Raw genomic sequence first — 57,671 nt, forward strand, 5'->3', positions numbered from 1 at the left:
GGTTGCTCTGCCGACAGTCGGCCCCGGGCATGCAGGGTGGTCAGTGGTCAGACTCGTGCGTCTCGCTGCTGAACTTCCTTGAGCACTTCGGCCACCGTCGCGAAGTCATTGTCCACGTGGAGGACAGTGTGCCCATGGTGGACAGCTGTCGCACACACCAACAGGTCGATCGCTCCAGCCGCGCGGTGCTGGCCCCGCTGGGTCAGTTTGTACTGGGCAGTGTCGACCCAACGCCAGGCGTTCTTCGGAACCGGAGAGAGCAAGCAGAGCGCGTCCAGTTCCTCTGCGAGCTCATCCCGATGGGACGGGCTGGTTGCCGAGTAGAGAAATTCGGTCCGCGTCGGCTCGCAGAGGTGGAACACCCCGGCGGCAATGTGTCCCTCCCAGGGACGCAACGCACCTGGCGTGCGAAACAGGTGCCACAGAGCCGAGGTGTCCACCAGATACGTGATCACTCGAAGGCCTCGCGCCGCACACGCTTCTCCGCGTCATGCGCCGCTGCGGCCTGCTCGAACTCACCACGCGCACCCCGCGCGGCCAGCTTCTCCGCAGCCTCAAGCCGCCTGATCCGCGCCACGTAGTCCCGAAGGGCCGTGTTGACGGTCTCCTTCTTCGTCGTGACGCCCATGAGCCGCATGGCCTCGGCCAGCGCCTCGTCGTCGAGATCAATCTGCGTGACGGACATCGGACACCTCCAACATCCACGATGTATGCACTCAGGATACATCACCAACATTGGGCGCGGCCATCGATCACAGACCGAGCCCGCGAGGGCAGCGCGCCGAATGTCGGGGCGTTCCCATGGGCCGCTTCCCACCACAGGGCGGGCCGGCGGAGATCCGCTCGACCTCGACGCGAAATACCGCCTTTCCGAATGCGGTTCCCCGCCGACTCAGCTTTCGGCCCTGAACCTGCCAGGCGTGGTGCCCAGCCTTTGTTGGAAGACGCGTGTCATATGGCTCTGGTCGGAGAAGCCGCACAGAGTGGCGATCTCCCGCAGTGGATTGCTGGTCCGCTGGAGCATGAGCTGGGCCCGGGAGACACGCTGCCTGATGACGAATTCGTGTGGAGTGATCCCCGTGGTCCGCCGGAACCGCCGCGCGAAGTGGTAGCGGCTCAGTCCGATGCAGTCGGCGAGGTCGTCGAGGGAGATGTTGTCGCGCATGTGCGAGCGAATGTATTCCTGAACAGCGCCGATCTGTCGTGTGGTGAGCGTGTCGTTGGGGCTGTGCTCCCTGAACTGCACCTGGGCGTGGCGCCGCAGGATGTGCACGGACAGTTGACAGGACAGGGACTCGATCAGCAGTGGACTGCCCACGTCGCCGTGCGCAGCTTCGGCGGCGATGTGCATGGCCGTGCGGTGGATCGCCGGGTCGCTGGCCCTGAGTACGTCGTGGAGCTCTATGTCCTCTATGTCGCGTTCGTACATCTGACGGCAGGTCGCGGCGAGTTCGTCCTGTGTGAGGTAGACGTGCACGACCTCGATTCCCTCCGGCCAGACCCAGTGGGATTCGGCGGCGCGGGTGAGCAGTGAGACGTCCCCGGGGCCCAGGTGTTCGGTCGACCAGTGGCCATCGAGGCGACGTCGCATGGCCGTGGTTCCGCGACGATAGGCGACGATCATGTAGTCCCGCATCGGGGGGACCTCGACATCGGAGCCGGCGTAGCGGTATCCGCGTACCGACATACCGTCCCAGCCCTGTTCGGGACTGTGCACGGTGAGGCGCCCCGGCACCCAGGTCGGAAGCTCTTCCGGCCTGATCAAGTGTTGCGCCATCGGACTGTCCTCCACGTCGACGTTGACGCTCGGCGACGGGCCGCGCCGCGCGTGTGCGGGGACTCATCGCGTTTCGACGCTAGCGCCTGCGGGCGGTATGCGACAGCTCAGGGTGATTGTCGCGCCCGCCTGTTCAATCCGCTCAGCGGATTCTTCAACGCGTCGAGACGCCCCGTACCTCCAGGACGTGCGAGTCCTTCCATGTCCTCGCGGGCCGTGCGCGTTCTTTCAACAGGGGGGCATTCCTGTTCAAGCCCTTTCGACGGGTTCCGGTGCACCGTTCTCGGCCATCAGGTGGGCGCTCGTACGGCACTGGGCCATCACGTGGCCTCGTACGGCGCCGCAGCTTCCGTTCGATCGGAGATGCACCCGTGACAGCTCAAGACCAATCACCCGGCTCAGGCGAGAGCAACTGGGTCGCCCTGGATGCGGGCGGCACGATGACGGACGCGGTCATCGTCAGCGAGGACGGCCGGTTCCTGGTCGGCAAGTACCTGACCAACAAACAGGACGAATCGGTCAGCTTCATCGGGTCGATCGCCGATGCCGCGAAGAGCGACGGCAGGGACCTGTCCGAGGTGATGCCGCACAGTGAGGTCATTGTCTACGCCGGCACGATCATGCTGAACACGTTGCTCAGCAAGACCGGGTCGACGGTGGGGCTGCTGTTGACCCAGGGCTTCGAGGACTACCTGCTGATGGAGAAGGCCGAGGGCGGCTGGCTGGGGTATCCCTACGCCGACCGGCTGCACACCGTGACCCATCACCACGACGATCCGGTGATCCCGCGGGGGCGGGTGCGTGGCGCGCAGGAACGCATCGACCTGTTCGGCCAGGTCACCGTGCCTCTGCGGGAGGAGGACGTACGGGTCGCCGCGCGGGAGCTGGCGGCCGCCGGGGTCGAGTCGATCGGTGTGATGTTCCTGTTCTCGCACATGAACCCCGTGCACGAGCAGCGCGCTGCGGAGATCATCGCCGAGGAGGCACCCGGCGTCTCGGTGGTGCTGTCCTCGGCGATCGCGCCGACCCACAAGGAGTACACGCGGCTGGCGAGTGTCGTCGCGCAGTCCTATGCCGGGGAGCGGGCACGCAGACACTTCAAGTCGGTGGAGGGCAAGGCGCGTTCGGACGGTTTCCAGCGGGAGGTCTCCACGCTGCTGGCACACGGCGGCACCGTGCCGGTGGACACCCCCCGGCTGTACGAGTCCTATGTGTCCGGTCCAGTCGGCGGTGTGCTGGGCGGACACTACGTCGGGGAGATCCTCGGTTCGGACAACGTGGTCTGCTGCGACATCGGCGGCACCAGCTTCGACGTCGGCATCGTCCGCGACGGCACCATCCCGATCACCCGGGAACCCACCCTGCTGAGCTTCCGCACCAACATCCCGATGATCCACACCGAGTCGATCGGCGCCGGAATGGGCTCGGAACTCGGGATCCACCCGCTGACCGGGAAGCTCACCATCGGGCCACGGAGCGCGGGCTCCGATGTCGGCGCCTGCCTGAACTGGCCGAACCCGACGATCACCGACTGCCACCTGCTGCTCGGCTATCTGGACCCGAACAATTTCCTCGGCGGCGACGTGCCTCTGGACAAGGACGCGGCGCAGGCGGCACTGGAACCCATGGCCAAGCATTTCAAGGTCGGCGTCCTGGAGTTCTGCGAGCGGGCGCATCAGCTGGTCACCGAGTCGATGCGGGAGTTCCTGTCGAACATGCTCCGTGGCCGCGGGTACACCACCGAGGAGTACTCGATGCTGATGTACGGCGGTGGTGGCCCGTTGGGCCTGTCGGGGGTGGTCGACGGGCTGGACTTCAAGGAGATCATCACTTTCCCGTTCGCCGCGGTCTTCTCGGCGTTCGGCGTGCTCTGCGCACCGCGGCGCTACCGCTATCACCAGGCGACCATCGCTGCCTGCCCGCCCGGGGACGACGCTCCCGCCCGCGCGGTCAAGGGCGCGGCGATCGAGGCGATCAACACGGCCTGGGCGTCGTTGGAGGAGCGCGCGCGTCAGGACTTCGCCGTCCACGGCTGGGACTTCGGCGCGGCCAGGCTGAACCGCTCCGCCTATGTGCGCTTCACCAACCAGCTGTCGGACTTCGAGGTCCCCTGGGACGGTGAGCGGCTGAAGTCGATCGACGACCTGCACGAGCTGATGCGCGGCTACGAGCGGGTCTACACCAGCATCTATCCGAAGCAGGCGCTGTACTCCGAAGTCGGCTACCAGATCCTGGAGTTGGCTCTCTCCGCGGACCTCGAGACCCCCAAGCCGGCCATCCCGGTGCTCGACCTGCACGGCAGGACCCCGCCTTCGTCGGCCCTCAAGGGAGTCCGACCGGGCCACTGGAGGGGCGAGGACATCACCTTCCGGATCTACGAGATGGACGAGCTGCAGGCCGGCAACGTCGTGGACGGCCCCGCGGTGATCGAGCACCCGGCGACCACGCTGCTCGTCCCGCCCACCCATCACGTCGAGTTCGACAGCCGCCGCCTCATCCACTACCGCGCCGGTCAGGCCTGACTTCACCGAGGAGACGAACCATGGCCACGGAAAAGCCGACGCTGCTCGAGCAGCTGCAACGCAGCGAGCAGCTCTTCGAAGATACCGGTCACTATCAGGGACTGACCGAGCTGACCCACCTCGAAGCCGACCCGCTGCAGTTCGAGTCGTTCCACTCACGGCTGCTCTCGACCATCATCTCGACGCGCGAGACGATGAAGTACATCGCCTCCTCCCCCGCGGTCCGGGACTTCGAGGAGTTCGTGATCGGGCTCTACACCCCTGAGGGCGACGCCATCGCCCTGTCCAGCGGGATCATGGTGCACGTCCACACCCTGTCCGAGTTCATCAAGTTCATGATCAAGAACGGGTACGAGGACAACCCGAAGATCCGGCCTGGGGACATCTTCGAGAACAACGAGGTGTGGGCCGGCGGCGTACACACGCCTGACGTCATGACGGTCATCCCGGTCTTCCACGGCGACGAGCTCATCGCCTGGGTCGGAGCGGTCGCCCACGAACTGGAGGCGGGCACCTACGAGGGACCAGGCATGTCGGTGCTCACCCCGGACCGTTACGGCGAGGGTCTGCACATCAGCGCGGAGAAGGTCGGTGAGGACGACCACTTCCGCCACGACTACATGCTACGGCTGCGCATGGGCCTCAGGAACGCCAACTGGTGGATCCTCGACGACAAGGCCAAACTGTCGGGCTGCCTGATGGTCCGTGACGCGCTCACCGCGATCATCGACGAGTTCGGCCTGGACTACTACCAGCAGGCCACGAAGGAACTGATCGAGGAAGGCCGCCGGGAGTTCCTCAAGCGGGTCCGTACGACGATGGTGCCGGGCACCTACCGCGGGCTGACCATGCCGGTGCACAAGCGCAGCCACGTGCCGTTCGTGCACCCGCTGGCCAAGAACGACTTCATCGACCTGGTGCGCCAGGAGATGACGGTCACCGGTGAGGGCCGCATCGAACTCGACTACGAGGGTTCGACCGGCTGGAGCTTCCACCCGTTCAACTGCGCCCCGGGCCCGATGAACGGCGGATTCTGGATCACCCTCACCCAACTGCTCAACTACGACGGCCGGGTCAACGACGGCGCGTATCTGGCGGTCAAGCAGTACCTGCCCGAGGGATCAATCGTCAACGCCAACTACCAGGGCGTGGCCACCTCACTGGCCTGGTGGACCCTCATCCCGATCTTCGCCAACGTCTGGCGGCTGATGGGAATCAGCTGGTACGCCAGGGGATTCACCGAGGAGATCCTGATGTCGACCCCGACCTGCATGGTGGGGGTCACCGGTTTCGACCAGTTCGGCGGGCCGACCGGCTACAACAACTTCGAGATGGCGGGCGAGAGCTTCGGCGCCCGCGGTGTCGCCGACGGCATGGACTGCGGCAGTCCGATCTGGAACTCGGAAGGCATCCAGGGCGATGCCGAGGTCTGGGAGCTGACCGGTCCCAACGTCTACCTCGGCCGCAGCTTCATCCCCGACCACCAGGGCTACGGCCGGTTCCGCGGCGGATCCGGCTGGCAGTCGCTGTGGATGGTCAAGGGCTCCGACGTGGTCAACGTGACCCTGTCCGGATCCGGATGCATGAACGGCGGGGTGTTCCACAAGGGACTCTTCGGCGGCTACCCGCCGGCGGGCTGGAAGTGCCTGTGGGCCACCGGAACCAACATCCCCGACCTCGTCGCCCGCGGCGAAAAGCTGCCCTCCAGTCTCGAGGAGGCCGAGCGCATGCTGCTGGACGGCACGATCACCGCCGAGGACTGGTATTGCGGTCCGGACAACCAGTGGTCACCGAACCTGCGGGAAGGCGACCTGTTCGGCGTGCTGTACTACGGCGGCGCGGGCTACGGCGACCCGCTGGAACGCGAGGCTCCCGCCATCGAGAGGGACCTCGCCAACGGGCTGATGACCACTCAGGGCGCGCGTGCCGCCTACGGCTACACCGGCTCCGACACGGACACGGAAGCCGAACGCGAGCGGCGGCGGCAGGCCCGGCTGGCCGAGTCCGTCCCCGCCTCCGAGTGGTGGGCGGCCGAACACGACCGCGCCGCCGCGGGCGAGGTCTCCGACATGGTGCACCACGCCTTCGCCCGCTCGGCGAAACTGTCCGACGCCCTCGTCACCCAGTACAAGGCCTTCTGGCAGCTCGATCAATTCCCCTACACCGAGACCGGCGAGCCGAACTTCTCCGCCCCGGCCCCCGTCGGCTTCTTCTACCCGAGCTCGTCCAGCCGCCCGCGGCCCGACGCGACCGCCTCCTGACACCTCCGGAAAGAGGGCAGCACCATGACCATCGCCGACGACCGCTCCCCCGTCTCCGGCCAGGAGACGACGACCGCCCTGGTGCAGCGCAAGCTGTCCTGGGAGGAACTGCTCGGGCTCATGCGGGCCCCGAAGGACGAGTCCCGCTTCGCCGAAACGCTCGTCGCGCTGCAGCAACTCGTCGACTGGGACGAGCAGATCCTGCTCCCGCTCGGGGAGAACCTGTTCATCGTCGCCAAAGACGGCAGGGCCATCGTCAAGACGAAGGCCGGCGCCGAGCTCGGCCCCTGGAACGGGAACTGGAAGATGAACTGCCGGGTGATCGTCCGGCGCACCCGCGAGGACTTCCTGGAGATCTACCCCGAGGAACACCTCACCATCGATCCCGAGCTCGTCGAGATCCGCGAGTTCCTGTGCCCTGTGAGCGGCACACTCCTGGACGTCGACTGCGTGCCGCCGACCTTTCCGGTGGAGGTCGACTTCACACCCGACCTGGAGACGTTCTACACCGAATGGCTCGGCCGCGACCTGCCCGTGACGCTGTAGGACCCGGGCCGACGGGGCGCTCTCCCCTCCCCCGCCGGCCCGTTCCGTTTCTGCCCCGACGCAGCGCGTCCGGGCGCCTGGAGTTGGAAAGGCGACGACGCAGAAACCCGACACCAACACCGACCTGCTGTGGAGCCCGGATCCTGAAACCGCCGCCGGCTCCAACATCTCCGCCTTCATCCGATGGCTCGGGAACACGCGCGGCCTGTCGTTCGCCGACTACGCCGACCTGTGGCGATGGAGCACGACGGACCTGCCCGCGTTCTGGTCCGCCGTCTGGCAGTACTACGGCCTCGATGAGGTCACCCCCTACGACGAGGTACTGGCCGGCCCGGTCATGCCCGGAGCCCAATGGTTCACCGGAGCCCGGATCAACTTCGCCGAGCGATGCCTCGGACATCCCTCGACACATCGCTCGGCCCGCCCGGCACTGGTCAGCCTCACCGAGGACGGCACACCGGTCGAGACCTCGTGGGCCGGCCTCCGCCACCAGGTCGCCGCGCTGAGTACCACGCTGCGCGAGTCACGCCGGCGACGAGACGTCGATGCGGGAGGTGTACCGCACGGCCCTGCGCATCCGACGCAACCACCCCGCCCTCGGCGACGGCCGCATGACCTGGCTCGACCCCCGCCAGACGTCCTCGCCTTCCATCGCAACCTTCGGCCTCACGTGTGTCGTCAACCTCTCGACCGAGCCATTCCAGCTGCCCGGCCACACCGCGATCCTGCTGGCCAGTGGTCCCGTCGAAGACGGATTGCGAACCCGACCACGCGGTCTGGCTCAAGAAACAGCGGCCTCCATATGGAGCACCCCCTCAATCCGCCAAGGCCTGTCCGGTGTCCACTCCCCACCGATCGGCCAGGCCCTGGCCCGCACAGCTCCGCGACCGCAACCAGAGAGAAGATACAAAAGATCTTGTATCTTGATACACTCGTCCTGATACATTCGCATGGAGGAGGACACCATGAGCCGTACGGTCATCGATCTCGACGACGATGCACTGGAAGCAGCAGCCAGAGAGCTCGGCACCTCCACCAAGCGCGACACCATCAACACCGCGCTGCGGGAAGTCACGGCCCGCTACCGGCGCCTGCGCGCACTCGACGAGGCCCGGGAGCTGGTGGCCGAGGGAGCTTTGGACATCGACCTGCTGATGGACAAGCGCGCGTACCGCCCCACGAGCGCGGGCGCGACGGCGACCGAGGGCCGCGGCGCCGGAGCGGAAGAGTGACCGTCGCCGACTACCTCATCGACATCTCCGCCCTCGCCCGCGTCCTGCTCCGCCAGAACACCACCGAATGGGACGACAGGATCGCCGCCGGCCTCGTCGCGATCTGCGACCTCACCGAACTGGAAGTCCTCTACTCGGCCCGTTCCTCCACGGACCGAGCCCGCTTGAAAGCCGCACTCGACGCCGCCTACACCTGGTGCCCCATGCCCGACGGCGTCTACCGCCGCTCCCGCATCATCCAGGACCAATTGACGGCCAAGGGAGAACACCGCAGCGCGGGTCCCGTCGACCTCCTTGTGGCGGCCGCCGCGGAAGAAGCGGGACTCACCCTGCTCCACTACGACCGCGACTTCGAAACCATCGCCCGCACGACGGGGCAGCCGGTCCGCACGATCGACCTCAGGCAGTAGAACTCGCGCGGCGCCGACCGGGGCACCGAGCTTCTCACCGACCGGCCGCCCGGCGGTCACATCGAGGCGGACTGGGCCGTTTCCGCGCAGATCATCCACCGGCACCCAAGGCCACCGGGCAGCACTTCCGGATCCTCGTATCCAGCCAGCGTCCAGGATTCGACGTTCAGACGCTCGCACACCGCGCTGAACATCGACGTCGCCGCCAAGCTCTCCCACGCCCTGGTGCCCTACCTCGCGGTGGTCGTGGGTCTCGCCCTGGTGCTTCTGCTGCTGGTCTTCCGCTCACTGCTCGTCCCGCTCAAGGCCGTTGTCGGTTTCCTGCTCAGCCTGTGCGCCACCCTCGGTGTCGTGGTCGCGGTCTTCCAGTGGGGCTGGCTCGCGGGCGCCCTCGGCGTCGACCAGAGCGCGCCGATCACGAGCATCCTGCCGATCTTCCTGGTCGGTGTGGTGTTCGGGCTGGCCATGGACTACGAGGTCTTCCTCGTCACCCGGATGCGGGAGGCGCACGTGCACGGGGCCGAGCCCACCGAGGCGGTCGTCGCGGGCTTCCGGCACAGCGCCCGGGTGGTCACGGCCGCGGCGATCATCATGATCTCCGTCTTCGGCGGCTTCCTCCTGGACGACGTGCTGCTGGTCAAGTCGATCGGCCTGGGCCTCGCCTCCGCCGTCCTGTTCGACGCCTTCGTCGTCCGGATGACCCTGGTGCCCGCCGTGATGACGCTGCTCGGCCGCCGTGCCTGGGCCCTGCCGAAGTGGCTCGACCGCTTCCTGCCCAACGTGGACGTCGAGGGCGAGAAGCTCCGGCACGCCCTCGCCGAGCAGCAGGACGCCGACCTGGAGTCCGACGGGCGGCACGAGTCGCTGACACCCACGTCACCCGGCCGGAGCTGACCGGACGGCCGTACGATCCGGTCCAGGGCCAGGCAGGCAACCCCCTGACCGGCCCTGGGCAGCCGGGCCCGGGCCGGATCGCACCCCGGCCCACACCCATACCCCGCCCGCCGGTCCCACTTCCCCCGGGGACCAGCGGGCGGTCCTCCCGCACCACGGAGGTGTACGCAGTGACCTCACCGCCGACAGTGGAACGGGTCGGCGAGCCCGAAACCCTGCTGGGCGACTCCGAGCACCGCATGATCGTCCGGCTGCTGTCCTGGTTCGTCCGGGTGAACCGGGCCGACCAGGCCCACCCGCGGGTCAGGCACTGGGGACTGCCCGTCCTCCAGGTCATGTTCGGGATCCCCGCCCTGGCGAAGGCCGTCGACGGTTCCGGGCCCGGCGTCCCCACGGTGGCGGCGCTGGTGATCGGGCTGACCGTCCCACTGCTGTGGCGCGAGCGCCGTCCCATGCCGGTCTTCGCCGTCATCGCGGCCGTGTCCGTGGCGGACATCGCCACCGGTGTCATGGCGGGCTCCAACGTCAGCCGTCTGGTAGCCCTGTACAACGTGGCCCGTCTCGGGACCCCGGTCCAACTGACCGTCACCCTCGCGGTCAGCCTTCCCGAGGCGGTCGTGACCGGCCTGGTCTTCTCGTCGTACGGGCCGACGTCGTATTTCACCAAGGTCCCGGCCATGGTGACCGTACTGGTCGTAAGCACCATCGCGGCGGTCGGACTGGGGCTGGCCGGCCGGGTCGCACGCGCTTACATCGCCGCTCTGGAGGACCGGGCCGTCCGCCTGGAGACAGAGCGTGATCAGCGGGCCCGCCTCGCGGTGGCCGACGAGCGCGCCCGGGTCGCCCGCGAGATGCACGACATCCTCGGCCACACCCTGTCGGTGATCGTCGGCCTCGCCGACGGCGCCGCCGGCCTCGCCGAGACCTCACCCCTCGCCGACTGGACGCCCCTTCCCCACGCCCGCGGCGGCCCCGACCTCTACCTGACGGCGGTCACGCAAGGACGCGCTGGGCCGTTTCCAGTACGGGCCGTTATCCCAGCAATCACCTCGGCCACCGCACCCTCGGACGGACCACCGCACCCACACGCCGCCCAGAACAGAGGGCCAACTCGAAGATCACCAGACGGCACTTGCGATTCCTCGCGTCCAGCCAACGTCCAGAATCGGGCGTCCAGCCCCTCGAAAACGTCGGCTACCGAGGGGTGTCCAACGCCTGGGCCATCGCATCAGAGCAGGTCAGAGCGATTCGAACTAACGCCCACAACCTCGGAGTTGAAGTCACGAGCAGCCGATTCCGCCTCGTTGCACCAAAGCCCTTGATCCGCACGCCCGATGAGACGTTTCCGCAGGTCACAGGCATGCATGGTGGGGCGGGTGGGACTCGAACCCACGGCCGACGGATTATGAGTCCTTTGAGGATCTTGGCGACCCTTGTCGATCATTGCTCATCTTGGCCGCTTTCCCAGGTCAGGAGCAGTTTGGCACCTCAGTCCTTCCCTGCCCTTGTCGGTCTTTTCCGATCCTTGCGTCCAACCTGCGTCCAGAACGCGTCCTGGAAAGACAAGTCAAACCGGCTTCCGGGGCGATCGCTCCAGCTCGGCAACGGCCTTGGACGCGCGAGCAGGGGATTCGCCTTCCACCGCGCATAGTTCGCGCCGGCGCCGAGGGGCATGCGTGGACCGTGGACCAGGCCCGCGCCATGCGCGTCTCGCGCCACCGGGCTCCTGACCGACGCGCCTGGCGGGTGATCCGGCGGAGGCGGTGCCACTCGCTCCGGCGGGCGGGCGCGTCCCCGTCGATCCGGTGGACGCCCCGTCGGCGATCTAGCGGGGGGACCCGGTGTGCTCCCGCACAGTCGCCGTCCCGCTCGCCGTCGCCCCGGCCTCCGGCTCGGCATCCTTCTTCGCGAACCAGCGCCGACTCGGGAGGACCGCGAGGACGATCAAAGTTCCGGCAGCCATGATGATCCCGCCGATGAGGCTGGTCTGGGCGACTCCGTGGGCGAATGCCTGGTGGACGGCGTCCACGGCGGCCTGGGCCTGCTGGGGCCCGACGGAGGGATCCTGCGCGACCCGCTGCGCGACGGCCAGGCCGGCGCCGACCGAGTCCTTGGCGGTCTCCATCGCCTCCGCCGGGAGCCGGTTGCCCACCAGGTCGGTCAGCTCGTCCCGGTAGGCCGTGCCCAGCAGCGAGCCCAGCACCGCGATCCCCAGCGCCCCGCCCAGCTCCAACGCGGTGTCGTTGACACCGCCGCCGACGCCCAGCTCGGACTCGGGGAAGGAGCCCATGATCGTGTCGGTCGCCGGGGAGATGGCCAGACCGAGCGCGAGGCCCAGCATCATCAGCGGCACCAGAAAGTCCCCGTACGTCGACCCCTTGTCGATCTGGGTGAGCAGGAACATGCCCGCCGTGCCGATGGTCAAGCCGGTCACGGCCATCACCCTCACCCCCAGCTTCGGGGCGAGCACCCCGGTCACCGCGGACCCGAGGAACACCGCTCCGCCCAGCGGCAGCAGCCGTAGGCCTGTGTCCAGAGCGTCGTAACCGAGGACGAACTGCATGAACTGCGTCGCGTAGTAGAGCACGGCGAACATACCGAAGAAGAACATCACCGTGAGCATCGAGCCGGTGAAGGGCCGCAGCGCGAACTTCCGGACGTCCAGCATCGGGTGCGGGTGGCGCAGCTCCCAGGCGACGAAGGCGACCAGACCGACACCGGCGACCACGGCGGCGGTGACGGGGCCGACGTCCCAGCCAGCATGCGGGCCCTCGATGGCGGCGTAGATCAGGGAGCCGACGGTCACGATCGACAGCAGACCACCGACGTAGTCGATCCGGCCCATGCCCTCCGCCTTGGACGGCGGTACCAGGGCGAGCGCGCCGAACACGGCGAGGACGGCGAACGGCACGTTGATCAGGAAGGTCGAGCCCCAGGCGTGGTCCTCCAGCAGCCAGCCGGAGACCAGCGGGCCGAAGGCTACCGCCACCCCGGAGGTCGCGGCCCAGGCGGTGATGGCCTTGGACCGCTCGCTGCGGGGGAAGGTCGCGACCACCAGGGACAGCGTGGCCGGCATCACGACCGCGGCACCGACACCCATGATCGCGCGAGCCACGATGACCAGCGCGGTCTCTTCGACCAGGCTCCCCATCACCGAACCGCCGGCGAAGATCAGCAGACCCAGCACCAGCGCGCCGCGCCGGCTGTACTTGTCGCCGATCGCGCCCAGCACCAGCATCAGCGCCGCGTACGGAACGGTGTAGCTGTCGACGACCCACTGCAGATCACTGCTGCTCAGGCTCAGGTCGGTGGTCATGTCGGGGGCGGCGACGATCAGTGACGTGTTCGCCATCACCGTGATCAGTAGGCTCAGGCACAGCACGAGCAGCGCCCACCAGCGCCGCGCGTAAGGCCCGGTCATTTTCTCCACGGGGGTGTTCGCAAGGAAGGACATCAGTGGCTCCTGAGGGGAACGGGGCGGACGCGCGGGATCACTTGACTGCCCGTGAGGCGAGCGGGCGACGGGCTGAGATCTCCGGACTTGAAGATCACGCTGTGGCCCCTTGTCGGCTTCCCTCGGCGATCCCCTGGAGGGCCGCGTCGGTGTCCGCGACGGCCAGCACCTTGTTGATGTCGATGCCGGCCAGCGCGCCGGCCGCTGCGGAGGCCCCGACCTGGGCAACCGGATCGGTGACGTTGCCGGCCACCCACACACCCGGCACCTCGGTGGTGCCGTCCGGGCCGGAGGCGAAAGCGCGGCCCGTCGGCAGGTCCTGCACCGGCAGGCGAAGACCTTCCAGGCCCTGGGTGCGGGCCTGCATCTGCGGGGCGACCGCGAGGACGCGGCGGGCCACGACCTGGCCGTCGGCCAGGCGCACGCCGGCGAGGGCACCGTCATCGCCGCTGAGGACCTCGGTGACCGGGGTGTCGATGACGCGGATGCCGCGGGCGGCGAAGCGGGCGCGGCTGTCCTCGTCCAGGTCGGTGCCGTGGGTGAAGTAGGTCACGTCCTCGGTCAGCTGGCGGAACAGGAGCGCGTGGCCGATGGATGCCGAGCCGGTGGCGAGGATGCCGATGGGCTCATCGCGCACCTCCCAGCCGTGGCAGTACGGGCAGTGCACCACCCTGTGTCCCCAGTGCTCGGCGAGGCCGGGCACTTCGGGCAGCACATCCTTCAGGCCGGTGGCCACCAGGATGCGGCGGGCGGTGACGCTGCGGCCGTCGGCCAGTGTGACGGTGAACCGCAGGTCCCCGTCCGCCGACGGGGCGGCGGACTCGGCCGAGACCACTTCACCGAACACGACGCGTCCGCCGTACTGGCGCACCTGCTCCCGGCCCCGTCGAAGGAGTTCGGACGGCGGGGTGCCGTCCAGGGCGAGGAGGCCGTGCACGGCCTCCGCGGGCGCGTTGCGCGGGGAGCCGCTGTCGATCACGACGACCGAGCGGAGGGAGCGGGCCAGGATCAGTGCACCGTTCAGCCCCGCGGCGCCCCCGCCGATCACCACCGCGTCGACGGTCTCCTCGGGCAGAGCGTCGCTCGCGTACGGAGGAGTCGCCACGGCCACGGCCTCCTGCCTTTCCTGATCAGTCATGGTTCGGTCAGTCCTTCGAGTTCTGGGTGGTTGGAGCGGGCAGCCGTTCAGGAAGCGCAGGATGCGGGCGGCGACCGTCTTGGGCTGTTGTGAAGAGTCCGGCCCCGGTTTGCTGGGGTCGTTCGTGATGTACAGATCCAGTACGTCGATGAACACCGTCGCCGGGATCGTGAGGATCAGAGCGTGCCTTGTCGGCCTGGAGGGCATCGCAACGCCAGGCGTGCACGCAGCCTGTCCGGTGAGCTCAGGACCGTTGTGTACTAAACAGTCAGAAACCTAAGCGGTTCTGTACCGAGTTGTCAAATACGGCAGGCTGGCCCTCGCTCACCACGGCGCTGCCTGGAATGTCGAGGATGGGCTTCTTGGTGATCGCACGCCTGGTAGGCAGCAGCAATGCGCCGACCAGGGCGGGGCACCTGCATACGCCCGCGAGCATCAAGGCCTGCTTGGGCCGTGCTCGGCAGCGGGCCCACACGGTTGTGAGGGACTCCCGCAGCAACGTGGCAGTCCTGCCCGAACAGGCCGCGTCGGCGGCGATGCCCCTCACCGGAGGGGGCGGTCCGGCAAAACCGTCCCTGATGGGCCGCTGCACTCCCACCGGCGTCTCTGACCAGGTCAGACAGCGAAACGGTGCTGGGGCGCCAAGGGTCAGGCCGTGATCAGCTCCGGTGGTACCGGCAGTGTCATGAGGTGAAGCAGTTCAGCGACTTTGGCGTCGAGTTGTGCTCCGACCTCGGCAATGCGGGGATCGCCGAAGCTGGCGAATTTGCTCGACGGCTGGTCGATGCTGAACTGCACGCTGCCGGAGGCGGTCTCGTAGATCGCGGTGCGCAGCGGGGCGTACAGGATGATGCCGGGGTCGTGCCGGAACATGGTTTCGGCGATGACGTTGTTTCCCATCATGTAGGTGACGGCGCGGTGCTGATGTCCCGAAAGCCGCATCACCGGCATCGGGTCCAGGGTCCAGAAGACGGCGAAGGAATGGGGGGTGCGGTCGGCGGTGTATGCCTGCACCCGTGCGAGGTCACCTGTTGCGATCATTTCGACGAGTTCGGCGAAATCGATGGCGGGTACCAGCGATTCGTAGCGCCGGCGGACGTCATCGAAGGAGTCGTCGGTGTCGATGACAAGGCGGTTGACGAGGTGGGAGACGGCCTGAGGCATGGCGCTTCCTCACGTCCTGACGGGGATGGGCGGCGGGTGCCGATAGCTGCTGGGTCAGGTCAGGCCGCGTCGAGCAGGATCCGCGCCATCTCGTCGGGGCGCTCCAAGGCGGAGAAGTGTCCGGTACGGGGCACGGTGATGCGGTGGACGTCCGTCAGCGCGTTGGCCACGCGGTCCCGCTCGGCGGGCCGGGACCAGTCGTTCTCGCTGTAGACGAGGGTGACGGGTGCCGACACGCGGGGATAGCGTTCGCGGGCCCGGTCGAATCCCTTGAGGCTGCGGAAGATCCCTCGGGACACCTTGTCGTAGCCCTTGCGGCGGCCGCTCCTCAGTAGCTCGGTGATGAAGTCCTCGGGCAGCTTGGTCTTGTCGACGTAGCCGCCCTGCAGAATTGCGCGAAAGACGGGCCGCGGCTCTTGGGTGGCGAAGAAGGGGCCCACCACGGGCATCCGCACGCTGGAGATGATGAGGCGGGCGATCCGGTTTCCCCGCTCCCCGCCCTGGGGGTAGTCGTAGCTGTTGAACGCCACGACCCGGCTGACCCGGTCCTTCAGGTCGATCGATGCCGACAGGGACAGGGCGCCCCCGAGCGATTCGCCCGACAGGGTGACGTCGTGGAGGTCCAGTCCTCTGACGAATTCGACTACCGCAGCCCGCAGTTGCGGCTCCTCGTACTGTGTGCCGGGGACGATGTCGGACCATCCCATCCCGGGCAGATCCAGCGCGTAGACCGTGTAGTGGTCCCACAACAGCGGGATCACCCGCTGGAAGTAGTCGAGTTGGCCGCGCACGGTGTGCATCAGAACGAGGGCGGGGCCGGTGCCCACCATGTAGTAGCGCAGCCGAGAGCCATCGGAGCGGGTGAAGAACCGCACCTCGCCGCGGCCGTTGCTCCAGGTTCTCGCGTACGTCGCGTCGGGAGACTCGTTGCGTTCCATGGTTCTGCCCTCTTCGGTGAGGAGAATGCCAAATACCGGCATTCACACTGTGTGACTGGTTCGTTAAGTTGATCAGGTGCAGGGAGGTGCGGTCGCCCCCTTGGTCACGAGGGCTCCTGAGCCGGGTCGGAGACGGTGTCGGGCTCGATGCCAGGGCCGGTGGCGGTGAGGGGGAGCAGCACCTGGAAGCGGGTGTCGCCCGGTACGGACTCGACTTTCAGGTCACCGTGGTGCTTGTTGACGACGATCCGCCAGGAGATGTCGAGCCCCAGCCCCGTGCCCTCGCCGACCGGCTTGGTGGTGAAGAACGGGTCGAAGATCCGGCCGCGGATCTCGGCCGGCACTCCCGGGCCCGTGTCGCGGAACTCCACCACCAGCCGGTCGTGCACCACAGCGGTGCGTACGGTCAACGTCCCTTCCCCGCCCGCGCTCTTGATGGCGAAGACCGCGTTGTCGATCAGGTTGGTCCACACCTGGTTCAGTTCGGCCGGGTAGGCCGGAATCCTCGGCACCGAACGGTCGTACTCCTTCACGACCTTGACCTCTGGACCGATCTTGCCGGACAGCATCAGCAGCGTGCTGTCGAGGAGTTCGTGGACATCGGCGACCTGGTAGGGCGCGCGGTCCAGCTGCGAGTACTGCTTGGCGGCGTCGACGAGGTGCGAGATACGGGTGGTGGAGTCCTCGATCTCGGACATCAACAGCTCGGTCTCGACCGTGTAGGTGAGGCACTCGATGGCGCTCTGCAGGATTTCCTGCTCGTCGACGGCCGCCGCGATCTGCTCCAGCCAGTCGACGTCGAGACCGCCCTGTACGAAGGTCGGCGCGATCTGCCAGCCGTTCTGGACGCCGTGGTCGTCGAGCCAGTCGGCGAGTTCGTCCTCCCGGTCGAAGGCTTCGAGCGGGCTCAGTGCCGGCGCCTTTGAGACCCGCTCTGCCGTACGCTCCTGGAGGTCGAGCAGGGCCTTCAGGGCGTCGCCGTGGTAGGGGCCCGAGGCGATGGCGCTGAGCTTGTGGCGCAGTGCGCGGTCCGGTCCCTGAGCGACGAGGTGGCCCGTACGGCGGCCGCGGCCGGGTTGTTGAGCTCGTGGGTGAGACCCGCGGACAACGAGCCCAGCGCCAGCAGCCGTTCGCGCTGCCCGACGGCCCGCTGAAAGGTCTGCGAACCGAGGAAGAGCCCCTCCAGGAGATGGATCGCCATCGGAAACCACTCGTGCATGAAGTGCGCGAACGATTCGGCGGGCAGGACGAAGAACCGCGTCGGCTCGGTCACCCGCAGCGAGTTCATGTACCGCTGCGGTTTCCCGTCCCCGACGTACGCCCGCACGGCCCCCGCGTACACCCCTGGCTGGGACGTGCGGCTCACCTCGATGTCGTCGCCGCCCACCCGGCGCGACATGACGACCGTGCCCTCGATCATCACGTAGAAGCAGGCCGCCGGGTCACCTTCGGTGAACACCGGCCCGGGGTCGAACAGTTCGACCCGTCCCTGGCTGCACAGCCTGTCGATCTGATCGGAACTCAGCCTCTCGAACAGGAACAGCGAGCTGATCTCCGCCGCGCTGCACGGCATCAGCCGCCCGCTCACGACTGCTCCAGATACCGGTGTACGAGCATCACGGCCATGGCTCCCTCTCCGACGGCGGACGCGACCCGCTTGGCGGACTCCGCGCGCGCGTCCCCGGCGACGAACACGCCGGGGATGTTGGTCTCCAGGTGGTACGGCGGCCGGTCCAGCTCCCAGTTGGCCGGTGGCCGCCCGTCGGCGGTCAGATCGGGCCCGGCCAGGACGAACCCGCGCTCGTCCCGCAGCACCGTGCCCTCCAGCCAGTCGGTGAGCGGGGCCGCGCCGATGAACACGAACAGCCACTGCGCGTCGACGCGTTCGGTCTCGCCGCTGGTCGTGTCGCGCAACGTCAGCTGCTCCAGGTGGCCGTCGCCGTGCGCGGCCTCGACGACCGTGTGGGCCCGGACGAAGATGTTCGGCGACTCGGCGATCTGCTGGATCAGGTAGTGGGACATCGACGCGGTGAGGTCCGCTCCGCGCACCAGCAGGGTGACCGACTTGGCGCCCCTGGACAGGTACATCGCCGCCTGCCCGGCCGAGTTGGCGCCGCCGACGATGTACACGTCGTGGCCCTGGCAGGCGGCGGCCTCGGTGAGCGCGGACCCGTAGAACACCCCGCGGCCCGACAGCTCGGTGGCACCCGGCGCCTCCAACTGCCGGTAGGACACACCGGTCGCCAGGATCACGCTGTGCGCCGCGATCTGCGACCCGTCCGCGAACCGTACGAGCCGCGCCGCCCCGCTGCTCTCCAGTCCGGTCACCTCCCGGGCGGTGAGGATCTCGGCGCCGAACTTGGTGGCCTGGCGTCGCGCCCGGTCGGTGAGCTGGCCGCCGGACACCCCGTCCGGGAAGCCCAGATAGTTCTCGATCCGCGAACTCTGCCCGGCCTGCCCGCCGGTCGCCAACCGCTCCACGAGCACCGTACGCAGGCCCTCCGAGGCCCCGTACACGGCCGCGCCCAACCCCGCCGGGCCGCCGCCGATGACGACCAGGTCGTAGAAGTCGGCCGTGGGTGTGGTCGCCAGCCCCACGTGCGCGGCGAGTTCGGGCACCTCCGGCTCGACGAGCGCCGTACCGTCCGCCGTGATCACCACCGGCAGCCGCTGCCCGTCTTGCCCGGCGGCCGTGAGCAGCCGCTGCCCCTCGGGTTCCTCGGTGGAGTACCAGCGGTACGGCACTTGGTTGCGGGCCAGGAACTCCCGTACGCCCGACGAGCGCGCCGACCAGCGGTGTCCGATCACCTTGGTGGCGGGCACGGGCCGATGGTCGCTGGACCGCCATGCCTCCAGCAGGTCGTCGAGCACCGGGTAGAGCTTCTCCTCCGGCGGGTCCCACGGCTTGAGGAGGTAGTGGTCGAGGTCGACGACGTTGATCGCGTCGATCGCCGCGTTCGAGTCCGCGTACGCGGTCAGCAGCACACGCCGGGCGCCCGGATAGACGTCCAGGGCCTGTTCGAGGAACTCGATGCCGTTCATCTGCGGCATGCGGTAGTCGGCCAGGATCACCGCGACCAGGTCACCGCGCAGCTTCAGCTCCCGCAGCGCCTCCAGCGCGGACTCGCCGGACTCCGCGCGCACGATCCGGTACGGGGCGCCGTAGCGCCGCCGCAGGTCGCGGGCGACGGCCCGGGACACCCCGGGATCGTCGTCGACGGTCATGATGACGGTCCGCGCAGCGTCCAAGAGCGGTCGGACCGGAGATGCTGATGCTGGCTTCGGTGTCTCTGGTTCGGACATGTGCGTCTCCTCGGGCGCCGCCCCGTACTGCGGGGTCAGCCGGCCAGTCGGTTGAGCTTGCGGATCTGTCTGTCGAAGGCGCGCGAGGGCACGATCCGGCGCAGGACGCTGACGCGTTTGGCCATCGGGCCGGCGGTGTACCGGAGCCTGGGCTTGGATTCGGTGGCGGCCGCGACGATCACCTTCGCGACGACGTCCGGGCCGTCGGCGTTGCGCACGGCCGTGGCCAGCACGTCTCGGGAGACCTCCCGCTGTGCGGCGTAGACCGGCAGGGGCGAGTCGGGTGCCATGCTGCTCGTCTCGAAACTCGTGTTTGTGTAGGCCGGCTCGACCAGCAGCATCCGGACGCCATGCTCGCGAAGCTCGTGGTCGACGGACTCGGAGTAGCCCTCGACCGCATGCTTGGCGGCGGCGTAGACGGCCATGAAGGGGGCTGGGATCAGGCCCAGTACCGAGGAGATGTTGACCACGCGGCCACTGCCCTGGGCGCGCATGTGGGGCAGCACCGCGTTCGCCATCCGCATCACGCCGAAGACGTTGATGTCGAAGACCTCCATGGCCTGTCGTCGGCCACGTCGAGATCGAGGAAGGTCACCCCGGCGAGCGGCTCGGCGTTCGCCGCGTTGCGGCTCGTGCCGACCACCGCGAAGCCGGCGCCCACCAGAGCGAGCGCCGCCGCCCTCCCGATCCCGGAGGAGGCGCCCGTCACAAGGGCCACGGGGGGACCTGTCTGCATGGTGGTTCCTTCGGTTGCGGTGATGACTTCGTCGGGCGCTGTGCGGGGTCACCCGCGCTGAGGCCGACACGGTCCGCATCGGTCCTGATAGCCCGGGCAAGCCTGTCCGGCGAGCTCAGGACGGTTGTTTACTGAACAGTCCGAAACCTAGGCAGTTCTGTACTGAGTTGTCAAGAAGGGTGGGTCGGCTTTACGGTCTTTGTATGGCGAGACCACGAAGCTTCGACCGCGACCACGTCCTCCATGCTGCCGAGCGGCAGTTCCGCACCTCGGGCTACAACGGCACGAGCGTCGACGACATCAGCGCCGCCACCGGCCTGGGCCGCGGCAGTCTCTACGGCGCGTTCGACGGCAAGCACGGCGTGCTGCTGGAGGCGATGGCCGGCTACTTCGGCCGGCTGGCGCAGGGTCCGCGGACGATGCTCGCCGGACCGGACGAGGGCGCCCTGGAACGACTGCACGCGTACTTGCTCCGCGCCGTCCACGGGGTGCCGCTCGCCGCCGACGTACCCCCCGCCTCCGACCGGGCGGGGGCGGCCTGCTTCGCCGCCAAGATGGCCCTGGAGATCGGCGCCTCCGACCCCGAGGTGAAACGCCTGGCCAACGAGTGCTTCTCCGTGGTCCGGGCGGCGGTGGCCGATTGCCTGCGAGCGGCGCAGCGCAACGGCGACATCGACCCCGACGCGGATCCCGACGACCTCGCGTACCTTCTGCTGACCATCATCCGCGGGAGCGATGTCGTGGGCGCGTACGGCCACAGCCCCGAGCGCCTGACCTCAATCGCGGAGAGCGCGTTCGCCTTGCTGCCTCGCCCGCGCCACCACTGAGAAGGGCACCGGGACGACCAGTGCGGGTGGCGGTGAGGTGGGCCCCGTGCCCTCGGGCGATGACTGGGTGCCCATCGGCCCGGGGGCCATTCCACCCACCCTGAGGAAGCAACATCCATCGACGTGCGGGCGACCACCGCCTCGAAGTGGGCGCTCGCTCCCAGCTTGCGCATTGCGCTGCGCAGATACGACTTGACCGTTTCGGGCAGCAGCCGCACCTGCTGCTTTCGCCGGCGACCTCAGCGCCGAGGCCGACTACGGCTACCGCGTTGGCGGCCTGCGGTCCCGCCACCGGGCGAAGCACCGCGTACAGCAGTACGTATCCGGCGGTGCTGACGGCTCCCACGGCGCCGAAGCGCAACAACTGGCCGGTCAGGCCGTCCTGCGGCGCGTCGGCGCTCCGGCTCAGCCCGGCCGTCGGGAGCGTGCCGCGGACCAAGTCCCGGCCGATCCTGGCGATGCCGCGCGGGTCGGCCGGCGCCGTGGGCAGGACGTCGACCCGGCTTGTCGTGGTCGCCAACCCGGTCGATCGCCTCCTCGTGGATGCGCAGCCCGGCCCGCCCGGCAATCACCAGCAGCTGCGGGATGCCCGGCCGCTCCGGTGGCCGGTAGGTCAACTCGTCACCGGTGGGGGCCATGCTCCGCACGTGGTACGGACTCGCTCCGTCTGTCGGGGCCAACAGCATGTCCGGCAGGGCACGGACGACTGCTTCGGTGGAGTGGCCGTCCGAGATCGCGTGGCTGCGAGTGAAGAGGAGGAGCGCCGCCCCGGCGCCCGGGTCGTGGACGAGGTGCAGTCGCCACAGCGGGTCGCCGGTCGCCAGGACGAACGCGGCTACGTCTTCCTCGGTACAGCCGGCGCAGCAGCCCCCGTCATACGGCTCCGCAGCTGATTGCCGGGACAGGTCCTGGTGGAGCAAGTGGCACGGTCGGCCAAGAAGCAGGGCTCATACCTAACCCCTCGTTCCGTAGACCGCCAGCTCGGAGCTGCTGATCAAGTAGCAGCCGAGGTCGATCGAGCCGGGGGGACAGGGCCCGGCGTCCTGGGCCTGCGTGGTGAGCATCGTGTACCGGATGTACCCGACGCCGTTGCCGGTGCCCGCGGCCAACAGCACCTGGGTGGGCGTCGTCGTGCCCTGAGGGACGGCGCCCGTCGCGGCAGTGGTCCACGTCGTGCCGTCCGTGGAGGTCTCCACCTGGTAGTGGCCGATCCCGACGCTGGGGATCGGGAAGCAGCTCGGCGTCGGGTCGATCACCAGTTGTGCGATGTCGACCTTCGCCGCCAGCTTGAGCACGACGGTTCGCCCTTCGGGAGCGACCGTCGTGACCCAGCCCGAGTCCCGCGACTGGTCGATCAATTTGCTCGGGCCGCAGCGCGGACTGAAATCGGGCCCGGTGAAGCCGACCACCGAGCCGCCGCCGGCCGCCGCCGCCCAGTTCCGGTGGACCGTCCAGTCCTGGCGCAGCGTGTGCGACGGTATGGACAGCGTTGTCTGCTCAGGGTCGTATCCACCTCCGCGGGCCATCACCTTCGCGTACGTGCCGGGCAGGATCCCGGAGATCGTATAGGTGCCGTTCGCTGCCGTGGTGGCGACCAGGCCGCCCGCGAAGCCGGAGGCGTGACCGCCGAAGGCGATCGTGACGCCACCGGCCGGCGCGCCGGTGTTCCGGTCCGTGACCGTGCCGGTGAGCGTGCCACGCGGCGTGTTCGCCGCCGGCGGCATCGAGAAGTCCTCGACCGGCTCGGTGTCGTCGCTGTCGGTCACCGCGGCGAAGTAGCCCATGCCGCGGTGGGCGAAGACCCGCCAGATCTTCTTCTGCAGCTTCCCGCCGTTGACCACGAGGTCGGCCTGGAGGATCGAGTTGCGTTCGTCCAGGAAGGACGGGGTGGCCGGGGACAGTTCCATGGCCCGGGTGATCAGCGACTCGGCCTGCGTGCTGCCGACGGCCTTGCGCAGGTCCCACAGGGTCTGTGCCCAGATCTCGCCGTCGTCGTGCGGCTCGGGGTAGCCGCTGATGCGGCCGTAGTCGCCGTAGGTGAAGCCACCGGAGCCGACCGTCGGGCTGCCCGGGCAGACCTCGGCCGGGGCACCGACGGTGCAGTCGAGCGGCTCCGTGCGGATCGTGCCGCCACTGGTCACATACTTGCCGACGCGCACGTCACCGATGGCCTCCGTGTCCTTCTCCAGGCCCTTGTTGACCAGGAAGTCCTCGGCGTACCAATCGCTCCACCCCTCGCCCATGGCGCCGGCCTGCGCGCCATCGAGGGTGGAGACGCCGCTCGTGTCGACCACGAGCCGGTTCGACAGGCCGTGCGTGTACTCGTGGTAGACCACGTCCGACTCGTCGCCGGAGTTGGCCGCGGGGACCACCGAGGACGGCTTGAAGAGGTACATCTGCATGCGCGGCGGGGTGCCGTCCGGAGGCGTGCTCATGTTCGCGTTGTTGACGTGATTGGCGTCGGGCAGGCCGTCGGCCGTGTCCGCGCCGTCGTCCGACTCGCCCCGCACGGCGTCCCCGTCGGCCGCTTCGAAGTTGCCGGCCGTACGGGTGAAGCCGATCGGCCGTGCCAGCAGGTGGTCGTGGAAGGTGCCCAGGAAGTTGAACATCTGCACCGCGTTCTGGGCCCGGTTGACTCGCCACGAATTGGCGGTCTTCGGATCCCATGAGCACTTCAGGGCTGCCGAACAGGTTCCACCGACGGTATCGCTGAAGTCGGCGAACGGGTAGTCGAAGCTGCCCTTCGCGGCCGGGGACACCTCCTCCTCCGGGTCGGCGATGCCGTTGTCGTTGACGTCGGAGTAGACGTGCGCGTTGTAGCCGACCAGGCGCGGCGAGCCGTCCGGCAGCCAGTCGCTCAGGTCTACCCGCCGCTGCTTGCCGCCGACGGCCGCGCCCGGGTAGTTGGCGAACGCCCGGCCGGTGTCGGCCTCCACGGTGTTGTGCCGGTAGAGGACCCGGCCGTTCGTCGCGTCGATGACGTGCACGAAACCGTCGTCGAGCAGGAGCGTCTGCCAGGCGAGCCGAGGTCCGTCCGCGGTCTGGAACCACACCTGCTTGACGTTGCCGCCGTCGCTGAAGCCGGTCGTTCTCTGCGGGCCGAACGCGGCCTTGGTGACCCTCGCCGACGTGCCGGCGACGTCCTTGACGGCGATGGCGCGCGCGGCGATGGCGGTGAGTCTGGCGCTGCCCACGGCTACCGGAAGATGTTTGACGGGTGCGCCGTCCACCTGGATCAGTCGGCCGTCCTTGGCCACGTGGGCCTTGAGGCCGTTGCCGAAGACGGGGACGCCACCGACGGCCTGCACGAAGCTGAGGTGGTGGGTGCCCTCGATGTCGACGTAGTCCCGGCGCAGTGTGAGACCGGCGACGGCCTTCGCGTCCAGGCCGAAGACGTCGGTGTGCGCACCGACGTAGCCAAGCGCGATGGTGGCCGGCTTCTGCCTGCTGGCGGCGGTCAGGAATCCGTCGGTCCTGGCGACCCGGCGCGGGGTGCCGGTGGCGTTGTCGATGTCGACGATGCCCTGTACGCCGAGCCGGTCACGCAGCTTCTTGACGACGACCGGCGGCGGCCCTGAGTTCGCGGACCGGCCGAAGGCTGCGGGCAAGCCGCCTCCGCTGCCCAGAGCGTCGCGACTGTCATAGTCGGCGTGTTGTAGCTGTTGCTGCCGGCCGGTGGCGCCGGCGGGGTTCGGTGCGGCTTGTACGGTGACCGACAACAGGCCGGCCAGCAACGCGATGCCGGTGGCAGCCGCCACCCTCGCCCGCCGTCTCGCCGACGGTCCTAATACCTGTCTCAACTGTGCCCCTCTCCATCGGGCTCGGTTCAGCCCAGAGCTGGAGAGGAAGCCTCTGCCGACCGCGCCCACTTGTGTGGCCCCGTTGAGGGCTTATGGTCGCGGTGATCGAAAATATTAAATAGTCATGTTCATGCAAATCACTTCCAGTCGGTGCACGGTTCGGTACAACCACTCAATTACCTGCGTCCCTCGGTGAGTTGATACTGCGACACGCCACCGAGATCCTCCGGGCCCAGAGCACTGCGGAGACGATGCGGCGCCTGTCTGACGCAGAGGAGACGGACGTGATCCGCGGCCTGTTCGCGCTGCCCAAACGAGCACGGACCGAGCATGCCCACGGGCCAGTTCTTCCCGGACCTGCCGGAGCAGGCGTGGCGGGAGAACCGCGAGACGCTCGTGCCGGACCACCTGGGCGCCGACGACACCATGGTCCACGCCGCCATGCAGACCTGGCTGCTACGCAGTGGGGGCCGGACCATCCTCATCGACACCGGCGTCGGCAACGACAAGTCCCGCCCGGCCGTCCCCGCCTGGAACCACCTGGGACTGGACTACCTCGGCAACCTCGCCCTGGCCGGTGTGCGGCCCGAGCATGTCGATCTGGTGGTCAACACCCATCTGCACGCCGACCACGTCGGCTGGGACACCCGCCGGCTCGACGACACGTGGGTGCCCACGTTCCCTCACCTGCGCCTGGAGGCAGCCCCCGGCCACACTCCTGGATCCAGCGCCGTCGTGCTGGAACCCGGCACCGAACAGTCCCTGTTCGTCGGCGAAGGCGGGCGCACGGACGCCGGGGGCCGTACAGGGGACTTCGGGGGCCAGGCCTGCGACCGGTGGTCCCGGCTGCATACAGTGGTCGTCGAGGAGAAGGTGAGTGCGATGTCCCTTGCCCCCGACCCGACGAACCCCCCGGGGACCAGCCGCAGCACATCGGCGACGATCCAGCCGAACATCCTGCGCTGTCTCGTCACGGTCGCCGACGAGCGCGGCATCGATCTGCGGCCCCTGCTGAAGCAGGTCGGGCTGGACGAGACGGTCATGCGTTCCGCCGCGCTGAGGGTGTCGTACCGGCAGGGCAGCGCGGTGATCCGGTGTGCTCTCGAGCTCACCCGGGATGAGCGCCTGGGGCTGAGGGTCGGAGCGGCACAGCATCTGACCGCGTGGGGGCTGCTCGGCTTCGCCCTGATGGCCGATGACACCCTGCGACACGCCATCGAGACGGGAGTGAAGTACCAGAACCTGTCCGGGGCGATGGTCGTGTGGTCGGCTGCTACGAGCGAGGAGGAGGACGAGGCCTTCGTGCTCCGTGCCGACCTCCCCGATCCGGCCATGGACCCGGCCGTGGCGTCCTTCCTGAGCGAGGAGGCGTTCGCCTCCGTGGTCACCCTGTCGCGGCTGGCCGTCGACCCGGCATTCGCGCCACGGGCAGTGGAGTTCTCCTTTCCGCCACCCCGCCGACTCGACCTGTACGACGCCCTGTTCCGCTGTCCGGTCCGATTCGGCGCCCCGACGAACCGGATGCTCATCGACGCCACGTGGGCCCGTACCCGGATGCCCGGCCGGGATCCGGTGACCTACGCATCGACACTGGAGATACTCGACGCGCAGATGGCTTCCCGCCGCGACCAGCAGGACCTGCTGGAGGTGTTGGAGATCTCCGTCGCGCAGCACCTGCCAGTGATCCCCTCCTTCGCTGAACAGGCACGGCGGCACTCGACGAGCGAACGGACGCTGCGCCGCCGACTGGCCGACTGCGGCACGACCTATGATGCACTCGTCGAGGGAGTACGCCGGGAACGCGTCGAACAGCTGCTGCTCCGGCCGGAACTGACGCTGCGTGATATCGCCCGCCGGGCGGGATTCTCCGACGAGCGCGCGCTGCGCCGTGCGGTACGCCGCTGGCACGGTACCTCCCCGGTCCACCTGCGGGAGCAGATGCGTAGGGATCGCTCCTAGGACAGGGCCCGGCTCCGAGTTCAGTGTGTGCGGATCCACACCGTCTTCTCCCGGGTCCACTGGTCGAAGGCGTTGGTGGACTTCTCCACGCCGCCGAATCCGGACTGCTTCCAGCCGCCGAAGGGCGTGGTGATGTCGCCCTCGCTGTAGGCGTTCACGGAGATCACTCCGGCCTCGATGCCGCGCGCCAGCCGCAGCGCGGTGTCGAGGTCGCGGGTCCAGACCGAGGCGGCGAGCCCGTACTCGGTGGTGTTGGCCATCCGCACCGCCTCGTCTTCTGAGGTGAAGGTCTGGACGGTGACGACGGGCCCGAACAGCTCCTTGGTGAGAACGTCGCTGCCGTCGGGGGCGCGGGTGATCACGGTGGGCGGGTAGTAGGCGCCGTGTGGAGGCAGACCGTGGGGCAGTCCCCCGGTGTGGACCTTGGCTCCGCCGGCCCGGGCGGCCTCCACGGCTCCCGCGACCCGGTCGAAGGCGGCACGGTCGATGAGGGGCCCCACCTGCGTGCGCGAGTCGGACGGGTCACCGATGACGAGTTCCTTGGCCGCGGCCGTGAACCGCTCCAGGACCTCCTCGGCGATACTGCGGTGGACCAGGACGCGGGAGCCGGCCGTGCAGTTCTGCCCCGTCGTCAGGAACGCGGCCTCGATCATGTTGTCGATCAGCTCGTCCCCGTAGGCGAGCGCGTCGGCCATCAGCACCTGGGGGCTCTTGCCGCCCATCTCGAGTGAGACACCCTTGAAGTTGCTCTCGGCGGCGGCCATGAGGATGCGGCGGCCGGTCGCCGTGGACCCGGTGAAGGAGAGCGCCCCCACGAGGGGGTCACGGGCGAGGGCCGCCCCGGCTTCGGAACCGTACCCCGGCAGGACGGTGAGCACCTCGTCGGGCAGGCCGGCCTCGGCGGCGAGCGTGGCCAGGTGCAGGGCCGAACGCGGGGTTGCCTCGGCCGGCTTGACCAGCAGACAGTTGCCCGCGGCCAGGGCGGGTCCGACCTTCCACGCGGTCATGGCCAGCGGGTAGTTCCACGGCAGGATCGCCGCGACCACGCCGACCGGCTCGCGGCTCATGAGGCCCAGCCCGTGGGGCCCGCTCGGCGCGATCCGGCCGAAGACCTTGTCGGCCGCCTCGGCGAACCAGCGGATCGACTCGATCGCGCCCGGCACGTCGCCCGTACGGCACTCCGTGATCGGCTTGCCCGCGTCCTCGCTGTCCAGCCGGGCGAGGATCTCGGCGTCGCGTTCCATCAGGTCGGCCAGCCGCAGCAGCACCGCGGCGCGCTCCCGGACCGGCAGCCGCGACCATACTCCGGCGGTGAAGACCTGCCGGGCCCGCTCGGCGGCCTTGGTGATGTCGTCGGCACTCGCGGCGGGCAGGGTGCTGATCGGCTCCCCGGTGGCGGGGTTGACGACATGCAGTGTCTGGTGCGTGCTCATGCTTCCTCCACCAGCTCCCAGCGGCCGTCGGTCTGGCGGGCCAGTCCGCGGCGGCGTAGTTCTTCCAGATAGCGGGCCATGCCGCGATCACCGCGCTTGCGGAACAGCGGGAAGATCCTGGGCAACAAGTTCGGTGCGAGCATCGCGAACCGCACCAGACGGGACTCACCGGTCCGGGGGTAGGCCTCCAGGCGGGGCTTGTCCAGCAGGCTCACCACGGCCGCGACGACGTCGGCGGGCCGCTGGGGCCGGTCCTGGAACTGCATGGAGTTGCCGCCGTCCACGGCCTCCTGACGCAGCATCCGGGTGTCGGTCGCCGACGGCAGCACCGAGCTGGCCTGGATTCCCTTGCTCCGCAGGTCGAGGCCGATAGCGAGCATCGCGCCGCGCAGCCCGAACTTGGAAGCCGTGTAGATCGGGGTCTCGCCCAGGGGGAAGATCCCGGCGAGGGAGACGGTGGTGACCACTCGGGCGTCCCGGGAAGCCATGAGAAGCGGAATGGCGATCCTGGTGGCCATCAGCGGGGACGTCAGGTTGAGGGTGATCTCCCGCTCGATGCTCTCGACGCTCCGCACGTCGAAGCGTTCCGCACTGGTCATGCCGACGTTGTTGACGAGCACGTCGAGGCGGCCGTAGGTATCGGCGACCAGGTCGAAGAGGCGCTCCATCTGGGCGCGGTCCATCAGATCGCAGCCGATGCCCGTGTGCCCGGCACCGAGCAGGTCGGCGGCGACCTTCTCGGCCCGGGCCCGGTCGATGTCGACGACGACGCAGCGGGCGCCGCCGGAGGCGAAGCGGTGGCACAGCGCACTGCCGATACCGCCCGCGCCGCCGGTCACCAGCATGACCTTGTCGGTGAAGTCGAACCTGCTCATAGCGTGGCCTCCGCGCGTCGCGGGGACCGTACCTGCGGCGGCCGGCCCTCGGTCCACCAGCCCATCTCGCGCGCGACCTTGCCCAGGTACTTCACGAAGGCCTCGCTGTCGACGTAACCGGTGTGGCGGGGCGACTCGACGAACTTCAGCCCGCCGCTCAGGTCCGGTCGGTCGGCACGGATCCTCTGGGTGAACCGCTCGGCGTTCGGCTGCCGGTGCCGCGCATCGTGGAGGTAGCCGGCGACCAACTGCGCCTGGCTGTCGAAGAGCTGGTACGCGCCGGAGTTGGTCTCGATGAAGCCGATGCCGAACAGGCCCTGGTGCTCGCGCGAGAACGACGACAGGTAGAGGTCGGGATGCTGCTCGTCGCCGAAGTACTGCTGCGCTACCGGCACTTTGTGGACGTAGCCCGTGGCCAGCAGGATGAGATCGAAGTCGTCGCTCGTGCCGTCGGTGAAGTGCACGGTCCTGCCCTCGGTGCGGGCGATCCCGGGCCTGGCGGTGATGTCGCCGTGCTGGAGGTGGTGGATCAGCATCGAGTTGATGGCCGGGTGGGTCTCGAACAGCTTGTGGTCCGGCTTCGGCAGCCCCAGCCGCGTCGGATCGCCGTTGATGATCCGCAGTACGGCACCGAAGACGCGCTGCGCCAGCCACATCGGCAGATGCGGCCCGCTGTTGGCGATGGTGTCCACCGGCCGGCCGAACAGGTGCTTGGGGATGAACCAGTACCCGCGCCGCATGCTGATCACCGCGTGGTCCGCCGTCCGGGCAGCGTCGCACGCGATGTCGCACCCGGAGTTCCCCGCCCCCACGACCAGAACCCGCTTGCCCCGCAGCTCCTCCGCGCTGCGGTAACCGACGGTGTGCCGGACCTCCCCGCTGAACTCCCCCGGAAGTTCAGGGATGTTGGGGTGCCACTGCGAGCCCGTGCACACGACGACCTGACCGTGCACGCTTGCCCGCCCGTCAGCCCGGGTGACCGTCCAGGTGCCGTCCACGTTCTTCTCGACGTCGGCGACCTCGACTCCGAACTCGATCCGGTCCGTCAGCCCGTAGGCATCGGCGAAGGACCGCAGGTACGACAGGATCTGCCGGTGCGGCGGATAGTCCGCGAAGTCCTCGGGCATCGGGAATCCGCCGAACCCCGACAGGGTCCTGCTGGAGATGAAATGAGCCGACTCGTACATCGGGCTGCCGGGATTGTCGATGTCCCAGATGCCGCCGGGCCCGGTGTGCCGCTCAAGATGTGTGTACGGCAGATTCCGCTCCGCCAGAGCCCGCGCGACCGCCAGTCCGGCGGGTCCCGCCCCGATCACACACGTATCAAACTGGTTTTCCTTCACGAGCCTGCCTCCTCGTTCCTCCCGCTTCCAGGAGCGGGTGTTGGAGGCAACGTATTCACCCGCCGTTCAGCGCGAACTGACCCACGCGGCCACAGACCGGACCTCAGCGGCCGTGCACCGGTGGCGTCGTGAGTCAGCACGGCGCCTGACTTGTTCGATCGACTTGTTCACAGGACTTGGTCGCTATGATGCGGTCATGGCTCACGTTCCCGCGGCCGAGCGCCGTCCTCAGCTGATCAAAGCGGCGATCACCTTCATGACGCGGGAAGGGGTCGCGGCCGGAAGCACTCGTGCCATCGCCGCTGAGCTGGGGGTGGCTCAGGCCACGGTGCACTACACTTTCGGCACGAAGGAAGGGCTGTACCGCGCCGTCATGGAGCAGCTCACGCAGGATCTGATCGCCCAGGTCGAGGCAGCCGCTCCGGCCGACGCCGGATTCGAGGAGACGGCCAGCGCGTTGGCCGCCGCTCTGTGGCGAACGGTGCGTGAGCAGCCCGCCAGCCATCAGCTCCTCTCGGAGCTGACCATGTACGCACTGCGCACCCCCGCTCTGAGCGAGGCCCTCGACAGCCACTGCCGGGGGGTGACCGAGGTGACGGCGCGGCTGGTGACCGAGGCGGCCGAGCGCACCGGACAGCAGCTGGCCCAGCCCGCGGAAACGATCGCCCGGTTCTTCCTCGCCGGGTTCGACGGGCTCACGATGCAGCGCCTCTCCCATCCCGACGAGGAGGCCGAGCACACCTGCCTCCAGGTCTTCGTGTCCGCCGTGGTGGCCATGGCCGGCGGTCGGTTGGAGCTGGTGTCCGTACCGGCGAGCTGACAGCCGCCGGACGCATGCCCAGCCGACGCCCTTCTCGGTGTGAACAGCGGCGGAGAACGCCCCCTGAGGCGCCGCGACGACAGATGACGTCGCCAGCCCATGACCGCCCCTTCCCTCAGCTCCGGTGCATGAGCTCGGTGGCGGCACGCTCGCCGGATCCGGACCGGGCCGCCCTGCTCGGCGAGTCGAGGGGCCGTAGGCGCGCTCTCCCACGCCCTGGGTGAAGGAGCGCGGCACCACACCGCGCTGCTCGCCCGTCCTGAGCGGCAGCGCCGGCGATCTCTGCCTCGCACAGCGAGGTCTCACAGGTCAGGCCATCCGGATCACCGGGCGTATGCCCGGAGAACCACCTGACCTTGCCGTCACGCACAGAAACCCAGTCGCCGGCCAGGCCACCAAACCCGGTCACAGGTCTCCGGGGACGTCCCCGAACCTGCCACTGCCTCGACGAGTCCCAGCGCCCGTTCGCGGCTTACGTGCCGCGTGCACGGTCCCCCCTGGCTCACAGCGGGCTCACGTCGAGCGTGACGCATCCAACAGTCGAATGACTCGATCGACCGACTTGAGCAAGTGATAAAGTCGGTCTATCGAACGGGGTGCCCGTCTCGGCAGTTGCCCGTCACCTGGCCGCATTCCCGACCGGTGCGCCCTCCGCTTCCCCCGCCCCTGCCCGCGCTCGGACCTGCGGGATCCCACCGTCCCAGGGAGTTCGTCATGGCCGTCCTGCTCCACCGGCTGGGTCACAGCGCCTATCGGCACCGAAAGCTGGTCCTGGGCCTGTGGCTCTTCGTCCTGGCCGCGCTCATCACCTGCGTCAGCCTCTTCAGCGGCAAGCTCGACGACCGCTTCTCGGTGCCCGGTACCGAGTCGCAGCGTGCGCTGGACAGCCTCAGCAAAACCCTTCCGGAAGCCTCGGGAGCCAACGCCCAGATCGTCTTCACCGTCGCCAAGGGCCACCAGGTCACCGAGGCGCCCTACACCGCGGCCATCGCCCGGACCGTCACGGCGGCCGAGAAGGCTCCCCAGGTCAGCGAGGTCGTCGAGCCCCGCGCCTCGGGAGCCGTCTCGGCGGACCGGACGACGGCGATCGTCCAGGTCCAGTACCCGGTACAGAACGCGCAGGTCCGCACCTCATCCATCGACGCGATCGAGAACGCGGCCAAGGCAGCCGAGCAGGACGGGCTGAAGACCTCGGTCGGCGGTTCCGTCTACAGCAGCAAGGGCGTCCACGTCGGCCCGTCGGAGATCATCGGCGTGGCCGTGGCCCTGCTCGTCCTCGTCGTCACGTTCGGTTCACTGCTGGCCGCCGGCATGGCACTGCTACCCGCGCTGATCGGCGTGGCCGTCGGCCTGGCCGGGCTGCTCGCTCTGGCACCGGCGGTCAGCATCTCCTCGACGGCCGTCACGCTCGCCCTCATGCTGGGCCTGGCCGTCGGCATCGACTACGTCCTGTTCATCCTCTCGCGCCACCGCCAGCAACTCACCCGCGGAACCGACCCCAAGGAATCCATCGCGCTGGCCATCGGCACGGCCGGCAGCGCCGTCGTCTTCGCCGGCACCACCGTGATCATCGCGCTCGCCGCCCTGAGTGTCATCGGCATCCCGTTCCTGACCACGATGGGTCTCGGGGCCGCCGGAGCCGTACTCATCGCCGTACTGGCCGCGATCACGCTCGTCCCCGCCATCGCGGGTTTCGCCGGCTCCCGGCTCACGCCCAAACCCGGCAGTCGAGCCGCCCGGCGGGCCGCCGACACCGATGGGCCCACCGGCCACACCGCCATGGGCGCCCGCTGGACCAAGTGGGTCATCGCCAAGCCGCTGCTGACGGTGCCGGCTGTGGCGGGCATCCTGGTGACCCTTGCCCTGCCCGCCTCAGACCTGCGCCTCGCTCTTCCCGACAACGGCTCCGCCCCGCACGCCTCCACCGAGCGCAAGGCCTACGACACGATCAGCGACAAGTTCGGCGACGGCTTCAACGGCCCGCTCCTCGTGCTGACCGAGACCAAGAACGGTACGGCTGCCACCAGTTCGCAGGCCGGAGCCCAGGTGGCCCGGAAGCTGCAGACCCTCAAGAACGTCAAGGCCGTCCTGCCGCCCCAGCCCACCAGCGACCCGGCGCAGAGCGTCATCACCGTCCTGCCCACGTCCGGTCCGGACAGCGCCCGCACCGGCCAACTCGTCCGCGACATCCGTGCAACGAGCGCCGACCTCCGTGCCACCACCGGCGCCTCCCTCGCAGTCACCGGCACCACCGCGGTCAACATCGACGTCTCCAACCGGCTCAGCGACTCCCTCCTCCCCTTCGTCGCCATCGTCGTCGGCCTCAGCCTGATCCTGCTGATGATCGTGTTCCGTTCGCTGGTCATCCCTGTCAAGGCCGCCGTCGGCTTCCTGCTCTCGGTGGGCGCCTCGCTCGGGCTGGTCGTCGCCGTCTTCCAGTGGGGCTGGCTGTCCGACGTCCTCGGTGTGCCGCACAGCGGCCCCGTCGTCAGCTTCCTGCCGATCATCCTGATCGGCGTGCTGTTCGGACTGGCCATGGACTACGAGGTGTTCCTCGTCTCCGGCATGCGCGAGGAATGGGCCAACACCGGCCGGGCACGACAGTCGGTCGTCGACGGTGCGCGCCACAGCGTCCGGGTCGTCACCGCGGCCGCACTGATCATGTTCACCGTCTTCGCCGGGTTCTTCCCGCTGGACGACTCCCTGATCAAACCCATCGCGTTCGCCCTGGCCGTCGGCGTGGCCATCGACGCCTTCGCCGTCCGGATGACGCTCGTACCCGCGGTGCTCGCCCTCGCCGGGCGGGGCGCCTGGTGGCTGCCGGCCTGGCTGGACCGGATACTGCCCGATCTCGACGTCGAAGGCACCAGCCTTCAGAAGACGGCGCCGACGGACCGCAAGGAACCCCAACCCGTCTCCTGAATCCATCCGGTGGGCTCGCGGCGCCGACCGCATCGTGAGCCCCCGGGAGGATTTCGCCGGGGCGCGCCAGCACCGATGCGCCGTCGCGGTACCAGAGGGAACGTGCGCCAGGCCCCACACAGGACGTAGCCGATGAACATCGGCACCAGGGCCATGTAGGCGCCGACCGCCGCGTTGGACCACGAGCTGACGAGCGGGGCACCCGCAGGGCCGTTTCCCCTTCTGGCAGTTCCCCAGCACGCGGACCGCGAACCAGACAGACGTAACGGTATCCGCGCCGCGCTCGCTGCCCACCCGGTATTCGACTGGCCGCAATGGGATGTCGATCCCCTGCCCACATTGCGTCCAGAACGCGTCCCCGCCACGGCCAGTCGCCGCAGAAGTTCGAGGTCCCCCGGGACACGGGCGGAGAGCCGGGCTGGGACATGCCGCGGCCACGAGTTCGTAACGAGCCATTGACAGCGGCTTTGGCCGAAGGCACTCTCAGTGCACGCGGATGGCTAAACGATGAGCCAACCCGGTATCAACCACTTTGGGGTGGAGATCATGGCGCGCCGGATCGGGATCAAGGACGTGGCTGCCGCGGCAGGTGTGTCCACCTGGACGGTGTCGCACGTCCTCAACCGGGTCGAGGGCAAGCGGATCGGTGCGGAGACCCGGGAGCGGGTTCTTCGGGTCGCCGAGGAACTCGGGTACAAGCCGAACAGTCTGGCCCGGGGGCTGCGGACGCAGCGGTCGCAGACGATCGGCTTCATCGGCGACGAGATCGCCACCACCCCTAACTCGGGCCGGATCATCCTCGGTGCTCAGGAGGCCGCGGCAGCGCAGGGCATGGTGCTGCTGCTGGTGAACACCGGCGGTGATGCGGAGCTGGAGCGGCGCAGCATCGAGATGCTGCTGCAGCGCCAGGTCGACGGCGTGCTGTATGCGGCGATGTACCACCGGGTCGTGGAACTCCCCGAGAGTCTGCGCTCGACGCCGACGGTGCTGCTGGACGCGCGCTGCGAGGACCCGTCGGTACCGTTCGTGGTGCCGGACGAGGTCCAGGGCGGTCATACGGCGGTGCGCGAGCTGATCGAGCACGGGCACCGCAGGATCGGCATGACGGTGGGCGTCGCGGACATCCCCGCGCTGCACGGCCGTATCGAGGGCTATCGCAAGGCGCTGGAAGAGGCGGGGATCGGCTACGACCCTGCCCTCGTGGCCGCCGAGAAGGCGGTGCACATAGGCACGCCGGCCGGGGACGCGGATGCCGGTTACCGGGCGGCGCGGCGTCTGCTGACTCTCGATGAGCGGCCGACCGGGCTGTTCTGCTTCAACGACCGTATGGCGGCCGGTGCCTACCGCGCGGCGGCCGAACTGGGTCTGTCCATTCCCGGTGATCTGTCGGTGGTGGGCTTCGACAATCAGGAGCTGGTCTCGGAGACGCTGCATCCGAGGCTGAGTACGGTCCAGCTGCCCCACTACGAGATGGGGGCGCGGGCTGTCACGCAGCTGCTCGCGCTCGCCGGAACGCCGGACTCGCCACCGGGCCCGGTCACGCAGGAGATGCTGCATTGCCCGCTGGTGGCGCGGGCATCGGTCACTTCGCCGCCCCGGCTCTGAACCCGGGACGGCGAAGCACTCGCACAAAGACAGGCGGCCGGTGCAACGGTCGTCATCCCTGTCTGTACTTGGAACACAGTGAGGGTACACGTATGTCCTCTGGGGACTTCAAGACTCAGCTCAGCCGCCGTTCTCTGCTCAGAGCGGGCGCCGCATCCGTTGCGGTGGCGGGTGTGGGCTCGCTGGCGGCCGCATGCTCGTCCGGCTCTTCCTCCAGCTCGTCGGGTTCGAAGACACTGAAGGTGGCGATCTTCACCGATCAGGCGTCGGCGGACAAGATGCAGAAGGCTGCGGCGCAGTTCGAGGCCGCCCACAAGGGTGCGACGGTGAAGTTCATCGGCACCACGGGCACCGACTGGAACGACTTCTTCAGCAAGCTGCTCACCCAGATCTCCGCGGGCAACGCACCGGACGTGTGCTGTGTGGCGACCGAGGGACTGCAGCTGTTCGCGGAAAAGGGGCTGGCCGAACCGCTGGACGACTACGTCAAGCGGGACGCGGCCGAACTCAAGCCGTACTTCGCCGACGTCCACCCGGCGCTGGTCGAGGCGATGATGTACCAGGGGCACCTGTACGAGCTGCCGACCGACTTCAACGCCGGCAACATGTTCTACAACACCTCCCTGTTCAAGAGCGTCGGCGTGGAGCGTCCGGCCGACGACTGGAGTCGGGACGACTTCCACGACATCGCCAAGAAGATCTCCGCCAAGGGCGGCAACACGGTCGGCTACGACTGGGTCGTGCGCCTGTGGGGTTCGTGGACCTCGTGGATGTACGCCAACGGCGGCAACCTGCTGACCGAGGGAAAGTGGGACGGCGGCGACTGGCTGTGGAAGACCTTCTACCCGGGCGACCCGGCCGCCTCGGGTCGTAAGGGCGGCTGGCGCTGGGGGGATCCGACCGCGAACTCCGCGCCCACCGTCGAGTCGCTGGAGTACCTGATCCAGCTCCAGAAGGAGGGGATCTCGCCCAAGCCGGACGTCGGCGGCGGCACCACGCTGCAGGGCCTGTTCGCCAGCAACAAGATCGGCACGGCCATCGGCGGCGGCTTCTGGGCAGGCGGCCTGCACAACGCGGGCATGGCGGATGACGCGTTCGACGTGCAGTACTTCCCCAAGTGGCAGTCGCAGCGCCACCTGTTCGGCTCCGGCGGCTACGGCATCATGAAGTCGTCCAAGAACAAGGACCTCGCCTGGGAGTTCCTCAAGACCCTGGTGCAGCCGAAGAACATCGACCTGCTGATCCCGGGCAACGTCACCACCCCGGCCCGCAAGTCGATGCTCACGGCGGAGCGGTACGCCACCACCGGCCCCAAGCACTGGAACGTCTTCTACGACACCCTCACCAAGTTCCCCGAGACCGCGCCGATCCCGGCTCCGCCGTACTACCAGGCGATGGCCATCGCGCTGAACAAGCGCACCACGCAGGCGATGTCCTCGGGCAAGGCGAAGGCGGCTCTGGACGGGTTGCAGAGCGACCTCGAGACCGCCGCGAAGACGGGATGACCCGCTGATGTCCCAGCCTGTCCGAAGCCGCAGCCGCGCGTCCGCCCCGGCGGGCGCGCGGCCCGGCCGCCCCCCGCAGCCGGCCGGTGACCCCGATCTCGTGCGGCGCCGCGCCCAGGCCCGCCGGGCCCGCCGCGAGACGCTGTTCGGCTACGGGATGGTGTCGCTGTCCCTGCTCGTGGTCGTCGTCTTCACCGTCGGACCGATCCTGGCCTCCTTCGTCCTCGCGCTGTTCAAGTGGGACGCCATCTCCAGCCCCCAGTTCGTGGGCCTGGACAACTTCCGCACGCTGTTCAGCGACACATCGGTCACACACTCCTTGCTGGTGACCTCCGGCCTCGCCGTGATGATCGTGTTCCTGCAGGTCGTCCTCGGCCTGGGCCTGGCGCTGCTGGTCGCCCAGCGCGCCTCCAAGATCGTGCAGAACCTGTTCCGGGCGGCGTTCTTCCTGCCGATGCTGGCTTCCGCCGCGTCGATCTCGATCGTGATGGCGTACGTCTTCAACGACCAGTTCGGCGTCATCAACTACTACCTGGGCCTGCTGCATCTGCCCGAGGTGTCCTGGCTGAGCTCCACCGGCGGAGCGACGGCCACCATCGTGATCGTCGCCGTGTGGCAGCAGCTCGGCTTCACCTTCATCCTGTTCGTCGCCGCCCTCGGCTCCGTGCCGCAGGACGTCCTGGAGGCCGCGCAGATCGACGGCGCCTCCTCGGCGCGCATGTTCTGGCGGATCAAGCTGCCGCTGATCAGCCCGACCGTGCTGTTCGCCTCGACCGTGGGCCTGATCAACACGATGCAGCTGTTCGACCAGCCCTATGTGATGACCAAGGGCGGCCCGGGCGACTCGACGTACACCACCGTGCTCCTCGTCTACCAGACGGCCTTCCAGAACCTGCAGTTCGGCTACGCCTCGGCCATCTCCGTGCTGCTGTTCGCCGTCCTGCTCGTCATCACGGCCGTGCAGTTCACGGTGAGCCGAAAGTGGGTGTTCTACGCATGAGTGCCATCCTCGACAAGCAGCCCGCACCGGCCCTTCCCGCACCGCGCCGCCGCCGCCGTCGCGTCAGCGCCGGACGGCTGCTGTCCCTCGCCGCGCTGACCGTGGCGGCCGTCCTGGTCGTCGCCCCGCTCGTGTGGGCCCTGTCCACCTCGCTGCGCACGCCGGCCACCTCCTTCGACCAGCCGCCCAAGTGGTTCCCCACAGATCCGATCTGGTCGAACTACACGGCCGTGTTCGACAAGGTCCCGCTCGCCACGTTCTTCCTCAACAGCGCGATCGTCACCGGGCTCATCGTGGTCGGCCAGCTCATCACCTCGACGATGAGCGGCTACGCCTTCGCCATGGTCCGCTTCCGCGGCAGCAAACCCCTGTTCTGGGTCATCCTGGCCACCATGATGGTCCCGGTCCAGACGACCATCATTCCGGTCTTCCTGATCATCAAGTACCTGGGTCTGACCGACAGCCGCATGGCCCTGATCCTGCCCGCGGTCGGCGGCGCCTTCGGCACCTTCCTGATGCGCCAGTACTTCCTGCAGATGCCCCGCGAACTCGGCGAGGCGGCACGCGTGGACGGAGCCTCGCACTTCCAGGTCTTCGCCCGCATCTACGCCCCCATGGCCCGCGCCCCGATGGCCACGCTGGCAGTGCTGACCTTCTCCGCCTACTGGAACGAGTTCTTCCGCCCGCTGATCTTCCTGCAGACCACCGACAAGTTCACCCTCCCACTCGGCCTGGTGAGCCTGCAGGGCAGCAACGGCACCGGCAGCGTCTCGATCGTCCTCGCCGGGGTGATCATCGCCCTGATCCCCAGCGTGCTGATCTTCCTCGCCGCCCAGCGGTACTTCGTCGAGGGAATCGTGGCCGGCTCCTTCCGCTGAGCCCTTCCCCCGCTCTGTGCACCCCCTGAAAGGCACGCGTGTGTCCACCGCGCCCACTGACACCCATGACCCCCACCGTCCCGTCGCGCACCTGCGCCCGCCGGCCAACTGGATCAACGATCCCAACGGGCTGGTCTTCCACGACGGCACCTATCACGTCTGCTACCAGTACAACCCCTACGGCACCCGGCACGCGAACATGCACTGGGGCCACTTCCGCAGCCCCGACCTGGTCAGCTGGGAACCCCTGCCGATCGCCCTGACCCCCACCCCCGGGGGCGTGGACGAGGACGGCTGCTTCTCCGGCAACGCCGTCTCCGACGGCGACCGCATCGTCGCCTTCTACTCCGCCTACCGCCGCGACCGCTGGGACCAGCCGGTCACCACCGCGACCTCTCACGACAACGGCCGCACCTTCGCCCCCCGCGGGCAGCTGCTCATACCCGCGCCGCCCGAGGGCACGACCATGTACCGCGACCCCTACGTGTGGCGGCACGGCGAGGGCTGGCGGATGCTGGTCGGCGCCTCCCTCGCCGACGGCCGCGCCGCGGTCCTCCTCTACGCCTCCCCCGACCTGGAGACCTGGACCTACCTCGGCCCCTTCCACACCGGCGCCCCCGAGCCGGTCGGCCCGCCCGGCGCCGGCCTGCTCACCGGCGAGGGCTGGGAGTGCCCCCAGTACCTCCCGGCCGCCGACGGCTCCGGGCGCGGCGCCCTCATCGTCGCCGCATGGGACGACCACGACGGCCCCCGCTCCGTCCTCGCCCTGGCCGGCCAGGAACACGACAACGTTCTCCACCCAACCGCCCCCCAACTCCTCGACCACGGACCCGACTTCTACGCCCCCGCCCTCCTGCCCGCGCCCGGCGGGCGATGGCTGCTGTGGGGCTGGTCCTGGGAGGCCCGCCAGGAGGAGTGGTCGGACGCCGACGGCTGGGCCGGCACGCTCACGCTGCCTCGCGAGATCACCCTGACCGAGGACGGCCGCACACACCAGCAGCCCGCCGAGGAACTCCTCGCCCTGCGCGGCCGGCACACCATCCACGCCACGGGACAGGTACCCGACCCGATTCCGGTGGAACTGGGCCAGGTCGGCCGCAGCTTCGACGTCACAGCGCGCCTGGAAGCCACCGGCACAGCCGGTCTGCGCCTGGTCACCGCCCCGGACGGCACCGAGTACCTGGACATCCGGCTCGACACCGACGCGGGCCTGCTGGTCGTCAACCGCGACCACGCCTCCCTCGACCCGCGCGCCCGCGGCGGCACATACACGATCCCCTGCCCCAGCGGGCAGCCCGTCGACCTGCGTCTCGTCGTCGACCACTCCGTCGCCGAGATCTTCCTGTCCACCGGCGAGGCACTCACCGTGCGCTTCTACCCCGTCGGCGAACGCCACTTCTACCCCGTCCGCGACCACTGGCGCCTCGAAGCCCGCGCCAGGCGGGGCGCACGCCTCGACTTCACCGTCGATGTCTGGGAGCTCCAGCCGCTCCAGATCAAGGAATCCGCCGTCGCCGCTCCGGGCCGCAAAGGACGTACCTCATGACCACCGTCGTCATCGGCGAGGTCCTGGTCGACCTCGCCTGGCACACCGGCACCGCCCACGTCGCCCCGCACCCCGGAGGCAGCCCCGCCAACGTCGCCGTCGGCCTGCACCGGCTCGGGCACCCGGCCACCCTCATGACCTGCTGGGGCGACGACCCGCCGGGCGACCTGGTCCGCGCGCACCTGGACTCCATCGACGTCAGGGTGCGCCGCCTGCCCAGCGCCTCCGGTCGCACCACCATCGCCCTCGCCTACCTCGACGACGCCACCGGCAGCGCCCGCTACGACTTCCTCGCGGCCTGGGACCCACAGGACATCCACCTGCCGGAGCAGGCCATGCTGATCCACACCGGCTCACTCGCCGCTGTCGTGGAACCCGGCGCGACCCGGATCGTCGATACCTGTCGCGCGCACCGCGCCCGCCCGGGCCGCTCCGTCTCCGTCGATCTCAACGTCCGCCCGGCCGTCCTGCCCGACCGCGACGCCTACCGCACCAGAGCCGAACGGCTGGTCGCCACCGCAGACCTGGTCAAGGCCAGCGACGAGGACCTGGCCTGGCTCTATCCCGGCCTCACCCCCGAAGCAGCGGCACGGGCCCTGCTCGCCCTCGGCCCACGCCTGGCCGTCATCACCCGCGGCGCCCAGGGCGCAACCGCCCTCACCGCCGAACACCAGGTCGCCGTCCCCGCACCGCCGACGCACGTCGTCGACACCATCGGCGCCGGCGACGCCTTCCAAGCCTGCCTCCTCGACACACTCCTCCAGCCCGACGGCACCATCCGCCTCCCCGCCACACCCGCCGAACTCAAAGCCGTCCTGCGCCGGTGCGTCATCGCCGGCGCCCTCACCTGCGCCCGCGCGGGCGCGCAGCCTCCCACGGGCGAGGAGATCACCGCGGCGCTGACAGCCGCGTCCCCCTCCCCGGCACCCACCACGCGGTGAGCCCCGTGCAGCCCACTCCGCCGAAGGACCCCGCCCTGTCCACCAACAGCCCCTGGTGGCGCAGCGCCGTCATCTACCAGGTCTACATCCGCAGCTTCGCCGACAGCAACGGCGACGGCGTCGGCGACATCGCCGGCCTGCGCTCCCGCCTGCCCTACCTGAAATCGCTCGGCGTGGACGCCCTGTGGATCAACCCCTGGTACAAGTCCCCTATGGCGGACGGTGGCTACGACGTCGCCGACTTCCGCGCCATCGACCCCCTGTTCGGCACCCTCGCCGACGCCGAACAGCTCATCACCGATGCCCACCGGCACGGCATCCGCATCATCCCCGACATCGTGCCCAACCACCTCTCCGACCAGCACGCCTGGTTCCGGGCCGCCTTGAGCGCCAGCCCCGGCAGCCCGGAGCGTGAACGCTTCGTCTTCCGGCCCGGCCGCGGCCCCGACGGTGCCGACCCGCCCAACAACTGGGTGTCCTGCTTCGGCGGCCCGGCCTGGACCCGCGTACCCGACGGCGAGTGGTACCTGCACCTCTTCACCCCCCAGCAGCCCGACCTCAACTGGCAACACCCCGACGTCCACACCGAGTTCGAGTCGATCCTGCGGTTCTGGTTCAGCCGGGGCGTGGACGGCTTCCGCATCGACGTCGCCCACGGCCTCATCAAGGACCCCGAACTGCCCGACCTGGCGGACAGCCAGACCCCTCACCCCCACTGGGACCGCGACGACGTCCACGCCATCTACCGCACCTGGCGCAAGATCGCCGACGAATACCCCGGTGAGCGCACCTTCGTCGCCGAAGCCTGGACCGACACCCCCGACCGGCTCGCCGCCTACGTCCGCCCCGACGGCCTGCACACCGCCTTCAACTTCGACTTCCTCATGGCCAGCTGGAACGCCAAAGACCTCCGCGCCGCCATCGACGACTCCCTCACCATGCTCAGCGGTGTGGGCGCACCGGCCACCTGGGTGCTGTCCAACCACGACGTCATGCGCCACACCAGCCGCTACGCCCGCAAGCACGTCAAACGGTGGATACCCAACGTGCCGTACGAACCCGACGGCCCCGCCGACCTCACCCTCGGCACCCGCCGCGCCCGAGCCGCCGCCCTCCTCATGCTCGCCCTCCCCGGCGGCGCCTACATCTACCAGGGCGACGAACTCGGCCTCCCCGAAATCGAGGACCTCCCCGAGGCCGTACGCCAGGACCCCGTCTGGGAACGCTCCGGCCACATCAACCCCGGCCGCGACGGCTGCCGCGTCCCCATCCCCTGGTCCGGAAAGACCGCACCGTACGGCTTCAGCCCCGAAGACGCCTCCGCCGGACCCTGGCTGCCGCAGCCATCGAAATGGGGCGAGCGGAGCGTGGAGGCACAGACCGGCGACGAGACATCCATGCTGGAGCTGTACCGCACCGCCCTACAGCTCCGACGCGAGCACCCCGCCCTCGGCGCCGGCACCATGACCTGGCTCGACACCCCGCCAGGAGTCCTCGCCTTCCACCGCGACCCCAGCCTCGTGTGTGTCGTCAACCTCTCGACCGAGGCATTCCAGCTACCCGACCGCACCACGATCCTGCTGGCCAGCGGTCCCTTCCAGGACAGCCGACTGGAACCCGACCACGCGGTCTGGCTCAAGAAATAGCGGCCTCCATCGGGAGCACCCCTCAATCCGCCAGGGCCTGTCCGGTGTCCACTCCCCGCCGATCGGCCAGGCCCTGGCCCACACGACCAGTTGCGATCCTGCGCCTTTCACGACGATGCCGCCAGGCAGGGGAGGCGATCTCACCCTCAGGCTCACCGCACAGCTCCGCGACCGCCAACAAATGGAATATACAAAAGATCTTGTATCTTGATATACTCCGCTCGATACACTCAAGCGGAGGAGGTCACCATGAGTCGGACCGTAATCGATCTCGACGACGAGGCGCTGGAAGAGGCAGCCAGAGAGCTCGGCACCTCCACCAAACGCGACACCATCAACACGGCGCTGCGGGAAGTCACGGCCCGCTACCGGCGCCTGCGGGCACTCGACGAAGCTCGCGAACTGGTGGCCGAGGGTGCTCTGGACGTCGACCTACTGCTGGACAAGCGCACATACCGCCCCACGAGCGCCGACGCGGCACGCGATGACCGCGACGCCGGAGCGGACGCATGACCGTCGCCGACTACCTCATCGACACCTCCGCCCTCGCCCGCGTCCTCCTCCGCCAGAACACGACCGAATGGGACGACAGGATCGGCGCCGGCCTCGTCGCGATCTGCGACCTCACCGAACTGGAAGTCCTCTACTCAGCCCGTTCCGCCACGGACCGCACCCGCTTGAAGTCGGCACTCGACGCCCACTACGCCTGGTGCCCCATGCCCGACGGCGTCTACCGCCGCTCCCGCGTCATCCAGGAACAGCTGACCGCCAAGGGGGAACACCGCAGCGCGGGCCCCGTGGACCTCCTGGTGGCCGCCGCAGCGGAAGAAGCGGGACTCACCCTGCTCCACTACGACCGCGACTTCGAAACCATCGCTCGCACGACAGGGCAGCCGGTCCGCACGATCGACCTCAGGCAGTAAAGCTCACGCGGTGCCGACGGGCACCGAGCTTCCGACCAACCCGGCCGCCTGGCGGTCGATCCGCTGTGGCCTGGGCCGTCTCCCGACACCCAGGGGTCACCGGGCGACACCGCTTCCGGATCCTCGCGTCCAGCCGGCGTCCAGAATTCGACGTCCAGACGCTCGCACAGCCCACCCGCGACGCTGTCCTCCAGCCGTAGGCCGATACGTCTGCGCAGGTGAGAGCGATCCCAACGCATACGGACAGCCACGGAGTTGAACTCACGAGCAGCGGATTCAGCCCCGGGGCCCAAAGCCCTGAATCCACACCCTCGATGAGACGTTTCCGCAGGTCAGAGACCTGCGGAGTGGGGCGGGTGGGACTCGAACCCACGGCCGACGGATTATGAGTCCGCTGCTCTAACCGGCTGAGCTACCGCCCCGTACGGCGTGTCGCGTACATGTGCCCGCGCCGTCTGCCGCAGCATAGCCGCTCATACGATCTCCTGCTTCGCAGGGGCGACTTCGCATGCCCTTGAGGACTCCGCCGTGACCTGCGCGGTTCCCGGGGCAGGGGTGAGGACATGAAAAAGGACCCCTTCGGGGCCCTCGTTCAGCATGCTCCCCCGACTGGACTCGAACCAGTAACCTGCCGGTTAACAGCCGGCTGCTCTGCCAATTGAGCTACGGAGGACCGAGCTCCCCCGACTGGACTCGAACCAGTAACCTGCCGGTTAACAGCCGGCTGCTCTGCCAATTGAGCTACGGAGGAATGCCTCGTTGCATCGAACGTACCTACCTGGGTATTCGCCAGGGGGCGGGCGCTCGCTGCGACACATACATTAGCGCAAGCAGGGGGGTGCTCCGCCAATCGGTTCCCCCGGCGCCGACCTACACGAGGGAAGGGTGGCCTCCATGCGCTACAAGCTCACGTTCGTCGTCGGCCTGGCTCTGGGTTACGTGCTCGGCACACGCGCAGGGCGCGAACGCTACGAGCAGCTGAAGAAATCCGCACGCCAGGTCGCCCAGAACCCGGCCGTCCGCAACACCGCCGAGACGGCGGCCCAGCAGGGCCGCCAGTTCGCCGGCAAGGCTTACCACACGGTCAGCGACAAGGTCGTCGACCGTGTGCCGGAGTCGGTGGCCGGGCGGGTGCGGTCCCTGAGGGATCGCAACACCAACGGGACGGGCCAGGACGACTGGGGTACCAGCAATACATAGGTTCCCGACAGCCGACGGCACACAGCCACGCGGCGCAGAGCCCCGCGGCGCAGAGCCCCGCGGCGCAGAGCCCCGCGGCACACAGCCACGCGGCACAGTCCCCCGCGGCAGACACCCCCATGGCGGACGGCCCATAGAATTTGCGCCATGGGGATAGTCGCCGGGCTGGACAGTTCGCCCGATTTCACTCGCATCGTCGTCTGTGACACGGACACGGGCGCCGTGCTCAGGCAGGGGTACGCCCCGCATCCGGTGGACGGCGACCGCCCCGCGGACGTCGATCCGCAGGCCTGGCTGCTGTCCCTCGGCGAGGCGGCCGGCGGCGGTCTGCTGGAGGGCGTGCAGGCCATCGGCGTGTCCGCGCAGCAGAACGCCGTGGTCCCGCTGGACGCGCAGGGCAACACCGTGCGCCCGGCGATGGTCGGCGGGGACAGGCGGAACCAGGTCGCGGCGGCCGATCTCATCGACGCGCTCGGCGGACGGGAGGCGTGGGCGCAGGCCGTGGGGTGCGTGCCGCAGGCGGCGCAGCCCGTCACCAAGCTGCGCTGGCTCGCCAAGAGCGAGCCCGACGCCGCCCTGCGCACCGCGATCCTCATGCAGGCCCATGACTGGCTGGTCTGGCAGTTGCTGGGGCGGCCCGTGAGGAGAACCACGGACCGGGGCGGCGCCTCCGGGACCGGGTACTGGTCCGCGGCCACCGGCGGCTACCGCACCGACCTCGTCGAGCTGGCGCTCGGTCACCAGGCCATGCTGCCCGAGGTGATCGGCCCGGCCGAGGCGGCCGGTACGACCCCGGAAGGGCTGCTGATCTCCGCCGGGACCGGCGAGACCATGGCCGCCGCCTTCGGGCTCGGCATCGGGCTGGGGGACGCGGTCGTGTCGCTGGGCGCGTCGGGGTCCGTCATGGCCGTGCATCCCGAGGCCCTGGTCGACGGCACCGGGATGATCACCGCCCTCGCCGACGCGACCGGCATGCACCTGCCCGTCGTCACCACCCTGAACGCCGTACGGACCCTGCGCGGGACCGCCGAACTGCTCGGGCTGCCGGATCTCGAGAGCCTGTCCGACCTGGCGATGAAGTCGACGCCGGGCGCCCACGGCCTCGTGCTCCTGCCCTATCTGGAAGGTGAGCGGACGCCGAATCTGCCGCACACCGCGGGGACGCTGTCGGGGCTGCGGCGGGAGTCGATGAAGGCCGAGCATCTGGCGCGGGCCGCGTTCGAGGGCATGCTGTGCGGGCTCGCGGACGCGCTGGACGTGCTGCGCGGGCGGGGCGTGGAGGTACGGCGGATCTTCCTGCTGGGGGCGGCCGCCGAGTTGACGGCCGTGCAGGCGGCGGCGCCGGCGCTGTTCGGTGCGCAGGTCGTCGTACCGCAGCCCGCCGACTACGCGGCGATCGGGGCCGCCCGGCAGGCCGCGTGGGCGCTCGGCGCCTCGCAGGGAACGCTGGACCCGCGCACCCCGCCGGCCTGGCAGGGCGCGGCGGCGCAGGTGCTGGAGCCCGGTGAGGAGCTGGCGGTGGGGCAGGCGGTGCGGCAGCAGTACGTGTCGGTGCGTGAGCAGACGCACCCCGGCGCGTTCCGCCCGTAAGGCGGGAAAGCGCACTGCTGTCGGCTTAATCGGTTGAGGTAACGCGGGTGGAGTGTCCGACGATAGGGGCCACGGGCAACGAACCCGCCCCATCGCCGACTCCGAGAGACGCAGCGTGCTCATACGACTACTACGGACCTATCTGAGGCCGTACAAGAAACCCATCGGTGTGCTGGTGCTGCTGCAGTTCCTGCAGACCTGCGCCACCCTCTACCTGCCCACGCTGAACGCTCACATCATCGACAACGGTGTCGTCAAGGGCGACACCGGCTACATCCTCTCCTTCGGTGCCCTGATGATCGGCATCTCGCTGGCGCAGGTCGTGTGCAACATCGGGGCCGTGTACTACGGCGCCCGGACCGCGTCGGCGCTCGGCCGGGACGTACGGGCCGCCGTGTTCGACCGGGTGCAGTCCTTCTCGGCGCGTGAGGTCGGCCACTTCGGCGCGCCCTCGCTGATCACCCGTACGACCAATGACGTGCAGCAGGTCCAGATGCTGGCCCTGATGACGTTCACCCTGATGGTGTCGGCGCCCATCATGTGCGTGGGCGGCATCGTGCTGGCGCTCGGCCTGGACGTGCCGCTGTCCGGGGTGCTGGTCGCCGTGGTGCCGACGCTGGGCATCTGTGTGACGTTGATCGTACGGCGGCTGCGGCCGCTGTTCCGGGCCATGCAGGTCCGTCTGGACACCGTCAACCGGGTGCTGCGCGAGCAGATCACCGGCAACCGGGTGATCCGGGCCTTCGTGCGGGACGAGTACGAGAAGGACCGGTTCCGGAAGGCGAACACCGACCTCACCGAGATGCAGCTGAAGACGGGCAACCTGCTCGCGCTGATGTTCCCGGTGGTCATGACGACCGTGAACCTGTCGTCGATCGCGGTGGTGTGGTTCGGCGCGCACCGCATCGCCGACGGCGGTATGCAGATCGGTGACCTGACCGCGTTCCTCGCCTATCTGATGCAGATCGTGATGTCCGTGATGATGGCCACCTTCATGTTCATGATGGTGCCGCGCGCGGAGGTCTGCGCCGAACGCATCGAGGAGGTGCTGGAGACCGAATCCAGCGTCGTGCCGCCGAGCGCGCCGGTCGTCGAGCTGCGCCGGCACGGGCATCTGGAGATCCGGGGCGCGGGCTTCCGCTATCCGGGTGCCGAGGAGCCCGTGCTGAAGTCGATCGACCTGGTGGCCCGGCCCGGTGAGGTGACCGCCGTCATCGGCTCGACCGGCAGCGGCAAGTCGACGCTGCTCGGCCTGGTCCCCAGGCTGTTCGACGCGACCGACGGCGAGGTCCTGGTCGACGGCACGGAGGTGTCCACCCTCGACCCGAAGCTGCTGGCCAAGACGGTCGGGCTCGTCCCGCAGAAGCCGTACCTGTTCGCGGGGACGGTCGCGACCAACCTGCGCTACGGCAATCCGGACGCCACGGACGAGGAGCTGTGGCACGCGCTGGAGGTGGCGCAGGCCAAGGAGTTCGTCAGCAAGCTCGAGGGCGGGCTCAACGCGCCGATCGCGCAGGGCGGCACCAATGTCTCCGGCGGTCAGCGCCAGCGGCTCGCGATCGCGCGGACGCTCGTCCAGCGGCCGGAGATCTACCTCTTCGACGACTCCTTCTCCGCCCTCGACTACGCCACCGACGCGGCACTTCGGGCGGCGCTCGCCCGGGAGACCGCCGAGGCGACCGTGGTGATCGTCGCCCAGCGGGTGGCGACCATCCGCGACGCCGACCGGATCGTCGTCCTCGACGAGGGACGGGTCGTCGGCACCGGCCGCCATCACGAGTTGATGGCCGGCAACGAGACCTACCGGGAGATCGTGCTCTCCCAGCTGACGGAAGCGGAGGCTGCCTGATGGCCGGGCCGATGGCGCGGATGATGGGCCAGGGCGGCGGTCCCGACAGCCGTTCGATGGACTTCAAGGTGTCGGGCAAACGCCTGCTCGCCCAGTTCAAGCCGGAACGGCTCACCATCTACGCCCTGTTGCTGTGCGTGGTCGTGAGCGTGGGCCTGAACGTGATCGGGCCGAAGATCCTGGGCCGGGCCACCGACCTGGTCTTCTCGGGGATCATCGGTCGGCAGATGCCGGCCGGGGCGACCAAGGACCAGGTCCTTGCCTCGATGCGGGAGCGGGGCCAGGGGCAGATCGCCGACATGCTCCGCAGCACCGACTTCACCCCCGGCAAGGGCATCGACTTCGACGCGGTGGGCCGGGTCCTGCTGCTGGCGCTGGGCACGTTCCTGATCGCCGGTCTGCTGATGGCGTTCGCGACGAGGCTGGTGAACCGCAGCGTCAACCGCACGATGTTCCGGCTGCGTGAGGACGTGCAGGCGAAGCTGTCGCGGCTGCCGCTGTCGTACTTCGACAAGCGGCAGCGCGGTGAGGTGCTCTCCCGCGCCACCAACGACATCGACAACATCGGGCAGACCCTGCAGCAGTCGATGGGCCAGCTGATCAACTCGGTGCTGACCATCATCGGCGTGCTCGCGGTGATGTTCTGGGTGTCCTGGCTGCTGGCGCTGGTCGCGCTGGTGACCGTGCCGCTGTCGTTCGTGGTGGCCACCCGGATCGGCAAGCGGTCGCAGCCGCACTTCGTGCAGCAGTGGCGCACCACCGGCAAGCTCAACGCCCACATCGAGGAGATGTACAGCGGGCACACCCTGGTGAAGGTGTTCGGGCGGCAGGAGGAGTCGGCGCAGCAGTTCGCCGAGCAGAACGAGGCGCTGTACGAGGCGGGGTTCAAGGCGCAGTTCAACAGCGGAGTCATGCAGCCGCTGATGATGTTCGTCTCCAACCTCAACTACGTGCTGGTGGCGGTCGTGGGTGGTCTCAGGGTCGCCTCGGGCGCGCTGTCCATCGGTGACGTGCAGGCCTTCATCCAGTACTCGCGGCAGTTCTCGATGCCGCTGACGCAGGTCGCGTCGATGGCGAACCTGGTGCAGTCGGGTGTCGCCTCGGCCGAGCGGATCTTCGAACTCCTGGACGCGGAGGAGCAGGAGGCGGACCCGCTGCCGGGCGCGCTGCCCGAGGAGCTGCGCGGGCGGGTGGCTCTGGAGCACGTGTCGTTCCGGTACGACCCGGAGAAGCCGCTCATCGAGGACCTCTCGCTCAAGGTGGAGCCCGGGCACACGGTCGCGATCGTCGGACCGACCGGCGCCGGCAAGACGACCCTGGTCAACCTGCTCATGCGGTTCTACGACGTCTCCGGCGGGCGCATCACCCTCGACGGCGTCGACATAGCCACCATGTCCCGGGACGAACTGCGCGCCCAGATCGGCATGGTGCTGCAGGACACCTGGCTGTTCGGCGGCACGATCGCGGAGAACATCGCGTACGGCGCCTCGCGCGAGGTCACCCGCGGCGAGATCGAGGAGGCGGCGCGGGCGGCCCACGCGGACCGGTTCGTGCGGACGCTGCCCGACGGGTACGACACCGTGATCGACGACGAGGGCACGGGCGTGAGCGCCGGTGAGAAGCAGCTCATCACCATCGCGCGGGCGTTCCTGTCCGACCCGACGATCCTGGTGCTCGACGAGGCGACGTCCTCGGTCGACACCCGTACCGAGGTGCTGATCCAGAAGGCGATGGCCAAACTCGCCCACGGGCGTACGTCGTTCGTGATCGCCCACCGGCTGTCGACCATCCGGGACGCGGACACGATCCTCGTCATGGAGAACGGCGCGATCGTCGAACAGGGCGCGCACGCGGAGCTGCTGGCGGCGGACGGGGCGTACGCGCGGCTGTACAAGGCCCAGTTCGCGCAGGCTGTGGCTGAGGTGGACTAGCGGGTGGGGGCCACTCACCTCGGTGAGTGGCCCCTGCTCAGTCCAGATAACCGCGGAGCTGATCCGCGAAAGCGTGATCCCGGAGCTTGTTGAGCGTCTTCGACTCGATCTGCCGTATCCGTTCCCGGGTCACCCCGAAGATCCGCCCGATCTCCTCCAGCGTCCGGGGACGCCCGTCGGCCAGCCCGTACCGCAGCTGGACGACCTTGCGCTCACGTTCGCCGAGAGTGGAGAGCACCGCCTCCAGATGCTCCCGCAGGAGCAGGAACGCCGCCGACTCCACGGGTGACGTCGCGTCGCCGTCCTCGATCAGGTCGCCGAGGGCCACGTCGTCCTCCTCGCCCACCGGGGCGTGCAGGGACACCGGCTCCTGGGCCAGACGCAGGACCTCGCTGACGCGCTCGGGCGGGAGTTCGAGGTGGGCGGCGACCTCTTCCGGGGTCGGCTCGTAGCCCCGCTCCTGCAGCATGCGGCGCTGGACCCGGACGACCCGGTTGATCAGCTCGACGACGTGCACCGGGACCCGGATGGTGCGGGCCTGGTCGGCGAGGGCCCGTGACATGGCCTGGCGGATCCACCAGGTGGCGTACGTAGAGAACTTGTAGCCACGGGCGTAGTCGAACTTCTCGACCGCCCTGATCAGGCCGAGGTTGCCCTCCTGGACGAGGTCGAGCATGGTCAGCCCACGGCCGACGTACCGCTTGGCCACGGACACGACCAGCCGCAGGTTCGCCTCGATGAGCCGGCGCTTGGCCATACGGCCCATGACCACCAGACGGTCCAGGTCGAGGGCCAACTGGCTGTCCAGGTCAGGGGTGTTGCTCAGTTTCGCCTCGGCGAACAGACCGGCCTCGACCCGGCGGGCGAGCTCGACCTCCTCGGCGGCGGTGAGCAGCGGGATCCGGCCGATCTCGCGCAGGTACTGGCGAAACAGGTCCGAGGACGGGCCGCCGGTGTCGGCGCGGGCGCGCTCCGCGGCGGTGGTCTCCGCCGGTTCGGGGGGCTCCGCGGCCTCCAGCGCCTCGGCGGGCGGTTCGGCCGGCTCTGGCGGCCCTTCGGGTTCCACGGGATCCGCCTCGGGGTGGTGCACGACACGGGTCTGCGGGGGGACCGCGACGAGGACGTCGGTCTCCGCGTCCGGTTCCGTGCCGTCCGTACTGATGTCGGTCTGTGTGAGGGTCTGGGTCTGCACGGGGGCGACCTCCAGGATGATCGCTGCCAGGGGGTACGGCAGCGGTACTTCGGGGGCGGAGTCGGCGGCCACGCCGCTGTCCGTCCCGTACGCGATGAGCGGAACCGCGGGGGTGTGGGACCCGTGTAGGACGGATCGGCCGCGCTCCGAGGACTCAGGCACCGCACCCCAGTGTGGAGTACGACACATCGCCGCCACGAGGGGCGTGCGTGACTTTTTGCAATCGGCCCGTGACCCGGCGGTTACCGTGGCGTACGGGTGCGGTCAGAGAGCCGCGGCGCCGTGTTCCCTGAGGGCCTGGTCGTACTGCTGGAGGACCCACAACTCGTTCTGTACGGCGGCCAGTTGGGCCGGGTCGCCGCCGGCGGAGAGGCGGGTCATGTGGGACTGGACGTCGCGGATGCGGCGCTCCACCGCCCGCCTGCGGACCTGGACCAGCACCGTGCCCGCGTACACCTCGTCGACGGTGCGGCGCATGATCGGCTCGACGGCGAGTTCGGTGACCATCGCGCGGACGGTGTCGTCGGGGGCCGCCTCGCGCACGCGGACCAGGTATTCCTGACCGTCCTGCACGCCGTACTCGGCGCCGCCCGCGTCCATGACCGCCTGACGCACCGCGGCGTACGGGGCGGCGGTGAACTCGTCGGCGCCGTACGCGTCGAAGGCCGGGGAGACGAACTCGGGCCGCTGGAGGGCGAGTTTGAGCAGCTCGCGTTCGGTGGCGTAGACGGGGTTGCGGAGGGTGAGGGCGGGGCCGGAGGTCGTGGGGCGCGGCGCGGCCTCGTACGACTGCGGGCCTCGGGACGTCGGCGCCGGGGCGCCCTTGCCGCCGCGGTCGCGGGCCCAACGGGCCAGCTGGGCGACGCGCTTGACCACGAACTGGGTGTCGAGGATGCCGAGCATGCCGGCGAGCTGGACGGCGACCTCGTGCTGGGCGCCGGTGTTCTTGATGCGGGCGACGATGGGAGCCGCCTCGTCCAGGGCCGCGGCCCGGCCGGCGGGGGTGTCGAGGTCGTAGCGGACGACGATCTGGCGCAGGGCGAACTCGAACAGCGGGGTGCGGGGCTCGACGAGGTCGGCGACCGCCTCGTCGCCCTTGGCGAGCCGGAGTTCGCAGGGGTCCATGCCGTCGGGGGCGATCGCGATGTACGTCTCGGCGGCGAACTTCTGGTCGTCCTCGAAGGCGCGCAGGGCCGCCTTCTGGCCGGCCGAGTCGCCGTCGAAGGTGAAGATGACCCGTGCGCTGCCGTTGTCCATGAGCAGACGGCGCAGGATCTTGATGTGCTCGCCGCCGAAGGCGGTGCCGCAGGTGGCGATCGCGGTGGTGACGCCGGCGAGATGGCAGGCCATGACGTCCGTGTAACCCTCGACGACGACCGCGCGGGAGGCCTTCGCGATGTCCTTCTTCGCCAGGTCGATGCCGTACAGGACCTGGGACTTCCTGTAGATCGCCGTGTCGGGGGTGTTGAGGTACTTGGGGCCGTTGTCCGCCTCGTACAGCTTGCGGGCGCCGAAGCCGACGACGTCTCCGCCGATGTCGCGGATGGGCCACATCAGACGGCCCCGGAAGCGGTCGATGGGGCCGCGGCGGCCCTCCTGGGCGAGGCCGGAGAGGAGGAGTTCCTTGTCGGTGAAGCCCTTGCCGCGCAGATAGCGGGTGAGGTGGTCCCAGCCCTGGGGGCTGTAGCCGACGGAGAAGTGCGCGGCGGCGCTCTGGTCGAAGCCGCGCTCGGCGAGGAAGACCCGGCCGGTCTCGGCCTCGGCGCTGGTGGCGAGCTGCTCCATGTACCAGTCGGCGGCGATCTTGTGGGCCTCGACCAGGCGGATGCGTTCGCCGCGCTGGTGGGAGGGGTTGTAGCCGCCCTCCTCGTAGCGAAGGGTGATGCCGGCCTGGGCGGCCAGCCGCTCGACCGCCTCGGAGAAGGTGAGGTGGTCGACCTTCATCACGAACGTGATGGTGTCGCCGCCCTCCTGGCAGCCGAAGCAGTGGAAGAGTCCCTTGCTCGGGCTCACCTGGAAGGACGGCGACTTCTCGTCGTGGAACGGGCAGAGCCCCTTGAGGTTGCCTCCGCCCGCGTTGCGCAGCTGGAGGTACTCGGACACGACGGCGTCGATGGGAACCGCGTCCCGTACCGCCTTCACGTCCTCGTCGTTGATCCGTCCAGCCACGGAGTGATTCTACGGGTCAGAACTGACACTCCTGGGGCAAGACGGCCTCCGGCCGGGGGACCGGCCCGCCGCACAGCGGCTGTCGGACACAGCGCCCCCGGGAATTGCAGCACGGTGGTGGTCCGACACTCACGGGACGAGGCTTTCGAGCGGAACGTGCGGATCCGCCAGGGACTCCGTGTTCACCCGGGTCTTCGACCTGATCAGCTTCTGGATGGGTTCTGTGACGTCCCACACGTTGACGTTCATCCCGGCCAGCACCCGGTCGTCCTTGACCCAGAAGGCGATGAACTCACGTTTCCCGGCGTCCCCGCGGATCACCACCTCGTCGTACGACCCCGGCGGCGCCCATCCGCTGTACTCCATCCCCAGGTCGTACTGGTCGGAGAAGAAGTAGGGCACGCGGTCGTAGGTCAGGTCCTGGCCGAGCATCGCGCGGGCCGCCGCGGGGCCGCCGTTGAGGGCGTTGGCCCAGTGCTCGACGCGCAGCCGGGTGGTGAACAGGGCGTGGTGGAAGGAGGCGACGTCGCCGGCCGCGTAGATGTCGGGGTCGGAGGTGCGCAGCCGGTCGTCGACCACGACCCCTCCCCCGTGCGCCCGGTCGGCGATCTCCAGACCCGCCGCCTCCGCGAGGCCGATGCGCGGGGCCGCGCCGATCGCCGCGAGGACGTCGTGCGCCGGGTGCTCCTCGCCGTCGTCGGTGCGCGCCGCCAGCACCATGCCGTCCTGGCCGACGATCTCCGTCAGCTTCGCGCCGAAGTGGAAGCGCACCCCGTGCTCGCGGTGCAGCTCGGCGAAGAGGCTGCCGAGCTCGGGTCCGAGGACGCCGTGCAGCGGGGTCTGGGCGGGCTCGACGACGGTGACCTCGGCGCCGTACTCCCGGGCCGCCGCCGCGACCTCCAGACCGATCCAGCCGGCGCCCGCGATGACGATGTGCCCGTTGTCCCGGCCGAGCGCCGCCAGTACGCCCTTGAGCCGCTCGGCGTGGGCGAGGCGGCGCAGATGGTGGACGCCGGCGAGGTCGGTCCCCGGGATGTCGAGGCGCCGCGGCTCCGCGCCCGTCGCCAGGAGCAGTTTGTCGTAGTGGACGAGTGTGCCGTCCTCGCCGAAGCGGACCGTCTTCGCCGCGCGGTCGATGGCGTCCACGGTCTCGCCGAGGTGCAGCTCGATGTCGTTCTGCGCGTACCAGGCCGGTTCGTGGACGAAGACGCTGTCGCGCTCCTCCTTGCCCAGCAGATACCCCTTGGACAGCGGAGGACGCTCGTAGGGGTGGTCGCGCTCGTCGCAGATCAGTATCACGCGGCCGCTGAAGCCCTCCGCTCGGAGCGTCTCGGCCGCCTTCGCACCGGCGAGACCACCTCCGACGATGACGAATGTCTGATCCGCGTCGACCACTTGATGCCTCCTACGGGGTGTCCGAGGGGTGTCCCCTCGGAGAACACGGCGGGTGCCGCCACATGCGAGCGTCCCGCACGGAGTGTGATGGGGGAAGAGGGAGTGGCCCGATCAGGCCACGGAGGGTCACGTTCGGGCGCAATCGGGGTCACTCGTGTCGCGTCAGTCTCTCGCCTTCCCCGTCAGACGAGCGTGAAGCGACCGGGCGGACGCGTCCGTCAGCGAGGCGATCTGGTCCACGATCACCCGCTTGCGCGTCCGGTCGTCCCCTGCCTGGTCGAACAGCGCCCGGAACTGCGGGTCGAGACCCTCGGGTGCACGCGCAGTGAGCGCCTGCGCCAGTTCGGCCACCACGATCCGCTGGTCGGCCCGCAGCCGCTCCTGCTCGGCGCGCTGCATGACGTACCGGTCGGCGACGGCCTTGAGCACCGCGCACTCCAGCCGCGTCTCGTGCGGTACGACCAGCTCGGCGTCGTACCGGGTGAGGCGGCCCGTGCCGTACGCGGCGCGCGTGGCCGACTCGGCGGCCAGGCAGAAGCGGCCGATGAGCTGGCTGGTGGCGTCCTTGAGGCGGGCCTGCGCGACCGCCGAGCCGTCGTAGCCGTGCGGCCACCAGTCCTGGTCCTGGAGGCGGTCCAGGGCGGCGGACAGCTCCGCCGGGTCGGTGCCGGCGGGGACGTACCGGCCGACGGCGACCTCGAAGACCGCCTGGCGTTCCGGTTCCGCGTGCAGGCAGCCCGGGTCGATGTGGCCGGCGTGCAGGCCGTCCTCGACGTCGTGCACCGAGTACGCCACGTCGTCCGACCAGTCCATCACCTGGGCCTCGAAGGTGGTGCGGGTGGCGGGGGCGTCCTTGCGGATCCAGTCGAAGACGGGTCTGTCGTCCTCGTACACGCCGAACTTGGGAGAGGCCGGGTCGGTCGGGTGGGCGCCTCTGGGCCAGGGGTACTTGGTGGCGGCGTCCAGGGTGGCGCGGGTGAGGTTGAGGCCGACGGAACCCTCCGGGGTGAACCGCTTGGGTTCGATGCGGGTGAGGAGCCTGAGGGACTGGGCGTTGCCCTCGAAGCCGCCGCAGTCCTCGGCGAACTCGTTCAGCGCGTGTTCGCCGTTGTGGCCGAAGGGAGGGTGGCCGAGGTCGTGGGAGAGGCAGGCGGCTTCCACGAGGTCGGGGTCGCAGCCGAGGGCCGCGCCCAGCTCGCGGCCGACCTGGGCGCACTCCAGGGAGTGGGTGAGGCGGGTGCGGGGGCTGGCGTCCCAGACGGTGGCGCTGCGCTCGCCTGGCGTGACGACCTGGGTCTTACCGGCGAGCCTTCGGAGTGAGGCTGAATGGAGTACGCGGGCGCGGTCGCGTTGGAAGGCGGTGCGGCCGGGGCGTTTGTCGGGTTCTGGGGCCCAACGCTCGGTTGAGGACAGGTCGTACGGCATGTCTCGACAGTACGGGCATGGACTGACAATGCGCGTACGCGGATCGACACGCCCCCGCGCTCCTTCAGGCAGCTGTCCTCGCCGGCGTCGCGAGTGCTTGGTCGTAACGGTGGAGGAGCAGTTGTGCCATTGCCGGGTGGGTGCCCAGGGGGGCCGAGGCGATCCACGGGGCCGCTTCCGCGCACTCCGTGGCGAAGCGGCCCGGGGCTGTGAAGTAGGACGCCACGGCCACGCGGTGTCGGCCACTCGCCGTCAGGGACCGGATCGCGTCCGGGACCGTCGGGGCCGCGGTCGTGGCGTAGGCCGGGACCACGGGGACGCCCAGGCGTTCGGCGAGCAGCTGGGCCGTGCGGGTGGTGTCGACCTTGGACTCGGGGTCTCGGGAGCCCGCCGCGGCGAGGACGACCGCGCTGGTGCGGCGCGTCTCCTCGTCCATGCGGGTGCGCCAGCCCGCCTCGACCAGGCGGGCGTACAGGGCGTCCACGAGAAGGGGGTGGGGGCCCAGCGCGTCGGCCACGCGTG

At 69.2% G+C, this 57,671-nt stretch carries 43 protein-coding genes, 3 tRNA genes and 6 pseudogenes (1 of these 52 cut by a window edge); 28 read left to right on the forward strand and 24 right to left on the reverse strand.

Annotation, left to right across the window (positions count from 1 at the left end; translation table 11 throughout):
* Positions 1-47: 47 nt before the first annotated feature.
* The 3 genes from ABZ453_RS13450 to ABZ453_RS13460 form a co-directional block, all read right to left on the reverse strand.
* Entirely contained in the window at positions 48-455 is a 408-nt protein-coding gene (locus tag ABZ453_RS13450; RefSeq protein WP_359014639.1) for a PIN domain nuclease, read from the reverse strand.
* Positions 452-685 carry a type II toxin-antitoxin system VapB family antitoxin gene (locus ABZ453_RS13455; protein ID WP_359014641.1) on the reverse strand — a complete coding sequence of 78 codons (234 nt, stop codon included), beginning with the start codon at positions 683-685 and terminating at the stop codon, positions 452-454. Before ABZ453_RS13455 ends, ABZ453_RS13450 begins: the two co-directional genes overlap by 4 nt.
* A gap of 207 nt (positions 686-892) precedes the next feature.
* On the reverse strand, positions 893-1,777 hold the full coding sequence (locus ABZ453_RS13460) for an AraC family transcriptional regulator (RefSeq protein WP_359014643.1): 885 nt from the start codon (positions 1,775-1,777) through the stop codon (positions 893-895).
* A 371-nt stretch (positions 1,778-2,148) separates the two neighbouring features.
* Between ABZ453_RS13460 and ABZ453_RS13465 the strand changes: the two genes are divergently transcribed.
* From ABZ453_RS13465 to ABZ453_RS13505, 9 genes and pseudogenes are all read left to right on the forward strand, one after another.
* Positions 2,149-4,299, forward strand: coding sequence for a hydantoinase/oxoprolinase family protein (locus ABZ453_RS13465; protein WP_359014645.1), 2,151 nt, complete (start codon positions 2,149-2,151; stop codon positions 4,297-4,299).
* 20 nt (positions 4,300-4,319) lie between these two features.
* Positions 4,320-6,560 (forward strand): hydantoinase B/oxoprolinase family protein, encoded by a 2,241-nt coding sequence (locus tag ABZ453_RS13470; RefSeq protein WP_359014647.1) that lies wholly within the window; start codon positions 4,320-4,322, stop codon positions 6,558-6,560.
* A gap of 24 nt (positions 6,561-6,584) precedes the next feature.
* Complete coding sequence (locus tag ABZ453_RS13475) at positions 6,585-7,106, forward strand: acetone carboxylase subunit gamma (RefSeq protein ID WP_359014649.1); 522 nt, start codon at positions 6,585-6,587, stop codon at positions 7,104-7,106.
* A 229-nt stretch (positions 7,107-7,335) separates the two neighbouring features.
* A pseudogene (locus ABZ453_RS13480) lies at positions 7,336-7,485 on the forward strand (acetyl-coenzyme A synthetase N-terminal domain-containing protein); the annotation flags it as partial.
* 232 nt (positions 7,486-7,717) lie between these two features.
* The gene (locus tag ABZ453_RS13485; RefSeq protein WP_359014770.1) at positions 7,718-8,047 is read left to right on the forward strand and encodes a hypothetical protein; all 330 of its coding nucleotides are present in this window, start codon (positions 7,718-7,720) and stop codon (positions 8,045-8,047) included.
* 24 nt (positions 8,048-8,071) lie between these two features.
* Positions 8,072-8,338 carry a type II toxin-antitoxin system VapB family antitoxin gene (locus ABZ453_RS13490; protein WP_359014651.1) on the forward strand — a complete coding sequence of 89 codons (267 nt, stop codon included), beginning with the start codon at positions 8,072-8,074 and terminating at the stop codon, positions 8,336-8,338.
* Complete coding sequence (locus tag ABZ453_RS13495; protein WP_359014652.1) at positions 8,335-8,748, forward strand: PIN domain nuclease; 414 nt, start codon at positions 8,335-8,337, stop codon at positions 8,746-8,748. The genes ABZ453_RS13490 and ABZ453_RS13495 overlap by 4 nt, the downstream gene beginning before the upstream one ends.
* Positions 8,749-8,928: 180 nt before the next feature.
* Positions 8,929-9,642, forward strand: a pseudogene (locus tag ABZ453_RS13500) (MMPL family transporter); the annotation flags it as partial.
* Between the two features lie 170 nt (positions 9,643-9,812).
* Positions 9,813-10,964, forward strand: a complete 1,152-nt coding sequence (locus ABZ453_RS13505) for a histidine kinase (RefSeq protein WP_359014654.1) — start codon at positions 9,813-9,815, stop codon at positions 10,962-10,964.
* Between the two features lie 503 nt (positions 10,965-11,467).
* Here the strand turns inward: ABZ453_RS13505 and ABZ453_RS13510 are convergent.
* From ABZ453_RS13510 to ABZ453_RS13540, 7 genes and pseudogenes are all read right to left on the reverse strand, one after another.
* The gene (locus ABZ453_RS13510; RefSeq protein WP_359014655.1) at positions 11,468-13,096 is read right to left on the reverse strand and encodes an MFS transporter; all 1,629 of its coding nucleotides are present in this window, start codon (positions 13,094-13,096) and stop codon (positions 11,468-11,470) included.
* 94 nt (positions 13,097-13,190) lie between these two features.
* Entirely contained in the window at positions 13,191-14,234 is a 1,044-nt protein-coding gene (locus ABZ453_RS13515) for an NAD(P)/FAD-dependent oxidoreductase (RefSeq protein WP_359014658.1), read from the reverse strand.
* Between the two features lie 648 nt (positions 14,235-14,882).
* A complete protein-coding gene (locus tag ABZ453_RS13520; protein ID WP_359014659.1) occupies positions 14,883-15,398 on the reverse strand; it encodes a DUF302 domain-containing protein in 516 nt (171 codons plus the stop codon).
* 59 nt (positions 15,399-15,457) lie between these two features.
* Positions 15,458-16,336 carry an alpha/beta hydrolase gene (locus tag ABZ453_RS13525; RefSeq protein ID WP_359014662.1) on the reverse strand — a complete coding sequence of 293 codons (879 nt, stop codon included), beginning with the start codon at positions 16,334-16,336 and terminating at the stop codon, positions 15,458-15,460.
* A 104-nt stretch (positions 16,337-16,440) separates the two neighbouring features.
* A pseudogene (locus ABZ453_RS13530) lies at positions 16,441-17,924 on the reverse strand (ATP-binding protein).
* On the reverse strand, positions 17,921-19,561 hold the full coding sequence (locus ABZ453_RS13535; protein WP_359014664.1) for an FAD-dependent oxidoreductase: 1,641 nt from the start codon (positions 19,559-19,561) through the stop codon (positions 17,921-17,923). Before ABZ453_RS13535 ends, ABZ453_RS13530 begins: the two are co-directional and overlap by 4 nt.
* A gap of 113 nt (positions 19,562-19,674) precedes the next feature.
* Positions 19,675-20,375, reverse strand: a pseudogene (locus ABZ453_RS13540) (SDR family NAD(P)-dependent oxidoreductase).
* A gap of 203 nt (positions 20,376-20,578) precedes the next feature.
* Between ABZ453_RS13540 and ABZ453_RS13545 the strand changes: the two are divergent.
* Positions 20,579-21,202, forward strand: coding sequence for a TetR/AcrR family transcriptional regulator (locus ABZ453_RS13545; protein WP_359014666.1), 624 nt, complete (start codon positions 20,579-20,581; stop codon positions 21,200-21,202).
* Between the two features lie 128 nt (positions 21,203-21,330).
* Here ABZ453_RS13545 and ABZ453_RS13550 read toward each other — a convergent pair.
* A pseudogene (locus ABZ453_RS13550) lies at positions 21,331-21,426 on the reverse strand (helix-turn-helix transcriptional regulator); the annotation flags it as partial.
* Between the two features lie 513 nt (positions 21,427-21,939).
* Between ABZ453_RS13550 and ABZ453_RS13555 the strand changes: the two are divergent.
* Positions 21,940-22,095, forward strand: coding sequence for a hypothetical protein (locus ABZ453_RS13555; protein ID WP_359014668.1), 156 nt, complete (start codon positions 21,940-21,942; stop codon positions 22,093-22,095).
* Between the two features lie 60 nt (positions 22,096-22,155).
* Here ABZ453_RS13555 and ABZ453_RS13560 read toward each other — a convergent pair whose 3' ends face one another.
* Positions 22,156-24,960 (reverse strand): M36 family metallopeptidase, encoded by a 2,805-nt coding sequence (locus ABZ453_RS13560; protein WP_359014670.1) that lies wholly within the window; start codon positions 24,958-24,960, stop codon positions 22,156-22,158.
* A gap of 387 nt (positions 24,961-25,347) precedes the next feature.
* On the opposite strand from ABZ453_RS13560, the pseudogene ABZ453_RS13565 reads away from it, so the two are divergent.
* Positions 25,348-25,779 (forward strand): annotated as a pseudogene (locus tag ABZ453_RS13565) (MBL fold metallo-hydrolase); the annotation flags it as partial.
* A gap of 105 nt (positions 25,780-25,884) precedes the next feature.
* A complete protein-coding gene (locus tag ABZ453_RS13570; protein WP_359014772.1) occupies positions 25,885-26,961 on the forward strand; it encodes an AraC family transcriptional regulator ligand-binding domain-containing protein in 1,077 nt (358 codons plus the stop codon).
* Positions 26,962-26,981: 20 nt separating this feature from the next.
* Here ABZ453_RS13570 and ABZ453_RS13575 read toward each other — a convergent pair whose 3' ends face one another.
* Genes ABZ453_RS13575 through ABZ453_RS13585 form a run of 3 tightly spaced genes read right to left on the reverse strand, consistent with a single transcriptional unit; the run spans position 26,982 to position 30,612 of the window.
* Positions 26,982-28,394, reverse strand: coding sequence for an aldehyde dehydrogenase family protein (locus ABZ453_RS13575; RefSeq protein WP_359014672.1), 1,413 nt, complete (start codon positions 28,392-28,394; stop codon positions 26,982-26,984).
* Positions 28,391-29,269: an SDR family oxidoreductase gene (locus ABZ453_RS13580; protein WP_359014673.1), complete on the reverse strand. Its 879-nt coding sequence runs from the start codon at positions 29,267-29,269 to the stop codon at positions 28,391-28,393. The genes ABZ453_RS13575 and ABZ453_RS13580 overlap by 4 nt, the downstream gene beginning before the upstream one ends.
* The gene (locus ABZ453_RS13585) at positions 29,266-30,612 is read right to left on the reverse strand and encodes an NAD(P)/FAD-dependent oxidoreductase (protein WP_359014675.1); all 1,347 of its coding nucleotides are present in this window, start codon (positions 30,610-30,612) and stop codon (positions 29,266-29,268) included. The genes ABZ453_RS13580 and ABZ453_RS13585 overlap by 4 nt, the downstream gene beginning before the upstream one ends.
* Positions 30,613-30,808: 196 nt before the next feature.
* Between ABZ453_RS13585 and ABZ453_RS13590 the strand changes: the two genes are divergently transcribed.
* The 3 genes from ABZ453_RS13590 (at position 30,809) to ABZ453_RS13600 (ending at position 35,959) form a co-directional block, all read left to right on the forward strand.
* The gene (locus ABZ453_RS13590; protein ID WP_359014677.1) at positions 30,809-31,432 is read left to right on the forward strand and encodes a TetR/AcrR family transcriptional regulator; all 624 of its coding nucleotides are present in this window, start codon (positions 30,809-30,811) and stop codon (positions 31,430-31,432) included.
* A 714-nt stretch (positions 31,433-32,146) separates the two neighbouring features.
* The gene (locus ABZ453_RS13595; RefSeq protein ID WP_359014678.1) at positions 32,147-34,354 is read left to right on the forward strand and encodes an MMPL family transporter; all 2,208 of its coding nucleotides are present in this window, start codon (positions 32,147-32,149) and stop codon (positions 34,352-34,354) included.
* 507 nt (positions 34,355-34,861) lie between these two features.
* A complete protein-coding gene (locus ABZ453_RS13600; protein ID WP_359014680.1) occupies positions 34,862-35,959 on the forward strand; it encodes a LacI family DNA-binding transcriptional regulator in 1,098 nt (365 codons plus the stop codon).
* 115 nt (positions 35,960-36,074) lie between these two features.
* Here ABZ453_RS13600 and ABZ453_RS13605 read toward each other — a convergent pair whose 3' ends face one another.
* The gene (locus ABZ453_RS13605) at positions 36,075-36,215 is read right to left on the reverse strand and encodes a hypothetical protein (protein ID WP_359014682.1); all 141 of its coding nucleotides are present in this window, start codon (positions 36,213-36,215) and stop codon (positions 36,075-36,077) included.
* On the opposite strand from ABZ453_RS13605, the gene ABZ453_RS13610 reads away from it, so the two are divergent.
* From ABZ453_RS13610 to ABZ453_RS13645, 8 genes are all read left to right on the forward strand, one after another.
* On the forward strand, positions 36,202-37,464 hold the full coding sequence (locus ABZ453_RS13610; protein ID WP_359014683.1) for a sugar ABC transporter substrate-binding protein: 1,263 nt from the start codon (positions 36,202-36,204) through the stop codon (positions 37,462-37,464). The genes ABZ453_RS13605 and ABZ453_RS13610 overlap by 14 nt on opposite strands.
* A gap of 7 nt (positions 37,465-37,471) precedes the next feature.
* Positions 37,472-38,464: a sugar ABC transporter permease gene (locus ABZ453_RS13615; RefSeq protein WP_359014686.1), complete on the forward strand. Its 993-nt coding sequence runs from the start codon at positions 37,472-37,474 to the stop codon at positions 38,462-38,464.
* The gene (locus ABZ453_RS13620) at positions 38,461-39,342 is read left to right on the forward strand and encodes a carbohydrate ABC transporter permease (protein ID WP_359014688.1); all 882 of its coding nucleotides are present in this window, start codon (positions 38,461-38,463) and stop codon (positions 39,340-39,342) included. The genes ABZ453_RS13615 and ABZ453_RS13620 overlap by 4 nt, the downstream gene beginning before the upstream one ends.
* 40 nt (positions 39,343-39,382) lie before the next feature.
* Positions 39,383-40,888 carry a glycoside hydrolase family 32 protein gene (locus tag ABZ453_RS13625; RefSeq protein ID WP_359014690.1) on the forward strand — a complete coding sequence of 502 codons (1,506 nt, stop codon included), beginning with the start codon at positions 39,383-39,385 and terminating at the stop codon, positions 40,886-40,888.
* Complete coding sequence (locus tag ABZ453_RS13630) at positions 40,885-41,829, forward strand: carbohydrate kinase (protein WP_359014692.1); 945 nt, start codon at positions 40,885-40,887, stop codon at positions 41,827-41,829. The genes ABZ453_RS13625 and ABZ453_RS13630 overlap by 4 nt, the downstream gene beginning before the upstream one ends.
* A 35-nt stretch (positions 41,830-41,864) precedes the next feature.
* The gene (locus ABZ453_RS13635; RefSeq protein WP_359014774.1) at positions 41,865-43,475 is read left to right on the forward strand and encodes a glycoside hydrolase family 13 protein; all 1,611 of its coding nucleotides are present in this window, start codon (positions 41,865-41,867) and stop codon (positions 43,473-43,475) included.
* A 249-nt stretch (positions 43,476-43,724) separates the two neighbouring features.
* Complete coding sequence (locus ABZ453_RS13640) at positions 43,725-43,988, forward strand: type II toxin-antitoxin system VapB family antitoxin (RefSeq protein ID WP_359014694.1); 264 nt, start codon at positions 43,725-43,727, stop codon at positions 43,986-43,988.
* Positions 43,985-44,398: a PIN domain nuclease gene (locus ABZ453_RS13645; protein ID WP_359014696.1), complete on the forward strand. Its 414-nt coding sequence runs from the start codon at positions 43,985-43,987 to the stop codon at positions 44,396-44,398. The genes ABZ453_RS13640 and ABZ453_RS13645 overlap by 4 nt, the downstream gene beginning before the upstream one ends.
* Before the next feature lie 348 nt (positions 44,399-44,746).
* Here the strand turns inward: ABZ453_RS13645 and ABZ453_RS13650 are convergent.
* The 3 genes from ABZ453_RS13650 to ABZ453_RS13660 all read right to left on the reverse strand — a co-directional run bounded on the left by ABZ453_RS13650 (position 44,747) and on the right by ABZ453_RS13660 (position 45,149).
* Positions 44,747-44,820: transfer RNA gene (locus tag ABZ453_RS13650), tRNA-Ile, on the reverse strand.
* Between the two features lie 178 nt (positions 44,821-44,998).
* Positions 44,999-45,071: transfer RNA gene (locus ABZ453_RS13655), tRNA-Asn, on the reverse strand.
* Positions 45,072-45,076: 5 nt separating this feature from the next.
* A tRNA-Asn gene (locus ABZ453_RS13660) sits at positions 45,077-45,149 on the reverse strand.
* 143 nt (positions 45,150-45,292) lie between these two features.
* Between ABZ453_RS13660 and ABZ453_RS13665 the strand changes: the two genes are divergently transcribed.
* The 4 genes from ABZ453_RS13665 (at position 45,293) to ABZ453_RS13680 (ending at position 50,968) form a co-directional block, all read left to right on the forward strand.
* Positions 45,293-45,598 carry a YtxH domain-containing protein gene (locus tag ABZ453_RS13665; protein ID WP_133041144.1) on the forward strand — a complete coding sequence of 102 codons (306 nt, stop codon included), beginning with the start codon at positions 45,293-45,295 and terminating at the stop codon, positions 45,596-45,598.
* Between the two features lie 147 nt (positions 45,599-45,745).
* A complete protein-coding gene (locus tag ABZ453_RS13670) occupies positions 45,746-47,188 on the forward strand; it encodes an FGGY family carbohydrate kinase (protein ID WP_359014698.1) in 1,443 nt (480 codons plus the stop codon).
* Between the two features lie 115 nt (positions 47,189-47,303).
* Complete coding sequence (locus ABZ453_RS13675; protein ID WP_359014776.1) at positions 47,304-49,037, forward strand: ABC transporter ATP-binding protein; 1,734 nt, start codon at positions 47,304-47,306, stop codon at positions 49,035-49,037.
* On the forward strand, positions 49,037-50,968 hold the full coding sequence (locus ABZ453_RS13680; RefSeq protein ID WP_359014700.1) for an ABC transporter ATP-binding protein: 1,932 nt from the start codon (positions 49,037-49,039) through the stop codon (positions 50,966-50,968). The genes ABZ453_RS13675 and ABZ453_RS13680 overlap by 1 nt, the downstream gene beginning before the upstream one ends.
* 37 nt (positions 50,969-51,005) lie before the next feature.
* Here ABZ453_RS13680 and ABZ453_RS13685 read toward each other — a convergent pair whose 3' ends face one another.
* From ABZ453_RS13685 to ABZ453_RS13705, 5 genes are all read right to left on the reverse strand, one after another.
* Entirely contained in the window at positions 51,006-52,322 is a 1,317-nt protein-coding gene (locus ABZ453_RS13685; RefSeq protein ID WP_359014702.1) for an RNA polymerase sigma factor, read from the reverse strand.
* A gap of 102 nt (positions 52,323-52,424) precedes the next feature.
* Positions 52,425-54,329, reverse strand: a complete 1,905-nt coding sequence (dnaG, locus tag ABZ453_RS13690; RefSeq protein WP_359014704.1) for a DNA primase — start codon at positions 54,327-54,329, stop codon at positions 52,425-52,427.
* A 129-nt stretch (positions 54,330-54,458) separates the two neighbouring features.
* A complete protein-coding gene (locus tag ABZ453_RS13695) occupies positions 54,459-55,724 on the reverse strand; it encodes an FAD-dependent oxidoreductase (protein WP_359014706.1) in 1,266 nt (421 codons plus the stop codon).
* Positions 55,725-55,886: 162 nt separating this feature from the next.
* Positions 55,887-57,149 (reverse strand): deoxyguanosinetriphosphate triphosphohydrolase, encoded by a 1,263-nt coding sequence (locus ABZ453_RS13700; RefSeq protein ID WP_359014708.1) that lies wholly within the window; start codon positions 57,147-57,149, stop codon positions 55,887-55,889.
* 64 nt (positions 57,150-57,213) lie between these two features.
* Positions 57,214-57,671: the 3' portion of a sirohydrochlorin chelatase gene (locus tag ABZ453_RS13705; protein WP_359014710.1), read on the reverse strand. The gene runs 358 nt beyond the window's last position; 458 of the gene's 816 nt are visible here — the last part of the coding sequence; its start codon lies off the right edge, out of view; its stop codon occupies positions 57,214-57,216.

The organism is Streptomyces sp. NPDC005799, from assembly GCF_040630525.1.
GTDB classification, from domain to species: domain Bacteria; phylum Actinomycetota; class Actinomycetes; order Streptomycetales; family Streptomycetaceae; genus Streptomyces; species Streptomyces griseorubiginosus_B.

What these genes read in the sequence shown, in the direction of transcription:
- ABZ453_RS13645 (WP_359014696.1), top strand. Translation starts at nt 43,985, where the DNA reads ATGACCGTCGCCGACTACCTCATCGACACCTCCGCCCTCGCCCGCGTC.
- ABZ453_RS13515 (WP_359014658.1), bottom strand. Translation starts at nt 14,234, where the DNA reads ATGACTGATCAGGAAAGGCAGGAGGCCGTGGCCGTGGCGACTCCTCCG.
- ABZ453_RS13590 (WP_359014677.1), top strand. Translation starts at nt 30,809, where the DNA reads ATGGCTCACGTTCCCGCGGCCGAGCGCCGTCCTCAGCTGATCAAAGCG.
- ABZ453_RS13700 (WP_359014708.1), bottom strand. Translation starts at nt 57,149, where the DNA reads ATGCCGTACGACCTGTCCTCAACCGAGCGTTGGGCCCCAGAACCCGAC.
- ABZ453_RS13620 (WP_359014688.1), top strand. Translation starts at nt 38,461, where the DNA reads ATGAGTGCCATCCTCGACAAGCAGCCCGCACCGGCCCTTCCCGCACCG.
- ABZ453_RS13665 (WP_133041144.1), top strand. Translation starts at nt 45,293, where the DNA reads ATGCGCTACAAGCTCACGTTCGTCGTCGGCCTGGCTCTGGGTTACGTG.
- ABZ453_RS13490 (WP_359014651.1), top strand. Translation starts at nt 8,072, where the DNA reads ATGAGCCGTACGGTCATCGATCTCGACGACGATGCACTGGAAGCAGCA.
- ABZ453_RS13520 (WP_359014659.1), bottom strand. Translation starts at nt 15,398, where the DNA reads ATGCCTCAGGCCGTCTCCCACCTCGTCAACCGCCTTGTCATCGACACC.
- ABZ453_RS13630 (WP_359014692.1), top strand. Translation starts at nt 40,885, where the DNA reads ATGACCACCGTCGTCATCGGCGAGGTCCTGGTCGACCTCGCCTGGCAC.
- ABZ453_RS13600 (WP_359014680.1), top strand. Translation starts at nt 34,862, where the DNA reads ATGAGCCAACCCGGTATCAACCACTTTGGGGTGGAGATCATGGCGCGC.
- ABZ453_RS13680 (WP_359014700.1), top strand. Translation starts at nt 49,037, where the DNA reads ATGGCCGGGCCGATGGCGCGGATGATGGGCCAGGGCGGCGGTCCCGAC.
- ABZ453_RS13485 (WP_359014770.1), top strand. Translation starts at nt 7,718, where the DNA reads ATGACCTGGCTCGACCCCCGCCAGACGTCCTCGCCTTCCATCGCAACC.
- ABZ453_RS13615 (WP_359014686.1), top strand. Translation starts at nt 37,472, where the DNA reads ATGTCCCAGCCTGTCCGAAGCCGCAGCCGCGCGTCCGCCCCGGCGGGC.
- ABZ453_RS13640 (WP_359014694.1), top strand. Translation starts at nt 43,725, where the DNA reads ATGAGTCGGACCGTAATCGATCTCGACGACGAGGCGCTGGAAGAGGCA.
- ABZ453_RS13595 (WP_359014678.1), top strand. Translation starts at nt 32,147, where the DNA reads ATGGCCGTCCTGCTCCACCGGCTGGGTCACAGCGCCTATCGGCACCGA.
- ABZ453_RS13460 (WP_359014643.1), bottom strand. Translation starts at nt 1,777, where the DNA reads ATGGCGCAACACTTGATCAGGCCGGAAGAGCTTCCGACCTGGGTGCCG.
- ABZ453_RS13535 (WP_359014664.1), bottom strand. Translation starts at nt 19,561, where the DNA reads ATGACCGTCGACGACGATCCCGGGGTGTCCCGGGCCGTCGCCCGCGAC.
- ABZ453_RS13575 (WP_359014672.1), bottom strand. Translation starts at nt 28,394, where the DNA reads ATGAGCACGCACCAGACACTGCATGTCGTCAACCCCGCCACCGGGGAG.
- ABZ453_RS13525 (WP_359014662.1), bottom strand. Translation starts at nt 16,336, where the DNA reads ATGGAACGCAACGAGTCTCCCGACGCGACGTACGCGAGAACCTGGAGC.
- ABZ453_RS13570 (WP_359014772.1), top strand. Translation starts at nt 25,885, where the DNA reads ATGTCCCTTGCCCCCGACCCGACGAACCCCCCGGGGACCAGCCGCAGC.
- ABZ453_RS13580 (WP_359014673.1), bottom strand. Translation starts at nt 29,269, where the DNA reads ATGAGCAGGTTCGACTTCACCGACAAGGTCATGCTGGTGACCGGCGGC.
- ABZ453_RS13455 (WP_359014641.1), bottom strand. Translation starts at nt 685, where the DNA reads ATGTCCGTCACGCAGATTGATCTCGACGACGAGGCGCTGGCCGAGGCC.
- ABZ453_RS13475 (WP_359014649.1), top strand. Translation starts at nt 6,585, where the DNA reads ATGACCATCGCCGACGACCGCTCCCCCGTCTCCGGCCAGGAGACGACG.
- ABZ453_RS13670 (WP_359014698.1), top strand. Translation starts at nt 45,746, where the DNA reads ATGGGGATAGTCGCCGGGCTGGACAGTTCGCCCGATTTCACTCGCATC.
- ABZ453_RS13510 (WP_359014655.1), bottom strand. Translation starts at nt 13,096, where the DNA reads ATGTCCTTCCTTGCGAACACCCCCGTGGAGAAAATGACCGGGCCTTAC.
- ABZ453_RS13545 (WP_359014666.1), top strand. Translation starts at nt 20,579, where the DNA reads ATGGCGAGACCACGAAGCTTCGACCGCGACCACGTCCTCCATGCTGCC.
- ABZ453_RS13470 (WP_359014647.1), top strand. Translation starts at nt 4,320, where the DNA reads ATGGCCACGGAAAAGCCGACGCTGCTCGAGCAGCTGCAACGCAGCGAG.